Raw genomic sequence first — 56,098 nt, 5'->3', positions numbered from 1 at the left:
GGCAGGTCGTACCAGTGGACGTCGCCCTCCAGCCCGTCCAGCCGTGCCGTGTCAGCCATGCGCGGCCGCCACCTTTCGTTCCCTGGCCGCCGCGACCTCGCCGCGCAGCAGGCTCCATACGTGCCGCCGGCTCCGCGCCGCCGGCCGGCCCGGCGGGAGGACTCCCGGCGGGCCCGCGTCCACGATCTCCTTGACCCGGCCGGGCGCCGCCGTCATCACCGCGACCCGCCGCCCCAGCCGGACGGCCTCGCCGAGGTCATGGGTGATGAACAGCACGGTCTTGCCGGTCTCCCGCCAGACGCGGACGAGCTCGTCGCCCAGCCTGGCCCTGCCCGGCGCGTCCAGCCCGGCGAACGGCTCGTCCAGCAGCAACACGCCCGGGTCGAAGGCGAGGCTGCGGGCGAGCGCGACGAGCTGCCGGTCGGCGGGCGACAGCTCGTACGGATACTTGTCGGCGGCTCCGTCCAGCCCCACGAGCGCGAGCAGCTCGCGTGTCCGCCGGTCGCGCTCCCTCCTGGACGCCACGCCGGCCTCCAGCCCGAACGCCACGTTGGCCCGCGCGCTGCGCCACGGGAACAACGCGTGCTGCTGCACGACCACGCCCCGCTCCAGCGCCGGCCCCGTGACGGACGCGCCGCCGATGAGCACCTGCCCGCGGGCCGGCCGGACGAGCCCGGCGACCAGCGCGAACATGCTGGACTTGCCGCATCCGCTCGGGCCGACGATCGTGAGCAGCTCGCCTCCCGGCACGTCGAGGTCGACGTCCGACAGCACCGTGACCGGGGCGGCGGGATCGCCGACCTCCAGCGTCACGTTCCTGAGGCTGAGGTGTGGAGCCTGACTCATGCGTACGAAGCTACGAGGCACCGCCCACAAAGTCAACATTTCCTACATGAGATGAAGACAATAGTCCCTCGATATCGTCGAGCCGTAACGCCGCCTGACGATTCACATCGAGGGGTTTCGATGATCTTCATCACCGCGAAGTTCCGCGTCCTGCCCGAGCACGCCGACGACTGGCCGGCCATCACCCGCGACTTCACCGCCGCCACTCGCGCCGAGCCCGGCTGCCTGTGGTTCGACTGGTCGCGCAGCCTCGACGACCCGAACGAGTACGTGCTGGTGGAGGCCTTCAGGGACGACGAGGCGGGCGCCGCCCACGTCCAGTCGGATCACTTCAAGCAGGCCCAGCAGACCCTCCCGCCGCACCTGGCGGAGACGCCCCGCATCGTCAACACCACCATCGCCCAGGACGACTGGTCCGAACTAGGCGAAATGGCCGTCAAGCACTCCGCCTGACCCACCTCCCCGGGCCGCCCACCCGGCGGCCCGGGGCCACGGCGATAGGGGGCGCGCGCCGGCGGCCGTTACGCGAACGTTACGAGCGCGCCGGAACCACTTGCAGGCACGTCATCGCAGGTCACAGTAGACATCGCGGCACGGGCGCGTTTTTTTCCGGGTTATTGACGAAAAACCACGGACCTCGGCAGACTCTCCGCATGGCACCACCCCGTGGCCCCCTTTCGCAACTCCGGCGCGGGCACGAAGAGCTCGTGCTCGGCCTGTTGCGCAAGCACGGCCCCCTGAGCCGGGGCGAGCTGGGCAAGCGTTGCGGCCTGTCCAGGACGACCCTCTACGACATCCTCGCCGAGCTGGTGGCGAGCGGCGCCGTGGTCACCGCGTCCGCGCAGGAGACCCCGCGCGGCCGGGGCAGGCCGGCCGAGACGCTGACCCTCAACCCCGACGCCGGCCAGGCCATCGGCATCGACTTCGCCAGGCGCGGCCTGCACGTCGCGGCCGTCAACCTGGCGCACGAGATCGTCGGCTCGGCCAGCGAGCCGCACGACGCCGACCTGCCGTGGGAGCAGCGGGTCGAGCTGGCCGAACGGCTCGTCGGCTCCCTCACCGGCACCGGCTCGGGCGCGCTGCGGCTGGGCGCGCTGGACGCGATCGGCGTCGGCGTCGTCGGCGCCCAAGTCGAAGGCCCCACCACGGACCCCGGCGAGACCCCGCCGCACCCCGTGCAAGTGCTGCTGCGGGAGCGGTTCGGCGTGCCGGTGCTGCTCGACAACAACACCAGGCTGGCCGCGCTCGGCGAGGCGATCTGGGGGGCGGCGGCAGGCGGGCAGGACGTGCTGTATCTGCGGCTGTCGCACGGCGTCGGCGGCGGGCTGGTGGTCGGCGGATCGCTGCACCGGGGCGCGTACGGGCTGTCGGGCGAGTTCGGCCACATCACGGTCGATCCGGGCGGCGCGCGCTGCGACTGCGGCGGCACCGGCTGCCTGGAGACCGTCGCCTCCATCAGGGCCGTGCTGGACGCCTACCGCGCCACCGGCGGGAGGGCCGCCGACGTGCCCGAGCTGGTCAAGGCGGTCAGGGCGGGCGAGCGGAGCGCGCTGGACGTGCTGGATCGGGTGGGCGGCAGGATCGGCGAGGTGCTGGCCGCCGTCTGCAATGCGATCGGCCCCAGCGTCATCGTGGTCGGCGGCGAGCTGGTCGAGACCGGCCAGGCGCTGGTCGAGCCGATCGAGCGCACGCTGCACGACCATGTCATGCCGGTCTCGCGGCACCGGGTGAGCCTGCGCAGGGCGACGCTCGGCGAGGTCGCGGGCGCGCTCGGCGGCATCGCCCTGATGCTGCACGAATCCCCCTTGCTGTCCCGCTATCCGGCAGGCCCGGATCTCTGAGGACCTCACATCACCATGACGCAATCGAGGCACCACCCATGACCCAGCTCACCGCGACGGGCAAGGCGCAGGCGGCTCCGGCCGCGCGGCGCGGGCCCAGGCGCTCGCGGCGCGCCCTCGTACTCAACCTGGTCGCCGTGGTCGTCGGCCTGCTCGTCTGGACGGCGCTGGCCACCATAGGCGTGCAGGGCCTGCCGAACCCGCTGGAGGTGGCCGGCCGCGCGGCCGAGCTGATCGGCGACGGCACGCTGATGACCGACGCCCTGGCCAGCCTGCGCCGCGTCCTGATCGGCTTCCTGCTCGGCACGCTGCTGGCGATCCCCGTCGGCTTCCTCATGGGCTGGTACGCCACCGCGCGCGGCCTGCTGGAGCCGTACGTGCAGTTCTTCAGGACGATCCCGCCGCTGGCGATCATCCCGCTGGCCATCGTGCTCATGGGCATCGACGAGCGGCCGAAGATCTTCGTCATCTTCCTGGCGGCGTTCCTGTCGAGCGTGGTCTCCACGTTCCAGGGCGTCGTGGACGTGGACAAGACGCTGATCAACGCCGCCCGCGTGCTCGGCGCGTCCGACCGGACGATCTTCCTGCGGGTCGTGGTGCCGGCCTCGACGCCGTTCATCCTGGTCGGGATGCGGGTCGGGCTGGGCGCGGCCTGGGGCACGCTGGTCGCGGCCGAGCTGATCGCCGCGCAGGAGGGCCTGGGCTTCCGGATGCAGCAGGCCCAGCTCTACTACGACCTGTCCACGATCTTCGTGGGCCTGATCACCATCGGCGTGCTCGGCCTGCTGATGGACCGCCTGCTGCTGCTGGCCGAACGCCGCCTCACGAACTGGCAGGAGCGCCGATGAACAACAAGATCTCGTTCAGGGACGTCGTCAAGACGTACCCGATGAAGGACGGCACCTTCACCGCGCTCGACCACGTCTCGCTGGACATCGCCGACCGCGAGTTCGTCACCGTCGTCGGCCCTTCGGGGTGCGGCAAGAGCACGCTGATGAGCATGGCGGCCGGGCTGGTCGAGCCGACCGGCGGCGAGGTGCTGGTGGACGGCCGGCCGGTCGACGGTCCCGGGCCCGAGCGCGGGGTGATCTTCCAGCAGTACGCGCTGTTCCCGTGGCTGACCGTGCGCAAGAACGTCGAGTTCGGGCTGAAGCTCAAGGGGCTGCCGGCCGACGAGCGCAGGCGGCGGGCCGAGCAGGCGATCGAGCTGGTGGGCCTGTCCGACTTCGCCGACGCGCTGCCGAAGGCGCTGTCGGGCGGCATGCGGCAGCGCTGCGCGATCGCCCGCGCGTACGCGGTGGACCCGCAGGTCCTGCTCATGGACGAGCCGTTCGGCGCGCTCGACGCGCTGACCAGGGTGCAGCTGCAGGACCAGCTCCTCGCCACGTGGAGCAGGGAGCAGCGCACGGTCATGTTCATCACCCACGACGTGGACGAGGCCGTCTATCTGGCCAGGCGGGTCATCGTCATGGCCGCGCGGCCCGGCCGCATCCAGCAGATCATCGACGTCGGCCTGCCGTACCCGAGGACCGAGGAGATGCGGCTCTCGCCCGAGTTCGGGCGGATCCGCAACGAGGTCTGGCACGCCGTCTACCACCAGGCGTCCGCCGCCCCCGCAGCCTGAACCCGCCTGAACCCGCCTGAAACCGCCTGGACCCCCAGCACAGAAAGAAGGACCGATGGCCATGCGTTCCCTTCGCCGCGCCCTGACGGCCGCCTCGGCGGTGAGCCTGCTGGCACTCTCCGTGACCGCCTGCTCCGACGACGGCTCCACCGTCAGGTTCGGCTACATCAGCGACTACAACGGCGCCAGCCTGCTCGCCATCGCCGAGAAGCAGGGCCTGTGGGACAAGCAGGGGCTCACCCCCGAGATCAAGGTGTTCACCAACGGACCGCTGCAGATCCAGGCGCTGGGCGCGGGCGACCTCGACTTCGGCTACATCGGCCCCGGCGCGATGTGGCTGCCCGCCACGGGCAAGGCCAAGGTGGTCGCGATCAACACGCTGGCGTACGCCGACCGCGTGATCGGCCGGCCCGGTATCAAGACGATCCAGGACCTCAAGGGCAAGAAGGTCGGCGTGCCGGAGGGCACGTCCGGCGACATGGTGCTCAACCTGGCGCTGCAGAAGGCCGGCATGTCGGTCAAGGACATCGAGAAGGTGCCGATGGACCCGGCCACGGTGGTGTCGGCGTTCGCCTCCGGGCAGATCGACGGGGCCGGCATCTGGTATCCGCTGATCGACAACATCAAGCAGCAGGTGCCGGACATGGTGGAGATCGCCAGTACGAAGGAGTGGCCGGACAGCTCGTTCCCGACCGCGTTCGTCGGCGGCACCGAGGTGGACGAGGCGCTCACCAACAAGGTGATCAAGGTGCTGCAGGAGGCCAACGACTGGCGCGCCGCGCATCCCGAGGAGGCCATCACCGAGTCCGCCGCGCTGCTCAAGCTCGACCCGGCCAAGGTCAAGGCGGACGCGGCGAACGTCCAGACGATGACCACCGAGGACCTGGTGAACAAGACCAAGGACGGCACGGTGGCCAAGTGGCTGAACAGCCTCGGCGACTTCTTCGTCGGCACCGGCCAGCTCAAGTCCAGGCCCGACCCCTCCACGTACTACACCGGCGATCTCTACACGAAGGCCTTCACCAAGTGAACCTGCTGTTCCTGATGACCGACCAGCACCGCGTCGACACCCTGGGCTGCTACGGCAACCCGCACGTCGCCACGCCCAACCTCGACAGGCTGGCCGCGAGCGGCACCCGGTTCGACCGGTTCTACACGCCGACGGCCATCTGCACGCCGGCGCGGGCCAGCCTGCTCACCGGGCAGGCCCCGTTCCGTCACCGGCTGCTGGCGAACTACGAGCGCAACGTCGGTTACCTGGAGGACCTGCGGGAGGACGCCTTCACCTTCCCCGAGGCGCTCAAGGAGCGCGGCTACCAGCTCGGGCTCATCGGCAAGTGGCACGGCGGCACCAGCCGCAACGCCGCCTCCTACGGCTTCGACGGGCCCGACCTGCCCGGCTGGCACAACCCGGTCGACCATCCCGACTACCTCGCCTACCTGGCGGAGCGGGGGCTGCCGCCGTACCGGATCTCGGACCTCGTCCGAGGGACGACGCCGAACGGCAACCAGGGCAACCTGCTGGCCGCGCGGCTGCACCAGCCGGTGGAGGCCACGTTCGAGCACTACCTGGCGACCAGGGCGATCGAGCACATGGAGCGCTACGCCGCCGGCGGCCGGCCGTTCTTCCTCGCCACCCACTTCTTCGGGCCGCACCTGCCGTACCTGCTGCCTGACGAGTACTTCGACATGTACGACCCGAGCCTGGTGGAGCTGCCGCCGTCGATCGCCGAGACGTTCGAGGGCAAGCCGCCGGTGCAGCGCAACTACAGCGCGCACTGGACGTTCGACACGATCCCGATCGAGGTCACCCGCAAGCTGATCGCCGTCTACTGGGGTTACGTGACGCTGATCGACCGGCAGATCGGCCGCATCCTCGACCGCATGGACGAGCTGGGGCTGAGCGACAGCACGTCCGTCTTCTTCACCGCCGACCACGGCGAGTTCACCGGCGCCCACCGCCTGCACGACAAGGGCCCGGCCATGTACGAGGACATCTACCGCATCCCCGGCATCATCCGCGTCCCCGGGCAGCAGCCGCAGGTCAGGGATGAGTTCGTCACGCTGACCGACTGCACGGCGACCATCCTCGACCTGGCCGGCTGCGACACCGGGCCGGCCGTGGACAGCCGCAGCCTGCTCCCGCTCGTCCGCGGCGAGCGCCCGGAGTGGCCCGGCGAGCTGCTGGCCGAGTTCCACGGCCATCACTTCCCGTACCCGCAGCGGATGATCCGCGACGACCGCTACAAGCTGATCGTCAACCCCGAGTCGGTCAACGAGCTGTACGACCTGCACGCCGACCCGCACGAGCTGAGCAACCGCTACACCCACCACGAGGTGGCCCCCGTGCGCCGCCGGCTGATGCGCCGGCTGTACGACCTGCTGCGCGAGCGGGGCGACAACTTCTACCACTGGATGACCCCGATGTACGACATCGGCGCCCTCGACTACGACCCCACGCTCAGCTCCTTCGAGAAGGACGGCGAGAAGGACGGCGAGAAGGAGGACTCCCCCGCCTGACCGGCATCGGCCGGACCGATTCCCGTTCCGGCAAACGCGTGTCGCCCTGCCCGGTTCGTGTGCTTGACTCCCGCCTTGGCACTACCGCACCGATGGGGAGAGTTCATGGGGGAGTTCGTGGGGATCGACCCCCGTGGCGCGCACGAACTGATCCGCCGCATGGAGGCGGGCAAGGCGTACGTCAGCGCGACCCGGCCGGGTCTCGAGACGGCGATCGCCGAGGCGGAGCAGGACTGGGCCGGCCGCCAGGGCACCACGGCCCTGCACCGCGCCTGGGTGTTGTTCCACGATTCCCAGCAGGACCTGCGGTGGCGCATCGACACGATCGAGCAGCTCGTACCGGTGCGGGAGCGCGGCATGCTGACCGCGACGTTCCCTTTCACGGCCGAGCACGAGGCCAGGCAGGCCGCCGAGAGCGCCGCCCGCGCGATCCTCGCCGCCGAGCGGGAGGACGAGCGGGAGGACGAGCGGGAAGGTGAGCGGACGGGTGAGCGGGAGGGTGGGGACGTGGCGGCGGCGGTCGCGGCCGTCGAGGGCGAGGTCCGCGACCCCGCGTACGCGACGGCGCTGCTTTCCGCGCTCGGCATCGAGACGTTCACCCGGCTGCTCGAAGGGCACGGCGGGCCGCTGGCGCAGGCGTACGCGAGCGCGGAGCGCACCGGGCGGCTCGGCGACGCCTGGCACGAGCTGGTGGCGACCGCCCCGGCGGGCGCGCTGACGGCCCTGGTCACGGGCGCCGAGCAGTCGGGCACGGTGCTCAACCGGGTCGCGACCACGCTGCTGAACCGCCCGCAGGACACCGGCTGGAGCCCCGGCGACCTGCTCCGGCCGTACGCCGCCAACCCGCTGGCCTTCCAGCAGCTGCTGGCCGAGCATCCCCGCGAGTCGCGTGTCCTGCTGGGCGCCGCCACCGCCGACCCGGCCGCCGCCCAGGCGCTCGCGACCGCGCTGCACGAGGCGCTCAAGCCCGGCGTCGGAGCCGACGGGCTGCGCGAGCGCGCCTGGGCCACCGTCATCGGCACCCCGGGCGGCCGGACCGCCGCCGAGGGCGGCTGACCCGCGATGGCGACGAAGCACCAGCTCCTCCGCGAGGCTGCCGACAAGGAGTCGCTGGCCGCCGCGTTCATGCGGTACGCCAGGGGGCTCGCGGGCGCGTTCGACGGCATCCCGGCGCGTCCTGGCGACTGCGAGTCGTACTGGACGGGGCCGGCCGCGCAGCGGTACCTGAGCCAGGTGGTCAGGCTCAGGCGCGAGGTGGCCGACCTGGAGGACTCCTGCCTGGCCACCGCCGACAACCTGCGCCGCCGGGCGGCGAGCCTGCGCGCCGCCGCCGCGGCCATCGTCGCCGACCCCTGAGCCGGCTGTTCGGCGCAGGCCGCGGCAAGGGCCACGCAGCGGCCCCCCGGCAGCGGTCCCCCCGCAGCGGTCCCCTGGCAGCGGTCCCCCGGCACCGGCCCGGCGAAGCGTCAGCGCATCGCGTCCAGGCCGCGCACCACGCCGGTGGTGAGCGTGCCGATCTCGGAGATGCCGATCGTGACGGTGTCGCCGTCCTGGAGCGTGAACGGCAGGTCGGGCACCAGGCACGTGCCGGTCGCCAGCACGGCGCCGTCGGGGAAGGCGTCGGCGCGGTAGAGGTAGCCGGCGAGGTCGTCGAGCCGCCGGTTGAGCTGGGAGGTGCTGGCCTTGCCGTCCCAGACGGTCTCGCCGCCCCTGACGATGGTGAGCGCGATGTCCAGCGTGTACGGGTCCGCGACCTCCCAGGCGGGCCTGATGCCGGGGCCGACCGCGCAGGCGCCGAGGTAGATCTTGGCCTGCGGCAGGTAGAGCGGGTTGACCCCTTCGATGGTGCGGGAGCTGACGTCGTCGACGACCGTGTAGCCGACGATCTCGCCGCCCGCGTTCAGCACGAGACCCAGCTCAGGCTCCGGCACGTCGATCCCGGAGTCCTCGCGGACGGAGATGCGGCCGCCGTCGCCCGAGACCTTCCACGCCACCGACTTGAAGAACAGCTCGGGCCGCTCGGCGTCGTAGACCAGCTCGTACACGTCGGCGGCGCGCTCGCTCTCCAGCACCCTGGCCTCGCGGGAGCGCCGGTAGGTGACGCCCGCGGCCCACACCTCCATGCGGCCGTCCACGGGCGGGAGCAGGGCGACGGAGCCGGAGGGGTGGCGGGGGCCGTCGGCGGACGCGCACCGCTCCGTGAGTTCATCGGAGGACAGTCGGAGCAGCTCGCCGACGGTGGTGACCCCGGCCAGCTCCACCACCTGCTCGCCGTCGTCGATTCCTACTGCGGCGGCGCTGGTCAGTGGGCTGGTGAACCGTACGATCTGCATGCCTGCTCCTAGCTCCGTCAAACGAGTCATCCGATGAATGGTCGCCTATGAGATCAACTTAATAGTTCGACGGGTCGATCGGGAGGGGGCATCTGCTCATATCACCTCGAAGTCGGCCATCATCGCCATGTCCTCGTGCTCCGAGGTGGGGCATGCAGCATGCACGTGCGCGCGGTGCCCGTCGAAGCGGGCCGGCACGTGCACGGGACGAGGGAAGTCGCCGGTCAGCCGCCAGACGTGAGCAGGTCGATGGTCAAGTGGGCGTCCGCGACCGGCCCAGCTGGTCGTCTTCGCGTACGAGTCGGGCCTGGTGGTCCCCAGAAGATCAGAACGTCACCAGGAACTCGTAGCAGTTGAGCAGCCAGACGAGCAGCCACAGCGCGAGGGTCGGGAGCCGGATCAGCCCCCGGCCGGTTCCGTCTTCAGGCACCCGATACCAGCTCCCGTGAACGGGACGGCGTTCCTGTTGTGCCCTCATGGTAATTCGCCGCTCTGTGCGAAAGCGGTAGAGGCCGACAAAGGATTCCTGATTGTGTCCTTTACTGAAACACGTACTGAAAACCGCGGCCTATCCGTTCACCGGTTTGCCGAGCGCGCTGCCCGCCAGCCAGTCCTCCCACGACTTGGCCCACGGCGTCGGCCCGTTGCCGAACTGGAGTTTCCTGGACGTGCCCGTCACCTCGATGATGTCGCCGCGCTGGGTGAAGTCGTAGAACCAGCGGGCGTTGGCGGGGCTGGCGTTCACGCAGCCGTGGCTGACGTTCGAGCTGCCCTGCGCGCCGGTGGACCAGGGGGCGGCGTGGAAGAAAGTGCCGCTGTACGTCATGCGCACGTTCCACTTGGTCTTGATGCGATATTCGCCGGGCTCGCCGATCGTGGCGGAATCCATGACGATGTCGGCCGCCTTCTCCTGCGCGATCATGACGCCGGAATAACTGTCGTCGCCCGGCCGCCCGAGGCTGACCGGAATGGTCTTGACGACCTTCCCGTTCTCGCGGACGACCGCCTTGTGGGTCTTCCCGCTGACCTTGGTGATGTGCTCCGGCCCGACGGTGAACGTCAGGCTGCGGTCCTTGGTGCCCCACAGCCCGGAGCCGGCGCGCAGCCCGGCTAGGTGCGCGACGACGGTCACCTTCTGCCCGACCGGCCAGTACTCCCGCGGCCTGAACTGCACCTCGCGGTCGCTCACCCAGCTCCACGCGCCCTCGACCGGCTTGGACATGCGCACGACCAGCGACCGCTCGATCGCCGCCCTGGCCTTCTGCGAGGTGATCGGCTGCGAGAGCAGGAGCTGCACGGGCATGCCCACGCCGACCTTCTCGCCGTCGAGCGGCGCCATGCCGCTCTCCAGCACCCGTTTCGGCTTGAGCGTGGTGAACGTCGAGGTGCCGCCGACCTGCTTGCCGTCGGTGCCGGTGGCCTGGGCGCTGACCGTGTACGTGGTCGAGGGCCGCAGCGGCCAGGCCGGCCGCCAGGTGCCGTCGTCACCCATGGCGCCCTTGACGGCGCGGCCCTTGGCGTCGGCCACGGCCACCTTCGTCACCTTGCCGGCGCTCACCTTGACCGCGATGCCGGTGTCGGGGGCGACCTTCTTCGTGCCGTCGGCGGGGGTGATCGCCAGCTTGGCCACGGGGCCCTGCTGCTGGGGTCCGCTCTGCGGGCCGCTGCGCGGGCCGGGGCCGCCGCCGGACGACGTACAGCCTGCGAGGGTGAGCAGCGCCGCCATGGCGGCGGCGGTGAGTGATGGGGCGAGGGTCGCGGTCCGGCCGTTCCGCATCGTCGATGCCTCCCGTGCCTGACATAAGGCAAATATCCACATTAGACCGTTTACGGAGATCAGGCGGACTCCTGCCCGGATTGGGCCCGGACATGCGGCCACGGCGCGCGCGGCGCGAGTGAATGATCTTGATCTGGCGATCCGCCGGGCACAATCATGGGCCGGTGGATTACTACCTGATCTCCTCGACCGCGGGCGATCGCACGCCCGCAGGGCTCCTGGTGGAGGAGTTCGTCCTGTGTGAGGACTACACGGCGGCCGGAATCGACGGCGCCGAGTGGAGACCGGAGAACGGGGCCTGGTCCTCCTCCGCCGAGCTGAGCCGCGCCATCCGCGCCGACCGCGCGCTGCGCGGCCGGGTGATGCCGGTCAGCAGGCAGGAGGCGTACGACGCCTTCGCCCGCATGGGCGGCGGCGCGCTGCCGGAGGAGGCCGGGCTGCGCACGCTCTTCCAGGAGCGCCGCACGCTGCCCACCACCGCCCCGCTCAACCTCGGCGGCTCCAGAGCGCGCCGCTACCGCATCCTGTTCGCCGGCGAGCTGGGCGCCGACGGCCTGGAGAACGCGCGTACGGCGCTGCGGCTTGAGCCGACCGGCGACCCGCGCGTGGTCGGCGCCGCCTCGGCCGACGCGGGCGGCCACGGCTTCACCTGGGAGCTGCGCCGGATCGGCGCGGGCATCGCCTGGTGCGTGGACGTCACCGCGCGCCTCGGCTCGGGCCCGGTGACCGCGCTCGGCGCGCTGCTCCACCACCACCGCCAGGCGGTGCGCGAGCAGGGCCTCATCCCCGTCACCGTCGAACGCTTCGCCTGAGAGAACGACATTCGCCGGCCGGTGAGTGTCACATTCGCGGCCCCTGCTCCGTCTTGTCCATAAGGGTCCGGACAAGACGCATGCGGAGTGGCGATGAAGGGCAGCTCACTGGCCGGGGCGCTGGACGACCGGCTCGGCGGGGCCGGGTTTCTGAAGAAGGCGATGCGGAAGGTCTTCCCCGACCACTGGACGTTCCTGCTGGGCGAGATCGCGTTATACGCCTTCGTGGTCATCCTGCTCACCGGCGTCTTCCTGACGTTCTTCTTCAAGCCGTCCATGCAGGAGGTCGTCTACGACGGCAGCTACGTGCCGCTGCACGGCGTCACGATGAGCGAGGCGTACGCGTCGTCACTGGAGATCACCTTCGAGGTGCGCGGCGGCCTGCTGATGCGGCAGATGCACCACTGGGCCACGCTCATCTTCCTCGGCGCCATCGTCATCCACCTGCTGCGCAACTTCTTCACCGGCGCCTTCCGCAAGCCGCGCGACCTCAACTGGCTGATCGGCGTGACGCTGTTCGCCCTGGTGCTGATCAACGGGCTGTTCGGCTACTCGCTGCCGGACGACCTGCTGTCCGGGGCCGGGCTGCGCATCCTGCACGGGGTGATCATCTCGGTGCCGCTGGTGGGGACGTACCTGGCGATGTTCCTGTTCGGCGGGGAGTTCCCCGGCGAGGACATCATCGCCCGCCTCTTCAGCCTGCACGTGCTGCTGATCCCCGCGCTGCTGCTCGTGCTGCTCCCGCTGCACGCGGTGGTGCTGACGTGGCGGCAGACGCACACCCAGTTCCGCGCCAAGGGGCTGCGCAACGATCAGGTGCGCGGCGCGCCGTTCTTCCCCGCGTTCCTGGCGAAGACGACAGTGTTCTTCCTGTGGGTGACCGGGGTGATCACGCTGCTCGCCACGATGTTCCAGATCAACCCCATCTGGCTGTACGGGCCTTACCTGCCCAGCACGGTCAGCGCCGGCTCCCAGCCCGACTGGTACATGGGCTTCCTGGAGGGCGCGCTGCGGATCATGCCGCCGTGGGAGTTCACCGTCTTCGGCTCCACGGTGACGATGAGCGTGCTGATCCCGGCGCTCGGCGCGCCCGGCCTGCTGTTCACCGCGCTGGCGCTCTATCCGTTCGCCGAGCGGTGGGTCACCCGTGACCGTGCCGTGCACCACCTGCTCGACCGGCCGCGCGACGTGCCCGTGCGGACGGCGCTCGGGGTCGCGGGCATCGTCTACTACGGCGTGCTGTGGCTGGCCGGCGGCAACGACCTGATCGCCTCGACCTTCCACATCTCGCTCAACGCGACCACCTGGATCTTCCGCGTCGCCATCGTCGCCGGGCCCGTGCTGGGGTACGTCGTCACCCACCGGATCTGCCTGGGCCTGCAGCTACGCGACCGGCACACCCTCGCGCACGGGGTGGAGACCGGGGTGATCGTACGCGGGCCCGACGGCGGCTTCACCGAGATCGAGCGCCCGGTGACCGAGGAGGAGCAGGCCGTCCTGGAACCCGGCTCCCCACCCGCGCTACCGCCCGCCGCACCGGACGGCGACGTGCCGCCGCCGGCCGGTGAACGCGTCCGCCGCGCACTCCAGCGCTCCTGGCTCAACTGACCCCCCGCCCCGGCCTCCCCGGGGCGGCCCTCCGCGGGGACCACGGCCGGCGCCGCCGTGGTGATCAGGGCGACGACGGATCGTCGGATCGCGGGCATGCCAGGGCTCCCCTCCCGACCCCGATGGGTCGAGAGAGAAGACCAGCGCCGGCCACCTGTCGAGCCCGCACCTGCTCCGGCCGGGTCGCCGCCCTCATCCGCGGGCGGTCTTCGCGCGAACCATGAGTGGACGGCGGGAGTCCAACCCGTTGGAACGGTCCCGCGCTCATGGGGGGACGCACCGGGGGCGGTGCGCGAAGGGGGATACGGCATGAAGATCGGCGCGCTACGGGCGACGGCGGGGGCACTCACCTTGACCGCTCTGCTGACGACTTCGCTGACGACGGCCTGCACCACGGACAGGAGCGTCGATTCCGGCCCGGCGTCACCCGGATCCGCGGTCCCGGGCCACGCCGGCACGGCGTCGCCCGCATCCGAGGTCCCGGCGTCCGTCACCACGACGTCCGGCCTTTCCGCCGGCACGGCCACGGCGTCCCGCGTGGCCGGTTCACCCGCCTCGGTGGTGAGGGTGGTGAGGGTGTCGGCCAGGGCCAGACCGGTGGACTGCCGGCGGGCGAAGTGCGTGGCGCTGACCTTCGACGACGGGCCGGGGGCGTACACGGACGCGCTGCTGCGGCACCTGGCCGCGTACCGGGCCAAGGCGACGTTCTTCGTCGTCGGGCAGAACGTGGCGGCGAACCCGGGGATCGTGCGCAGGACGTACGCGGCGGGGCACGAGATCGGCAGTCACACCTGGTCGCACCCCGACCTGACGAAGCTGCCGGCCGCCGGGGTGCGGGCGCAGCTCGCGCGTACGGACCGGGTGGTGAAGGCGGCCATCGGGGTGGTGCCCAGGCTCGTCCGGCCGCCGTACGGGGCGGTCAACGCGGCGGTCAGCCGGCTGACCGGGCGGCCGATGGTGTTGTGGAGCGTGGACACCCTGGACTGGCGGCACCGCGACAGCGCCAAGGTGGCCCGCAAGGCCGTCAGGTCCGTACGCCCGGGGAGCGTCATCCTCTTCCACGACATCCACCCGTCGACGGTGCGGGCGATGCCCCGCATCCTGAAGGCCCTGTCCAAGCGCGGCTACCGCTTCGTCACGGTCACCCGCCTCTTCGGCGGGCACCCGCCCAACACCGTCTACAGCGCCGGGCTGACCTGACGACGCGAAAGTTCGTCGCATCCGCCTGAACCGAGGCCGGGCGACCGCCGTATCTCGTCATGTGAGCGGTGATCGCGCATGAACCCCGGCAAGAGAGGATGCGGCATCGGCAGCAGGGACACCGCGCAGGCCGGGGGGACCGGCCTGCGCGGGCTGCGTACGACGGTGTTCGCGGTCGTCTGCGTGCTCACCGCCCTCGCCATGCACGTCCTGGCCGGAGGTCCGGTAGCGGGATTCGGCACGGTGCTGGCCGCAACGGTGATCACCGGCGCCGGGGCCTTCCTCCTCACCCGCCGCCGCCGCTCCCGCCGCACCTTGCTGGCCGCCTCCTTCACCGCCCAGTACGGCATGCACCAGCTCTTCACCACCACCCCCCACGCCGTACAAGATCTCCTCACCACCACCCCACCCGCCCTCCACGCGCACGCCACGGACGCCTCCGCGCTCGTCGCCCACCACGGGGGCGGCCTCAGTGCGAGTGTCGGGATGCTGCTGGCCCACGTGGTGGTGGCGGTGCTGTCGGCGTGGTGGCTGGACCGGGGCGAGACGACCCTGGCCACGATCCTCCACCTCCTGGCCACCTCTCTCCGCGGCCTCTGGGCCCTCCTGACCACCTGGGACCCCGCGCCCCCGGTCCCCGCCCGCCGCCCGGCCCTCCTCGCCACAGCTCCCCTCGGCCCCCTCACACCCCAGGCCCTGGCCTGGACGCTGTGCCGCCGAGGGCCACCCCGCCCTGACGCGTCGTCGTGACGCAAGCGTTCTGAGCACCGCGCGGCGTGCTCACCACACCACCTGGTGACCGCGCCACCTGGTGAGCGCGCTGGTGCGCAAGGTGCCATGTGCGACGCGTGATCGCCACGTGATCGGCACCCCAGTGCGGTTCGCAGCACCTTCAGGCCATGGCGATCGTGAGGCGCCAGGTCACGTCCACGAACACACACGACCGCGGGTGTCCCCTGCCTCCCCGCATCTCGCCGGTGCCGTGCTCGCCTCGCGCACCAGGCCGATCGTCACACGGCCTCCACGCTGTGGCCGCCTCGCGCCCCCGGCGTGCCGTCGCCGTACCCACGAAAGCGCCCCCGGAAGGGAGCCCCCCATGACATCGATCGAGACTCGTCCCACACCGACCGGAGCAGGGCCCGAGCCGGCGCGGCCGGTCGCGTCGCAGCGCTACCGGGCCGTCTGGCGGTGGCACTTCTACGCCGGGATCTTCGTTGCGCCCGTGCTGCTCGTCCTGGCCGTCACCGGGTCGATCTACCTGTTCAAGGAGCCGTTCGAGGAATGGCGTCAGCACGACGTGCGCACGCTCAGCGAGCCCGTCACCCAAGCCCGGCCGCTGTCGGAGCAGATCGCGGCGGCTCAGCGGGCGCATCCCGGCGCGCCGGTCATGTCCGTCATCCCGCCCATGTCACCCGACCGCAGCACCCGCGTCATCCTCCAGGGCACCGAGACGGGGCCCTTCGCCGAGGGCGTCTCCGTCTACGTGCATCCGGCCACGGCGGCGGTGCTGGGCGAGGTGGACGACGGCAGGACGTTCATGCGCGTCGTCCGTACGATCCACGGCGAGCTGATGGCCGGCACCGTCGGCGACCGGGCCGTGGAGACCGCCGCCTGCTGGTCGCTGATCCTCGTCGCGACCGGCACGTACCTGTGGTGGAGCACCCGCCGCAGGAAGCCAGGCCCGCGCAGACCCAGGAGGGGCCGGGGCAGGCTGCGCAAGGTTCACACGTGGGCGGGGGTCGGCGGGGGCGCGGTGGTCGTGTTCCTCGTCCTGTCCGGGCTGCCGTGGTCGGGCGTGTGGGGTGACGGCCTGCAAAGGCTGCAGGACCGTACGGGCTCCACGTACCCCAGCGCCGAGGACTACCCGCACACCTCGGGCGACCTGTCCGCCAACCCGGACGCCAAGGTCCCGTGGGCGGCGGAACGGCTGCCCGTCCCGCCGTCCGAGGACGGGCACGCCGGCCACGGCACCACCCACGGCGTGCTGCGAGACGGCGCCCTGCCCCTCGAGGCCGCCCTGGCGGCGGCACGGCCCGCGATCAGGTCGTGCCCGCCGGACGAGTGCGACCTGAAGATCCTGCTGCCGGACGATCCGAAGGGCGTCTACACGGTGGTGACGGACCCGCGCCGCGACCCGTCCGACGCCCAGACGCTGCACGTGGACCAGTACAGCGGGCGGGTCCTGGTGTCGTACGGCTGGAACGAGTACGGCGTCATCGCCAAGGCCGTCGAGCAGGGGGTCGCCCTGCACGAGGGCCGCCGCTACGGCACCGCCAACCTGCTGCTCATGCTGGGCGCCTGCCTGACGCTCGTCACGCTGATCGTCACCGGCGCCTGGATGTGGTGGAAGCGCCGCCCCCGTGGCCGCCTGGGCGCACCGGCCCGGCCCACCGACCGCAGGACGGCGTACGGGCTGATCGCCGTGATGGCCGTGCTCGGGCTGCTGTTCCCGCTGGCGGGGATCACGATGGCGGCGGTCCTGCTCCTCGACTGGCTGGTCCTGCGCCGGATCAGGCCCCTCGCCCGCCTCTTCGGCTGACGGTAGTGCTCGCACTACTGGTGGGACGGGTCGTGCCGCGATCGAAACCCGCGTCCGCGGCGGTCATCGTGAAGGCATGAACGTACTGGTGATCGGCGCCCTGCTCGGCGCACTGACGACCACTCCGGCGGGCGAGCCGAGCTGGGGACCCTGCGACGGCGAGGAGCGGCCGAGCGATCTGCGGTGTTCGTCCGTCGAGGTGCCGCTGGACTGGGACGCCCCGCGCGGCCGGACGATCACGCTGAAGGTGGCCAGGCTGCCCGCCACCGGGCGGCGGGTGGGCACGGTGTTCAGCGTCCCCGGCGGCCCTGGCGGGTCGGGGATCGACGACCTCACCTATTACCGGGGCAGCTTCGCCGCCTTGCGCGAACGGTTCGACGTGGTGAGCTTCGAGCCGCGCAACGCCACCACGTACGGCCGCCTGCCCCAGCGCTGCTTCGCCACCGGCCCGTGGCTGGCCAAGCCGGACACGCCGGACGCGTACGCGCGGCAGGCCGCACGGGTGCGGGCGAGCGCGCAGGAGTGCAGGCGGGTCGATCCGGTGTTCTTCGACCACCTCGACTCGGCGTCGGTGGCGCGCGACATCGAGGCGGTGAGGGCGGCGCTCGGCGAGGAGCGGCTGAGCTTCCTCGCCACCTCGTACGGCGGCGTCCCCGCCATCGCCTACGCCCGCCTGTTCCCGGCAAGGGTCCGGGCCATGTACCTGGACGGCGCGGTCAACCAGCTCCGCGACGCGGCGTCGGAGGCAAGGGACCGGTCCGGCACGTACGAGTCCCAGTTCCTGCGCTTCCTGGCCTGGTGCGAAAAGGCCAGAGACGTGTGCGGGGACGGCATGGGGGCGCGCTGGCGCAAGCTGGTGGCCGCCGCGGACCGCCGGCCGCTGCCGGTCGAGGGTGAGCGCGTGACGTACAGCGGGTTCGATCTTCAGGTGGCCGCGATGCCGCACCTGGTCGGTCCTGGACCGGCGCCGGAGTACCCGCGCTGGCGGCAGCTCGCCCAGGCGATCAGGCAGGCGGAGGGCGGGGACGCGGGCGGGTTCGCGGCGTACGTGCGGGCGGGCGTCGGCAGCCTGAAGCCGCCATCGTTCGTCGGCATGAACGCCACCCAGTGCCCCGACGGCCTGCGCTTCGCCGGCTACGCCGAGTACCGGAGTGTGCGGGCGATCGGCGCGCGGACGCACCTCGCCGGGGCCGAACTGTGGCACCGCCTCGGGTGCGCGGGCTGGCCCACGCCGGTGACGAACCCGGCGCGGGCCCTGCCCGAAGGGCTGCCGCCGTTCCTCGGCGCGGGCACGTGGACCGACTACGCGGACACGGCCGACCTCGTACGGCGGGTGCCCGGCTCGGGGACCGTCCGCTTCGACGGCCCCGGGCACGGGCTCTACCTGACGGGGGACGCGTGCACGATCGCGTACGCGAACGCCTACCTGACGGACCTGCGCCTGCCCCCGCCCGGCACCACCTGCCGCCCCGCCCCCTGACCGTCAGCCCAGCAGCCCGGCCACCGCCAGCGCGGGCTCCGGGTGCGCGGCGAGCAGCGCCGCCACGCGCGGATCACCGGCGGGCTCGCCGGGCGCGGCCCACGCGCCCGAGCAGCCCAGCACCCCGGCCACGGCGTCGCAGGCCGCGGGATGGGTCCGCAGCAGCTCGGCCACCGGCCCGGCCGCCACCGGAGCGGCGGTCACGGCCGGCTTGGGGCGGGCGGTCCACGGCGGCACCCAGGAGTCGACTGCCGTCAGCGAGCCGGGGAACGTGCGCCCCGCCTCGCGGACCAGCACCGGCACCAGCTCGGCGGCCCCGGCGCGCAGGGCGGTGATGAGCTTCGGCAGCCACGGCAGCAGGACGTTGTCCGGCAGCCGCCCGAACGCCTTGGAGATCACCTCCACCACGAACCCCGACAACGCCGGCACCGGCTCAAGGGCCTGGACGAACCCGATGATGTACTGCGGGAAGGACGGGATCACCAGCGGGTTGGCCAGCAGCTCGTCGCACCGCGACCGCAGCGCGGCCGGCGGCAGCAGGCCGAGCTGGTGCTGGGCGGCCCACAGCAGCGCCACCTTGGCCGGCGACTCGGGGTGCGACTGCCGCACGGCGAGCTCCAGCTGGGCCCGCTCGCAGCCGAGCGAGAGCGCCAGGCTCTCCATGGAGAACAGGAAGCCCAGCATGGCCCCCACCTGCCGCACACCGGTGTCGTCGTCGACGAACGCCGTGGGCAGCAGCGTGCAGTAGTGGGCGTAGCCGGCCGTCACGAACGCCTCGCACCACGCGGGCAGCTCGGGCTCGGTGGCCCGGTAGTGGGCGAGCAGCCGCCGGATGCGGCGCAGCACGTCGGGCGCGTCGTCCACGGTCCGCTCGGACGCGAGCAGCTCCACCGCCCGCGCCCCCAGCTCGTCGGCGAAGCGGCGGCTGCCGAGGAACAGGATGGCGTCCTCGACGGCCGCGAGCGCGACGGCGGCGGTGGCCTTCTGGTCCCAGACCGAGCGCCGCAGCCGCTGCTCCACCACCTGCTCGACGGTGACGCCCTCGTAGCCGAGCTCGATGATCGAGCGCTGGTGTTTGCCGAACGCGAGGTCCCAGCTCTCCTGGATCGAGCGCTCGCCGAGGCGCCGCTCCCCCATGATGGGCCGCACCGCGTCGGACGGCAGCAGGTAGCGCAGCATCCACAGCAGGTCGGAGCAGGGCCGCAGCTCGGGCTCCGCGTTGAGGTCGAGCAGCGCCCGCTGGATCGTCCGCTTCTCCAGGTCGAGCCCGAGCGGCGCGAGCCGGTCGTAGACGTCTCTGGCCAGCGGCGGCAGCGCGTCGTAGCCGACCTCGCCGAGCTTGTCGCCGCCGAGCAGGATCTCGCAGAGCCGCCGAACGTCGCGACGGCCCGGCACGACGTCCTTCTCGATGCAGGTGACGGCGGCGTCCTGGAAGTCGTACGGGGTCGGCCTGGCGCGGTTGCGCATGCCGGCCAGCAGGATCGAGGTCTCGTAGACCGCGATCGCGTCGGCGGTGCTGGCGAGGTAGCCGTTGCGGCGGGCCAGCCGGACGATGTCGACCGACCAGCCGAGCAGCTCGGCCTCGTCGAGCGGGTCGAGCGCCGGCGGCCTGGACAGGAACCCGGTCAGCTTGTCGGCCACCTCGCCCTGCGGCGCGGGCGGCGGCAGCTTGACCTGGCGCTTGCGCGCGCCCTTCTGCCCGGCGAGCTGGAACGGGGTCAGCTTGCTCCGCGTCAGCACCTTGTTCCAGGTCGCCGCCGCGATCGACACCGAGCCCGGCGCCAGCCCGAACTGCGCCTCGATGGCCGAGTGGCTGGACGGGATGAGCCCGTACAGCCATTTCGTGCCGGTGCGGGGGCTGATCTCGAACGTGGCCGTGGACCGCAGCCCGAACTCCTCGACCCGGCTCGCGGCGTGGAAGGCGCCGCAGACGTAGAGGCAGTCGGCCGGGTCGGCGCCGGAGGCGGCCAGGTGCTCGCGCATCCTGGTCCACATGTAGCGCTCGCGGTCCTCGTCCACGGTCAGGCGGGCGTCGCCCTCGGGGCGCAGCCGCCGGAACAGGCTGCCGATCAGCACCATGACCTGGCGGTAGGTGTCGTAGTCTGCGCCGGACAGGGGCTGCTCGACGTATTGGTCCCACCACTCCGACCAGTGGCGCACCTTGCCGTGGTGCAGCAGGTGCTCCTCCAGCTCGGCGAAGCGCGGCCGCAGGTCGCCGATCTCCACGCCGACCGCGTCGCCGTGCAGGCCCGCGCCCTCCTCGGCCTTCGGCGTGGGCTCCTCGCCGGGCGCCCACTGGAAGACGTGGTCGGTGGAGCGGTCGACCAGCACCAGCTCGACGCCGGGGGTGTCGAGCGCGTAGGCGATGGCCTGGTATTCGGCGGACGCCTCGGTGATGGGCGCCACCACGCTGAGCGGCGCCCACGTCTTCGGGAACCCGTCGAGGTCGGTCGCGAACGCCTGCACCGCCACCGGCAGGCGGCAGTTGCGCAGCTCGGTGAGCAGCGGCTGCAGGTCTTCGCACAGCTCCAGATAGATGACCTTCGGCTGCTTCTCGCGCAGCCTGCGCACCATCGCCAGCGCCGAGGCCGGCGAGTGGTGGCAGACCGGGAAGATCTCCAGCTCCTCGCGCAGCGCCCGATCGACGTCGTCGACCAGGCCGGACAGGATGCCGGAGACCTCGACGGGCCCGCCGGCGAACGTCTCGGCGGCGTCGAGGAGCTGCTCGCGGAGCGAACCGAAGGTGCCCTGCCGGCCGGTCATGGGCTGATCGCTCATGAGAGCGTGCTGATGGCCTCGCGGCCGCCCTCGAGGAACTCCGGCCACTCGCCGCCGTCCTTCTTGCTGCGCGGCTCGACCACGCCGTGCCAGTATTTGTTGAGTATCGCCAGGTCCTCGGGGCTGCGCCGGGCCAGCGACCCGACCAGCGAGCTCGCCAGCGTCTGCGCGCGCAGCGTCCGGTCGCCGAAGAAGTGGCTGTGCAGGATCGCGTCCTCCAGCACGCCGATCTGCTCGGCCGTCGACAGGGCCGACTCCAGCTTGTCGTCGTCGCTGGTGGCCGAGGCCGCCGCCGAGCGCAGGTCGGCGAAGCTCTGCAGCAGGATGTCGAGCAGCGTGGGCGGCAGGTCCAGCTCGATCTGGTGCCGGCGCAGCAGCTCTTCGGTACGGAAGCGGACGATCTCCGCCTCGCTCTTCTTGTTCGTCACCACCGGGATGCGCACGAAGTTGAAGCGCCGCTTGAGCGCCGACGACAGGTCGTTGACCCCGCGGTCGCGGCTGTTGGCGGTGGCGATGATGGAGAAGCCGGGCTGGGCGAAGACGATGTTGTCGTCGTCGAGCTCGGGGATGGAGACGTATTTCTCCGACAGGATCGAGATGAGCGCGTCCTGGACGTCGCTCGTCGAGCGGGTCAGCTCCTCGAACCGGCCGATCACGCCGCGCTCCATCGCCGTCATGATCGGCGAGGGGATCATCGACTCGCGGGACTGCCCCTTGGCGATGACCATGGAGACGTTCCACGAGTATTTGATGTGGTCTTCCGTGGTGCCCGCGGTGCCCTGCACGACCAGCGTGGAGTTACGGCAGATCGCCGCCGACAGCAGCTCGGCCAGCCAGCTCTTGCCGGTGCCGGGGTCGCCGATCAGCAGCAGGCCGCGGTCGGAGGCCAGGGTCACGATGCTGCGTTCGACGAAGCTGCGGTCGCCGAACCACTTCTGCGGGATCTCCCTGTCGATGCCGTCGGCCCGCTCGGAGCCCAGGATGAAGATCCGGATCATGCGGGGGCTGAGCCGCCACGAGAACGGCTTCGGCGCGGTGTCGATGGACTCGAGGTAGTCGAGCTCTTCGGCGTACTTGACCTCTGCGGGTGCGCGCAGCATGTCACTCATGGTTGTCGGGGTCTCCTAGGTGAGGAAGTTCTTGAGCTCGGACACGAGCTTGCGGATGTGGCCGGAGAGCACGGGGGTGCCCATGGCCTTGAGCTTCTGGCGGTACCACGGGTCGACGCTCGCGTGTCCGGAGCTGTTGACCGAGCCGACGGGGATGAACTTGACCCCCGACCGGTGGATCGCCTCGAAGTCGTTGATCAGGGAACGGTTGTCGTAGAAGTCGGAGATCCACACCATCACGGTGTTGCGCGGATCGGTGATCTTCGGCCTGGCCAGCGCCATCGCGACCGTGCCGTCGGTGCCGCCGCCGAGCGTGGTGCGCAGCAGCACCTCGAACGGGTCGTGCACCCACGGGGTCAGGTCGAGCGCCCTGGTGTCGTAGGCGACCAGGTGCACGTCGACCTTCGGCAGCCCGGCGAAGATGGAGGCCAGGATGGTGCAGTTGACCATCGCGTCGACCATCGAGCCCGACTGGTCGACCACCACGATCATGCGGGCCGGGGTGGTGCGCCTGGCGGTCTGCTTGTAGTAGAGGCGGTCGACGTAGAGGCGCTGGTCTTCCTCGTTCCAGTTGGTGAGGTTTTTCCAGATCGTGCGCTCGACGTCGAGGTTGCGGAAGACCCGCTTCGGCGGCACCGACCGGTCGATGGCGCCCACGCTGGACTTCTCGACCTGGGTGCGCAGCACCTGCGCCACCTCGTCCACGAACCTGCGGATCAGCGCCTTGGCGTTGGCCAGCGCGACGCCCGACAGGTTGGACTTGTCGTGCAGCAGCTGCTCGATGAGCGACATGCTGGGCGTGAGCTGCTTGGCCAGTGCGGGGTCGGCCAGCACCTCGCGCAGGTGCATGCGCTTGACCAGGTCGCCCTCGATGCCGGCGAGCACCTTGGCCAGCTCTTCGTCGCCGACGCGGTGGCGCAGGCCGCCCGGCTCGCAGCCCATGCCCTTCTCGAACCAGCCGGCGTCGGACTTCCAGCTCTCCAGCTGCGTCGCGGTGACGTTGCCCGAGCCCGTGGCGAAGACGTTGAGCAGCAGCTTCGACACCAGCGCGGCCCGGCGCACCTCGTCGCCGTCGCCGTGCTCCTTCTCGGCCATGAGGTCCTGGAACTCGGCGGCCAGGTCGGGGAAGCGCTGCACCAGGTTGTCGACCGAGACGCCCGGGTCGAGCAGCGCCGGCGGGAGGCCGAGGTCGCCGACGATGCCGACGCTGGCCGTCTCGAGCGCGGCCTCCTCGTCGGGGCTGAACAGCCGCGCCAGCAGCCGCCAGTAGAGCACCTGCCGCCGCGTCTGATCGGCACTCTGTGAGCCGTCGCCGACCGCCGGCGCGTTGGGGGTGAGGTCGGTGGGATCGGTCATTTGCGCAGCAGCCGTCCCGCTCGTTCGCGCAGCACCGCGACCACGTCGCCGGCCTTGGCCTCGGCCTTGACCACCTTGGGGTCGGTGGGGCCCTGCGCCCAGTCGCCGGTGTGCGCCGCGACCGGCTGCTTCTTCACCGTGGCCTGCACGCCCAGCGGCTGCAGCGTCCAGCGGCCGGCGTCCCAGTGCAGCAGCCCGACGCAGGCCGTGGACGCCTTGAGCAGCGCGGGGGTGAGCGGGCCGCAGGAGGGCAGCCGGTCGAGGTCGAACGCGATCGTGTGGCCGCCCAGCGTGAGCGCGCGGCCGTCGGTCTTGTAGCCCTCGACGAAGACGGGCTCGGCGATGCGTACGGGATGCCGGTCGAGCGGCGGCACCGCGGGCGGCGTCGCCACCCCGAGCTGGAGCCTGGCCACCGCGAGCGGATCTGCCTCGTCACCCGCGCTCGCCCGGCCGTCGTGCCAGATCAGGTCGCCGCCCGGCAGCAGCGGCATGCCGGTGACGTCGAGGCTCCGGTGGCCGGCCAGCGCGGCCAGCAGCGTGGGGTGGCCGCCGAACAGCCGCCACACGGTCGGGCCGACGATGGTGTCGACCTTGGCGGCGGCCACGCTCGTACGGACGAGCCTGGCCGGCCCGCCCCCCGAGGGCTCCAGGACGGCGTGCACCTGCACGCGTACGGCGGTGGCGTGCTCGTGGACGTCGGCGCCCAGGATCAGCAGCCGACCCGACACCTCCTCGGCCTCGCCCGGCCACGGGCCGCGCTGCGCCAGCAGCATCGCGCGCGTCCACAGGTCGGCCCACCGGCGCGCGGGCAGCCGCTCCATCGTGGCGACCGGCGACGACGCGCGCAGCTCCGTGGCCAGCCCGTCGAGCAGCACCGCGAGCCCGCGCAGCGCCGGCTCGGCGAGCAGCGCCTCGATCGTCCGGTCGGCGGAGGAGACGAGGTCGTGATCGACCCCGCGCCAGCCCGCGATGGCCAGCTCGCGCAGCCAGCCCCGGCAGCCGGCCAGCAGGTTGTCGGCCACCTCGGCGTGCACTCCCGCCGCGTCACCCGTGTCACGGGTGCGGCCCAGGGCCGCGTCGAGGCGGGTGAGCAGCGCGTCGTGCGCCGCGCCGAGCAGCGCGGCCCGGCCGCCGGCCAGCGCCGCCAGATGCTCGTCGGCCACCGAGCCCGCGGCCACCTTCGCCACGGCCTCGCCCAGCCGATCGCCGACGGGGGTGCCCGCCAGCGCGCCCGCGAAGGCGGTCAGCGCCTCGGCGCGCTCGTCGCCGAGCCGCGCGAAGCCGTACGTGAGGGCCGCGTCGAAGCCGTCGACCAGGCCGAGCGCCGCGTCCACGCCCTCGGGGGCCGCGTCGAGCAGCTCACCGAGCTGTACGTCCAGCATCACCGCACCGCCCTGTCCGTCGCATCGGGGTCCGTCGAATCGAGTGGCATCAGCCCACCGCCCCCGTCGCCGGGAACCAGTGCAGCTCCACCAGCGGGTCGGTGCTGTCGGGCACCTCGAGGTAGGCCAGGTGGCGCAGGAACCGGCTGAACACCACGGCCGCCGGCGTCCGCTCGACCGGCCCGTTGACGTGGGCCATGAGCGAGCCGCCCTCAGGCACCTCGATGCGGAGGTAGCGGGCCACCCGGTCGAGCCCGTATTGGACGACCGCCTCGTCGGCCAGCATCTTGATGTGCTTGCACGCGTAACCGTGCAGCGCGCCGCACGGCCGGTTGTTGTTGGTGCTGCAGCTCAGCGCGAGGGTGCCGGCGGTGATCGACGAGACGTAGACCCGCTCGATGTCGGATCCGCTCGACACGACGCCCTGGAGGCGGCCGTCGGCCAGCTCGACGAAGGGCACCTTGGCCAGCTTGCGCGGCTGCACGGGCGGGACCACCCGTAGCACGCTGCGTTGCTCCCACGCGGTTTCGTCCGCGTCCACGATGTCGTGACCTCCCACCTCGGCCGGCTCACGAGCGCAGGCGGGAATGCCCGGACCCGTGCGGCCGGCTGATCGATTGATCGAGGAACTTACCGGAGGTCACCGACAGAACACGGTCAAACGATCAAGCTCGCAGGTGGGAGCGCCGCCGGGGGTTGGTGGCCCCGGCACTCCGGGGATTGTTCATAATATTGTCGAACAAGTGTCGTACGGACGCCCGGAGGATCGCGTGACCCCAGAGCCCCCGCGCGGGGAGACGCTGACCGACCGGCTCAGGGCCGCCATACTCGACGGCGGCTTCGTGCCCAGCCAGCGGCTGGTCGAGGCCGACGTGTGCGAGCAGTTCGGCGCGCCGCGCGCCGCCGTGCGCGAGAGCTTCAAGGAGCTGGCCGGAGAGGGGCTGGTGGAGATCCTGCGCAACAAGGGCGCCAGGGTGCGGGCCGTCTCGAAGGCCGAGGCCATCGAGATCACCGAGGTACGGATGGTGCTCGAAGGGCTGTCGGCGGCCAAGGCGGCCGAGCGGGTGACGTCGGAGCAGGCCGGGGAGCTGCGGCGGCTGGTGGCCGAGATGCGCGCCGCCGTCGACTCCAACGACCTCGACCGCTACTCCGAGCTCAACGCCGCCCTCCACGCCAAAGTTCGCGAGATCGCCGGCCACCGCACGTCAGCGGCCATCATCGAACGCCTGGGCGCCCAGGTGGTCCGCCACAAATTCCGCCTGGCCCGCCAACCAGGCCGCGCCGCCGTCTCGCTGCCGCAACACGAGCTGATCGTGGCCGCCATCGTCGCCCGCGACCCGGAAGCGGCCCAGACAGCCATGCAGCAACACCTCCGCAGCGTCACCAAGTCCCTGGAAGCCACCCCCGACTGACGCCGGGTTGCTCAGCGGTGGGTCCGTCCGCTCATGGGAGAGGCGGGGGGCCGGTGCGTTCGGTTTCGGCGAGGGCGGCGGTGGTGGCGAGCGTCATCGTGTGGGGGACGCCCAAAGAGGCGAGCATGCGGGTGGCGGCTCCCATCTCGTGGACGCGGCGGGTGCTGTGCTGGGCGGCGCCCCGCAGGAGCCGTACGACGACCTGCTCGTCCGCGTCCGCACCTTGGGTCTTTTCATGGAGCCTCCCAGTGTTGACAATATTGTCGAAGAACTCCCCATCAACGGGCGAAATTGGCGTTCAAGGCCGTTCCCGGTGCGGTAAGTGTTGACAATCGCTGCAAGGGCTCTTAGCGTCGGCGCGTGACCACACCCCGTACCCTTCTGGTGATCAGCGCCCACGCCGGCGACTTCGTGTGGCGGGCGGCCGGTGCCATCGCGCTCGCCACCAGCCGCGGCGAGCGTGCCAAGGTGGTCTGCCTCAGTTTCGGTGAGCGCGGCGAGTCCGCCAAGGCGTGGCGGGCCGGCCACTCGCTGGAGGAGATCAAGGCGATCCGCCGCGAGGAGGCGCAGAACGCCGCCGCCGCCCTCGGCGCCGAGATCGAGTTCCTCGACGCCGGCGACTACCCCCTGCTGGAGAGCCGCGAGCTGGTGGACCGGCTGGTACACGTCTACCGCGACCTCGAGCCCGACGTCGTCCTGACCCACCCGCCGGCCGACCCGTACAACGGCGACCACCCGGCCGCGGCGCGCATGGCGTTGCAGGCGCGCGTGCTCGCCCAGGCCGCCGGCTACGACGCGCCGGGCGAGCCGCTGGGCGCGCCGCCGGTGTTCTTCTTCGAGCCGCACCAGCCCGAGCAGTGCGACTTCAAACCGGACGTGCTGCTCGACATCACGCCGGTGTTCGACAAGAAGCGCAAGGCGATGGAGTGCCTGCCGGCCCAGCAGCACATGTGGGACTACTACACCGACCTCGCCAAGCGCAGGGGCGTGCAGCTCAAGCGCAACGCCGGCCCCAACCTGGGGCTGCCGCACGCGACGATGGGCGAGGCGTACATGCGGCTGTACCCGCAGGTGACGGACGTGCTCGCATGAGGAACGTGGTCGTCACCGGCATCCCGCGCTCGCCGGTCGACAGGGTCGACGCGCTGGCCGCGTACGGCGTCGCGACCGTGCACGAGGCGCTCGGCCGCACCGGCTACCTCGGCCCCGGCCTGCGCCCCGCCTGGCCGGGAGCGCGGACGGGCGGCAACGCCGTCACGGCGGTGTGCTGGCCGGGCGACAACCTGATGATCCACGTGGCGGTCGAGCAGTGCCAGGAGGGCGACCTGCTGGTGGTCACCACGACGTCGCCGTGCACGGACGGCATGTTCGGCGAGCTGTTCGCGACCGCGCTGCGGCATCGGGGGGTGCGCGGCGTGGTGATCGACGCAGGCGTGCGCGACGTGGCCGAACTGCGGGCCATGGGCTTCCCGGCGTGGAGCTCCGCCGTCAGCGCGCAGGGAACGGTGAAAGCGACGCCTGGCGCGGTGAACGTGCCGGTCACGATCGGCGGGCAGCTCGTCAGGCCGGGTGACGCGGTGATCGCCGACGACGACGGCGTGCTGGTGTGCCCGCGCGCCGACCTGGAGCGCGGCATCGAGGCCGCCGCCGCGCGGGCCGCCAAGGAGGCGGCGACGCGGGAGGCGTTCGAGAAGGGCGAGCTGGGCCTCGACCGGTACGGCCTGCGCGCCCGCCTGCCCGAGCTGGGCATCACGTACGTGACGGCCGACGAGTACGAGCGTGACCGGTAGGGACGGCTTGGAGCGGGGCGTGCGGTGCGGGTCACCCCAGCTTGACCGCCCAGCTCGGATGCTCACCCGGCGGCAGCTCGACGAAGCCGGGCAGTTCGCGCAGCGCCTCCTCCTCCCCGCCAGGCGTGTACGTCGCGATGATCCGCAGCGGCCGCCACCCGGTGTTGAACGTCGAGTGCAGCGTCCCCATCGGGATGTAGACGGCGTCGCCCGCCTTCACCGCGAACTCGGGCTCGTCGCCGACCGTCTGCCGCCCCTCCCCCTCGATGATGTAGAGCACCTCGTCGGAGGCGGGGTGCAGGTGGCGGTCGTGCCCCCGGTCGGGGTTGATCACGACCTCGCCGAACGTGGACGACGCGCCCGGCACGGTCGCGGGGGTGACGTGCCACTTGATCGAGCCCCAGTCGAAGAGCATGGTCGGGACGTCTTCTGGCCTGCGGTGCATGGAGGGACTCCCTCGGTCGTCAGAGGGCCTTGAAGGCCCGGAGCTGGTCGGCGATGGCGCGTTCGGCGGGCAGGCGTTCCATCGAGGAGGCGCCGAAGAAGCCGGCCACGCCGGTGGTGCGTTCCTGAATGAAGCGGACGTCGTCCGGCTCGGCGATCGGGCCGCCGTGGCACAGCACGATGACGTCGGGGTTGACCGCCACGGCGGCGTCGTGCATCTCCTGCACGCGTACGGCCGACTCCTCCAGGCTGAGCGCGGTCTTGGCGCCGATGCTGCCCTTGGTGGTCAGGCCCATGTGCGGCACCAGGATGTCGGCGCCCGCCTCGGCCATGGCGGCGGCCTGCTCGGCGGTGAAGACGTAGGGGGCGGTGAGCAGGCCGCGCTCGGCGGCCAGCCGGATCATCTCGATCTCCAGGTCGAACCCCATGCCGGTCTCCTCCAGGTTCGCCCGGAAGACGCCGTCGATGAGGCCGACGGTGGGGAAGTTCTGGACGCCGGTGAAGCCCATCGCGCTCAGCTGGTCGAGGAACTGCGGCATGAGCCGGAACGGGTCGGTGCCGCACACCCCGGCCAGCACGGGGGTGTCCTTGACGACCGGCAGCACCTCGCCGGCCATCTCGACCACGATCGCGTTGGCGTCCCCGTACGGCAGCAGCCCCGCGAGCGAGCCGCGCCCGGCCATCCTGAACCGGCCCGAGTTGTAGATGATGATCAGGTCGACGCCGCCGGCCTCGGCCGCTTTGGCCGACAGGCCGGTGCCCGCGCCGGCTCCGATGATGAGCCGGCCCGCCTTCCGCTCGGCCCGCAACCTGCCGAGCGCCTCGTCACGCTTCATGCCGTCCCCTTTCCACGCGCCCGGCGCGCCTCACGCCGTTCCCTGGGCAAAGCCCCGCGCGCCTCATGCCGTTCCCTTCTGGATGAGCTCGTGCAGCCGGTCGGCGGCGGACACCGCGAACGCCGGCCGGTTGATGTCGTCGGCGCTCTCCACCACCTGCACGCCGGTGCCCGCCACGGCGGCCAGCACGGCGTCGAAGCAGGCGGCGTCGGCGGCCGGGTCGTGGAACGGGCCGCCCGGCACGTCCACGGCCGAGACGCCGCCGCGCGGCACGAACAGCACGACGGGCCCGGTGGCGGCGGCCAGCTTGGCGCCGATGCGCCGGCCCAGCTCGGCGTTCTCCTCGGGGGTGGTGCGCATGAGCGTCACGGTCGGGTTGTGCACGAGCAGGTTCCGCTCGCGGAAGCGGGCGGGCACGGTGTCCATCGGCCCGAAGTTGACCATGTCGAGCGCGCCCAGGCTGACGACCTGCGGCACGCCCGCGGCCCCGGCTGCGGTCAGCCGGTCGGGGCCGGCCGACAGCACGCCGCCGACCAGGTCGTCCGCGAGTTCGGTGGTGGTGAGGTCGAGCACGCCGGCGAAGTAGCCGCTCGCGGTGAGCGCCTCCATGGCCCGGCCGCCCGAGCCGGTGGCGTGGAAGACGATCACCTCGTAGCCCAGCTCCTCGAGGCGGGCGCGGGCGGCGTCCACGGCGGGGGTGGTGACGCCGAACATCGTGGCCGCCACCAGCGGCCGGTCCTCGCCGGACGGGCCCGCTTCGGTGAAGCGGGCGTCGTACGCGGCGGCCATGGCGGCGATCGCGGCGGCGGCGTTGCCGAGGATCTGCCGGGAGATCGAGTTGACCCCGGCCACGTCGACGACGCTGTACATGAGCGTCACGTCGCTCTGCCCCACGTACGCCGACACGTCGCCGGACGCCATGGTCGAGACGAGCAGCTTGGGCAGGCCCACGGGCAGCGCCGCCATGGCGGCCGCCGCGATCGAGGAGCCGCCGCTGCCGCCCAGCGCCAGCACGCCGCTCAGCCCGCCACGCTCGTACAGCTCGCGGGCGACGCGCGCGGCTCCGGCCGCCATCGCGCTCAGGGCCGCGCCACGGTCGCCGGCGCTCCTGAGCTCCTCCAGGCTCGCACCGCCGGCCTCGGCCACCTCGGACGCCGGGATGTCGGGCGCGAGCGTCCCGCCGCCCATGACGCCCACGTCGAGCAGGACGACCTCCTGTCCTGCGGCCGTGACGAGATCGCGGACGTGGGCGTACTCCGCGCCCTTGGTGTCGAGCGTGCCCAGCAGTAGTACGGCCATCCGACCCTCCTCAGGGGGAACGACGGGTTCGCTGCCATCGGACAGCCTCCCCAGCCGCGCCCTGACTCACGCCTGCCGGTCAGCGGCCGTGCACGATCAGCCAGGTCGCGACGGCGGTGACCGGGCTGTGCACGTCGGTGGCACGCGCGGCGAGTACGCCCGCCGCTCCCCAAGCGCTACGCGGGCCTGCTGCGCGACTTCACGATCTAGACCGGACGTCTTGACTGCCTGCTCGGGTTGGGGTTACTGTCGGCGCATAACTAAAAGGAAACTTTCCTAATAGTTTGATCAGGCATCCCACCCCCCCCGTTCACCCTCGACCGGATGTCGGAGCATGATGAAGAACCCCACCCTGAGCAAGGTCCTCGCCGGTCTGGCGGCCCTGGCGCTGCCGCTGACCGCGCTCGTCGCCGCGCCCGGCACGGCCACCGCCGCCGCAGCGCAGTCCTCCTTACAGGCCCTCCAGGCCGACTGGGCGGCGTGGACGGCGTACACGGCCGGCACGCGCGTGACGTACAACGGCGTGCAGTACGAGTGCGTCCAGAGCCACACCTCCCAGCCCGGCTGGGAGCCGCCGAACGTGCCCGCCCTGTGGAAGGTCGTCTCGGGCGGCGGCGGAGACACCAGCGCGCCGAGCGTCCCCGGCAACCTGCGCTCGACCGGCGTGACGAACACGAGCGTCACCCTCGCCTGGAACGCCTCCACCGACAACGTCGCCGTCACCGGCTACGAGATCTACCGCGGCGGCACCCTCCTCGCCACCGTCACCGGCACCAGCCACACCGACACCGGCCTCAGCGCGAACACCTCCTACAGCTACACCGTCCGCGCCCGCGACGCCGCAGGAAACCGCTCCGGCACCAGCAACACCGTCACGGCCACCACCTCGGGCGGCGGGGGCGGTGACACGAGCGCGCCGAGCGTGCCGGGCAACCTGCGCTCGACCGGCGTCACCGGCAGCTCCGTCGCGCTGGCATGGAACGCCTCGACCGACAACGTCGCCGTCACCGGCTACGAGGTCCACCGCGGCGGCACCCTCGTCGCCACCGTCACCGGCACGACCTACACCGACACCGGACTGAACGCGAACACCTCCTACAGCTACACCGTCCGCGCCCGCGACGCCGCAGGAAACCGCTCGGGCACCAGCAACAGCGTCACGGCGACGACCACGGGCGGCGGCGGAGGCGGGGGCAAGAAGGTCCTCGGCTACTTCGTGCAGTGGGGCGTCTACACCCGCAACTACCACGTCAAGAACATCGACACCAGCGGGTCGGCGGCCAAGCTGACGCACATCAACTACGCCTTCGGCAACGTGACGAACGGCCAGTGCGCGATCGGCGACAGCCACGCCGACTACGACCGCTTCTACCAGGCCAACGAGAGCGTGGACGGCGTCGCCGACACCTGGGACCCGGGCGCGCTGCGCGGCAGCTTCAACCAGCTGCGCAAGCTGAAGAAGAAGCACCCGCACATCAAGGTGCTGTTCTCCTTCGGCGGCTGGACCTGGTCCGGCGGCTTCGCGCAGGCCGCGCAGAACCCGGCCGCGTTCGCCGAGTCCTGCTACCGCCTGGTCGAGGACCCGCGCTGGGCCGACGTCTTCGACGGCATCGACATCGACTGGGAGTACCCGAACGCCTGCGGCCTGACCTGCGACAACAGCGGGCCCGCCGCGTTCAGGAACCTCATGCAGGCGCTGCGCAACCGCTTCGGTCAGAACTACCTGGTCACCGCCGCGATCACGGCCGACGGCACCAACGGCGGCAAGATCGACGCGGCCGACTACGCCGGCGCCGCGCAGTACCTCGACTGGTACAACGTCATGACCTACGACTACTTCGGCGCCTTCGCGGCGCAGGGCCCGACGGCCCCGCACTCGCCGCTCACGTCCTACCCGGGCATCCCGACGGCGGGCTTCCACTCCGACGCGGCCATCCAGAAGCTGAAGAGCAAGGGCGTGCCGGCGAGCAAGCTGCTGCTCGGCATCGGCTTCTACGGGCGCGGCTGGGCCGGGGTCACGCAGTCGACGCCGGGCGGCACGGCCACCGGGCCCGCGCCGGGCACGTACGAGCAGGGCATCGAGGACTACAAGGTGCTCAAGACCCGCTGCCCGGCCACCGGGACGGTCGCGGGCACGGCGTACGCGTACTGCGGCAACCAGTGGTGGAGCTACGACACGCCGGCCACCATCGGCGGCAAGATGAACTACTCGAAGGACCAGGGCCTCGGCGGCGCGTTCTTCTGGGAGCTCAGCGGCGACACGACCAACGCCGAGCTGCTCACGGCCATGAAGAACGGCCTGGGCTGACCGGCGGCGAGCCGGCTCTCCACGCGGGTGTGGAGGGCCGGCTCCCTCGCGTCTCAGCTCAGCTCGGCGACCTGCTCGGCCGTCAGCGTCACCGTGGAGGCGCCCAGGTTCTCCTCCAGGTGGGCGATCGACGACGTGCCGGGGATCGGCGCGACCATCGGCGAGCGGGCCAGCAGCCAGGCCAGGCTGACCTGCGCGGGCGTCGCGCCGAGCAGCTTGGCGACGTGCTCGACGGGCCCGCCGGGCGCGGCCAGCGCGCCCTTGGCGATGGGGCTGTAGGGGATGAACACGATGCCCTGCTCGGTGCAGTGGTCGAGCACGGACTCGGAGAAGCGGTTGGTGAGGTTGTAGCGGTTCTGGACGGAGACGATGCCGGCGATGCGCCGCGCCTGCTCCAGCTCCTCGACGCTCACCTCCGACAGCCCGATGGCGGCGATCTTGCCCTCGTCCTGGAGCGCCTTCAGCTCGCCGATCTGGTCCTCCAGCGGCACCTTGGGGTCGATGCGGTGCAGCTGGAGCAGGTCGAGCCGGTCCTGGCCGAGCCGGCGCAGGCTCATCTCGACCTCCTGGCGGAGGTACTCGGGGCGGCCCACGGCGTGCCACTGGCCGGGCCCGGTGCGCACGAAACCGGCCTTGGTGGCGATCAGCAGGTCCTCGGGGTACGGGTGCAGCGCCTCGCGGATGATCTCCTCGCTGACGTACGGGCCGTAGGAGTCGGCCGTGTCGATGAGGTTCACCCCCAGCTCGACGACACGGCGCAAAACCTTGACGGCGGCGTCCCTGTCGGACGGCGGTCCCCAGACTCCTGGGCCGGTCAGGCTCATGGCGCCGAAGCCCAGGCGGTGCACGGTCTTGCCGCCGATGGTGATGGAGCCGGTGGATGGGAGCGATATGGACATGACAGTTCCTCGTCTCGGATGCGACGTTCCAAGTCCGTGATGCAACGGATACGCGGACAAATCTTCCCTATCACCCGCCCGATGAATACGTTTCGGAACACGTGCGCAAAATGACCCGGTTCACCCCTCCACGTACGAGGAGCACCATGTCTTACCGCTTACGTAAAGGCATGCTCGGCGCCATCACCGCCGTGGCCGTGGCCTTGTCACCCCTCGCCTTCACCGGAACCGCCGCCGCCCATGGCGGGCACGGCGGCGGGCACGGGCACGGCGGCGGGCACGGGCCCAAGGACCCGCACAAGAAGGAAGTCGAGAAGCTCGTCAAGGCCGTCTCGGGCAAGAACGTCAAGAAGCACCTCAAGGCGTTCCAGGCCATCGCCGACGCCAACAACGGCACCCGCGTCTCCGGTACGCGCGGCTTCGACGCCTCCCGCGACTACGTGGCGGGCAAGCTGCGCAAGGCCGGCTACCAGGTGACGATCCAGCCCTTCGAGTTCGTCTTCGACGGCTACGTCACCCCGCCGGTGCTGAAAACCGCCGGCGGGACGCCCAAGACGTACCAGTACGGGTTCTTCAGCGACTACGTGGCGATGGGCGACTCGCCCGCCGGGTCGGTCACCGGCACCGTCCAGGCCGTCGACCTGACGCTGCCGCCAGGGCCGGAGAACAGCTCGACCTCGGGGTGCGAGCCGGAGGACTTCGCCGGGTTCACCGCCGGCAACATCGCGCTCATGCAGCGCGGCACCTGCAACTTCCGGGTGAAGGTGGACAACGCGATGGCCGCCGGGGCGATCGGGGCCATCGTCTTCAACGAGGGCCAGGAGGGGCGTACGGAGGTGGACCTCAACCCGGTGCTCGGCGGGCCCGGCGTGACGATCCCCTCGTTCTTCACCCGCTTCTCGGTCGGCGAGGAGCTGGCCGCGGCCGGCACCACGGTCACCATGAACTGGGACCCGATCGTCGAGACCAGGACCACCTACAACGTGATCGCGCAGAGCAGGAAGGGCGACCCGGACAAGGTCGTCATGCTCGGCGCCCACCTCGACGGCGTGCAGGAGGGGCCGGGCATCAACGACAACGGCTCCGGCAGCGCGGGCGTCCTGGAGGTGGCGCTGCAGGCGGCCAAGCTCAAGCCCAAGAACCAGCTGCGCTTCGCCTTCTGGGGCGCCGAGGAGTTCGGGCTGCTCGGCTCCGAGCACTACGTGGCCTCGCTGAGCGAGGAGGAGCGGGCCAAGATCAAGCTGTACCTCAACTTCGACATGATCGCCTCGCCCAACTACACGTTCGGCATCTACGACGGTGACGGCGACGCGTTCGGCACCGCCGGGCCTCCCGGGTCGGACAAGATCGAGGAGGACTTCGAGACGTTCTTCGCCGGGCGGCGGCTGCCGTTCACGGCCACGGCGTTCACCGGGCGCTCCGACTACGGGCCGTTCATCGCGGTCGGCATCCCGTCGGGCGGCCTGTTCACCGGCGCCGAGGAGCTGAAGACCGAGGAGGAGGCAGCCATCTTCGGCGGCACCGCCGGCCTCCCGCTCGACCCGTGCTACCACAGCGTCTGCGACACGATCAAGAACATCAACGACAAGGCCCTGGACGTGAACTCCGACGCCATCGCCACGCTGGCGGGCACGTACGCGTTCGACATCGGCACGATAGGCACCGCACCGCCCGCCCCGGCGAGCGCGGCCCGCACCGCCGAGAAGCACACCCACCAGCCCGCCGACGCGGCGAGCTGACCTCATAGGCGCCTCTCCACCCTCGAAGGAGGGGGTGGGGAGGCGCCCACCTGTCCGGAGGGGAGCACGCCTGCGCGGGCCGAGAAGACCCGCCGACCAGACCCCGCCCCCAGACAACAGGCCCTCGCCCGCGAGGCCCCGCGCACAGCCCGCGGCGACCCCCTCGAAAGGACCTCGACCTGCGCGAGCCCGCGGCGGGGCTCGGGACGCCACACCCTCCGCTAAGGGCGGGGTTGGTGGCCGAAGCGGGCCGGCTTCGGAGCCCTTGAGCGGACCGCCGGGTCGGGCATCGCCTGGGTGCGGCCGGGCACCCGCTCGGCGGGCTCCACGGCCGGCTCGGCCTCCCCGGCCGCGACGATGCGGCGGATCAGGCGTTCGCGCAGTTCGGCCGCGACCGCCTCATGCGAGGGGTGGCCGGCCAGGTTGACCAGCTCGTACGGATCGTTGACGACGTCGTACAGCGCCTGCTCGCGGTAGCGGGGGGCGGCGGGGTCGTCCCAGGGGTCGGCGCCTTCGGCGACGGCGTAGTACTTCCACCGCGACGTCCTGATCCCGCGCCCCACCTCGGACTCGCTCACCTGGAAGAACACCTCGTCGGGCCAGTCGGCCCGGGGGTCGCTCAGCAGCGGCAGGAACGAGCGCCCCTGCATCGCGTCGGGCACCGGCAGCCCGGCCGCCTCCAGCAGGGTGGGAGGCAGGTCGAGCGTGCTGACGGGCCGCGCGATGGCGCCGCCGCCGTCGAAGCCGGGCCCGCGCAGCGCCAGCGGCACCCGCAGCGACGCGTCGTGGCAGGACCGCTTGTACTCGCCGTTGCGGGTCTTGAAGTGGTTGCCGTGGTCGGAGGTGTACGCCACGATCGTGTCGTCCAGCAGGTCCATGCTGCGCAGCGCGTCGAGCAGCCGCCCGAGCCCCTCGTCCAGGCGCTTGACCTGGCCGAGATAGCCGCCCATGTGCTGGTGCGCGGTGCCGCCGAGCGCGGCGAGGTCGGGCGGCATCCAGGTGCCCTGACAGCGCTCCTCATAGCCGTCGGGCGCGGGATAGTTGTCCACCTCGTTCTGGTGGTGCGGCTCCAGGAACGACAGGAACAGGTAGAACGGCTCGCCGGCGTGGTCGGCCACGAACCGCACGGCCGCGTCGACGAGCGCGTCGGAGCGGTAGCCGGGCAGCATGACGGGCTCGTTCGCCTCGTCGTAGACGATCGTGCGGTAGGCGTCGGAGGTGTGCTCGAGCGCGTTGGCGGCCAGCCAGCTCTGGTAGCCGCCGCGCTGGTGCTCGGGCACCGGCTCTGAGCCGGCCAGGTGCCACTTGCCGATGTAGCCGGTGGCGTAGCCGGCCGCGCCGAAGTGGTGCGCGAGTGTGCGTTCCTCCGGCGGCAGGACGCGGCCGTTGCGGTGCACGCCGGTCGTGGTCGCGTAGCGGCCCGTCTGCAGCGCCGCGCGGGCCGGCGCGCACACCGGCTGCGGCGTGAGCGCGACCGTGGCCTGCGTGCCGTGCCTGGACATGCGGTCGAGGTTGGGGGTGAGCGGGCCGACGGTGTCCCACCGCTGCTGGTCGGTGAAGACGACGATCACGTTCGGGCGCAAAAGGGAGACTCCTATCGAAGGCCGGTGAGGGCGATGCCCCGCACGAAATATCTCTGGGTGAGGACGAACAGGACGGCGGTGGGCACGAAGAGGATCACCGAGCCGGCCGCCGTGAGGTGCCACAGCGTGAAGTACTCCTGGTTGAACAGGGTGAGCCCGACCGGGATGGTGCGCATCTCGGGCGTGCTGGTGGCGACCAGCGGCCAGAGGAACTCGTTCCACTGGAAGACGAACGTGAACAGCGCGAGCACGGCCAGCGCGGGCCTGGTCTGCGGCAGGATGATGCTGCGGTAGATGCGCAGCTCGGAGGCCCCGTCGATGCGGGCCGCGCTGATCAGGTCGTCCGGAATGGGCTGGATGAACTGCCGCATCAGGAAGATCCCGAACGCGTCCATGAGGAACGGGGTGATGAGCCCCTGGTACGTGTTCAGCCACCCGAGGTTGGCCATGAGCACGTAGAGCGGGATCATCCGCACGAAAAACGGCACCATGAGCGTGGCCAGCAGCGCCACGAACAGCGTGTTGCGCAGCGGGAAGCGGAACTTCGCGAACACGTAGCCGACGAGCGGGTCGAAGAGCAGGTGCGACAGCGTGATCGCGCCGGCCACGACGAGGCTGTTGACGATGAAGTTCCCGAACGGCGCGCGGGCGAACAGCTCGGCGTAGTTGCCCCACTGCGGCGTCTCCGGCCAGAGCACCGCGCTCGCCGCCAGCGTCTCCCCCTCGGTCTGCAGCGACAGCGAGACCATGTAGAGCAGCGGCAGCACCGTCACCAGGCTCGCCAGCGTGAGCACGGCGTAGAGCAGCACCTTGCGGCTCATCAGTACGTCACCTCCCCCCGCCGCCCGGCCCTGAGCTGGATCACGGTGAAGGCCACGATCACGAGCAGCAGCAGCACCGACTGCGCGGAGGAGTAACCGAAGTCCCTGGTGCGGAAGGCCACGTTGAAGATGTGGAAGACGGACAGGTCGGTGGCGTCGCCGGGCCCGCCGCCGGTGATGATGTACGCCTGCCCGAACGCCTGCAGCCCCGAGATCACCGCCATCACCGAGACGAACAGCGTGGTCGGGGCCAGCAGCGGCAGCGTGATGCGCCAGAACCGGCGCCAGGCGTCCGCGCCGTCGATCTTGGCGGCCTCGTGGTAGGTCTCGGGGATGCCCTGCAGCCCGGCGAGGAACAGCACCATCGTGTAGCCGACGCTCTGCCACAGCGTGACGGCGGCGATGGTGAGCAGCGGCGCGGTGTTGAGCCACTGCTGGCCGGGCAGCCCGACCGCGAGCAGCACGCGGTTGAGCACGCCCAGATCGGGGTCGAGGATGTTGCGCCACAGCAGCCCGACGATCGCGACCGACGTCAGGTACGGCACCAGCAGCAGCACCCGGAACGCCACCCGCCCCTTGAGCGGCTGGTCGATGGCCAGCGCGAGCGCCAGCCCGAGCACGATCGAGCCGGCCACGACCAGCACCGCGAAGACCACCGTGACGAGGAACGAGTGCCGCACGGCGGGGTCGGCCAGGGCCTGGCTGTAGTTGCCGAGCCCGGCCCACTGGTCGGCCATCGGCCCGGTGCGGAAGCCGGTGGCGATCACGTTGCCGATCGGCAGGTAGAACAGGGCCGCGAAGAACAGGATGGCCGGCAGCAGGAAGAGGTAGGCGGTCCTCGCGTACCGGCCGGAGAGCGTGCGCGGCCTCACTTCAGGTAGCCCTCCGCCGTCCTCGCGAACTCCGTCAGCACGTCGGCGGCGGGCCGGTTCTGGATGAGCACCTGCTGGTACATGACCTTCAGCTGCTCCTCCCACTTGCCGAACTGCCCGGTCAGCCGCACCGCCTGGGAGGAGTCCTCGGCCTGCGGCAGCGCGTCGGCGAACACCTTGGTCGCCGGGTCGGCCTGCACCTCGGGCAGCTTCGCCCAGGACACGCGGGGCATGAGCATGCCGGTCTCCTTGGTGGCGGCCTGCTCGACCTCAAGGGCGGTGACGCGCTTGATGAAGTCCCACGACAGCTCGGGCCTGCTCGCCTTGGCCGGCACGAACATGCTCACCCCGGCGGCCTGCGTGGCCCGCACCTTGTGCTCCAGCGGCGGCGCCACGCCGAGGTCGATGTCGGGGCTGGTCTTCCTGATCGGGTCGAGGTCCCAGGGGCCGGTGAGGATCATCGCGGCGCGCCCGGCGGAGAACAGCTTCTGCGGGCCGGAGTAGTCGGTGCTCGCGACGGGCACGGGCGCGACCTTGTGCTTGTGGATGAGGTCGGCCTGGAACTGCAGGGCCTCGATCGCGTCGGCGAGCGGGGTCATGACCTTGCCGGTCTCCGGGTCGTACGGGGTGACGCCGGCCTGCGTCATCCAGGGCCACATGTAGGTGTAGTCCTGGTTGAGCGCGACGCCGTACACGCCGTCCTTGGTCAGCTTCTTCGCGGCGGCGAGGAACTCCTCCCAGGTGGTGGGCGCCTCGACGCCGGCGTCGCTGAGCATGCCCTTGTTGTAGAGCAGGGTGTTGCAGGTCAGGTGCAACTGCACGCCGTACACCTTGCCCTGGTAGGAGTTGCGCTCGACGGTCACCGGCTGCCAGTCGGCGGGGAAGCCCATGGCCGCGCCGTCGCGGTCGACGAAGTCCTGCAGCGAGCGGGCGTTGCCGGACAGCGCGAACTCCTGCACCCACCCGCCCGGCTCCTCCACCAGGTCGGGCACGGTGCCGGAGGCGAAGTCGGCCAGCAGCCTGGTGCGCAGGTCGGGCCACTGGTATTTCTGCAGGTTGACGGTGACCTTGTGGGCCTGCTCGAACTCGGCGATCACCTTGCGGTAGGCCTGGTAGTCGTGGCCGGCGTTCCAATAGAGGGTGAAGGTGCCGGGAGCGGCGCTCTGCGGGGCCGGCGCTCCCGCGCACGACGACAGGGCCGGCACGCCTGCTGCGGCGGTGGCGGCCACGCCGATGAGCCGGATCAGGTCACGGCGTGAGGGGTGGGCGGGCATCGGGATTTCCCTTCTAGGACGAGCCCCGCCGCACGAAGGTCCACGACCGGACGATCTCGCGGGCGGGCGGCGGCTCATCGGCCTGGAGGCGGTCGAAGAGCAGGCGTACGACGTCGGTGTAGTCGTGGCGCAGCGGGCCGACGGTGCTGAGCTGAGGATTGGTGATGAGACCCTCGTCGATGTTGCCGACCCCGACGATCGCGACGTCGCCCGGCACGCTCAGCCCGAGGTCCCTGGCGGCTGCGATGGCGCTGATCGCCGCCCGGTCGGCGGCGGCGAAGATCGCGTCGGGCCGGTCGGGCGAGCCGAGCAGCTCGGTCGCCGTCTGGTAGGCCGCCACGCGGTCGTCGGCGCCCCCTGTCACGACGCGGTCGGTGACCCCGTGCCGGTCGAGGGCCGTGAGGTAGCCGAGCAGCCGCCCGGCCGGCCGGTCGCGGTAGAGCTCGTGCCGCTGCCCCATGAACGCGATGCGCCGCCGGCCGGTGGCCAGCAGGTGCTCGACGGCCTCCGCGCTGGCCTCGGTCTCCGGGGTGCGGACGACGTCGCAGCCTTCGAGCCCGCTCTCGTTGCTCAGCACCACCATCGGCAGCCCGGTGGCGGCCAGCCCGGCGAGCAGGTCGTGGGCGAGGTGGTCGCCGACCACGTTGATCAGGGCGCCGTCGGCGATGCCGCCGCGCAGCATCTCGATCGCGGCCTTCGCCCTCGCCTCGGAGTAGACGGCGAGCGTGACCACGGAGTAGCCGCGCGCGTCGGCCATCTCGTGCAGGTCGGTGGCCAGCCGTTCGTCGGTCGGGACGCCGCCGAACGTGCTCAGCACCAGGCAGACGCGCTGGGTGCGGCGCCTGCGCAGGCTCCTCGCGGCCTGGTTGGGGGTGTAGCCGAGCTGCCTGGCGGCGTCGAGCACCCGCTGCCTGGTCTCGGCGGCCACGGGTCGGTCGCGGCCGCTGAGCACGTAGGAGACGGTCGCCACTGACACGTTCGCCAGCTCGGCCACCTGTCGCGCTGTGGGTCTCATGTTAGTCGAATAACCTAGCATTCCCTATGGGATTATGGGGTAATTGACGGCGATGGATCTGGGCAAGCAGGTCGGAGGTGGGGTGATGGTCGCCGTACGGCACTCGGCCGATGTGAATCGATTAACACGATAGGTCAGAGGTGCCGCTCCGACAAGGGGGCACGCGGCCAGGGGCTCCCGGTCAGCGTGGCGTGCGGGCTTTCGCGATCACTCTCCGTTACCTTGCGAGGTGGATGGGGGGATCTGTAGTGAATGGTTCGGCATGGGGTACGGGCGGGGGTCTTTCCCGCCGGCTGCTGTTCACCGGCACGTTCGCCGTCGCGACGGGCGCGCTGACCGGAGCCGCCACGGCCGACCGGAGGCGGCCGGTGCGGGGCACGGTGCTGCGGGCGCGGCCCGCGACCGTCTCGCTGGGCGGGCGCAAGGTCGCGACCTGGACGTACGGCGGCACGGTGCCGGGGCCGATCATCCGCGCGACGGCGGGCGGCATGGTACGCGCCAGGCTCGTCAACGACCTGCCCGCCGAGACCACCGTGCACTGGCACGGCATCAGGATCGAGCCGAGGATGGACGGCGCCCCCGGATACACCCAGGCGCCCACGAAGCCGGGCCGCACCTTCGACTACGTCTTCCGGGTGCCCGACCCGGGCACGTACTTCTACCACTCGCACGTCGGCATGCAGAACGACCGCGGCCTGTACGGCCCGCTCGTGGTGGCCGACCCGCGCGAGCCGCTCGGCTACGACGAGGAGTTCGTGGTCCTGCTCGACGACTGGCTCGACGGGATCGACGGCACGCCCGACGACGCGCTGAGGCGGCTCAACGCCAGCACCGAGCACGACGACACGCTGCGCAGCGACCTGCTCGGCGGGGTCACCGGCGAGGTGCGCCATCCGTACCACCTGGTCAACGGCAGGATGGCGGAGGCTCCCGAGGTGTTCACCAGCCGCCCGGGGCGGACGGTGCGGTTCCGGGTGATCAACGCGGCGGCCGACACGGCGTACCGGGTGGCGCTCGGCGGGCACCGCATGACGATCACCCACACCGACGGGTTCCCGTGCGCGCCCGCCACCGTGGACACGTTCCTCATCGGCATGGGCGAGCGCTACGACTTCGTCACCCGGCTGGGCGCGGGCGCGTTCCCGCTGGTCGCGCTGGCCGAGGGGAAGCAGGCGCGGGCGTTCGCGATCGTCAGGACGACGCCGGGCGCGCGCCGGCCGCCGCGCGACGTCAAGGTGCCGGAGCTGGAGCGGCGCCTGCTCGCCTACGCCGACCTGCGGCCGCGCAGGGCCGACGCGCTGCCCCGCCCGGGCAGGACCGTCACGGTGACGCTCGGCATGCGGCCGTCGGGCAACGAGTGGACGCTCAACGACCGGCTGGCCGCCGACCCGCTGCGGGTGCGGGTGGAGAAGGGCGAGACGATCAGGATCGTCATGGACAACCAGTCGCCCATGTGGCATCCGATGCACCTGCACGGCCACACCTTCCAGCTGCGGGTGGGCGAGCGGCGCGGGGTGCGCAAGGACACGGTGAACATCAAGCCGCGCGAGCGGCTGAGCGTGGACGTGGAGTGCGACAACCCGGGCGAGTGGATGTTCCACTGCCACAATCTCTACCACCAGGAGCAGGGGATGATGGGCGTCCTCGGGTACGGCCAGGCTCCGCCCCGACATCGCCACATGAGCCATTAAGGCGGCATTTGTCGGGGTTACGCGCAAGTAATGTGCTACAGGCGCGACATTTCACTATTAACGTGATTCACTCCACGCACTCTTGCGACGCGCACCCACGCTGCGAAAGGATCACCAGTCGGACCCCAGCCCCTCGCAGGACGACTGGAGACGCCTGTCGTGCGCGCACAACAGAACATCGAGCAGTTCGGCTACCGCCAGGAGTTACACCGTACGGTCGGCCTCGCCGACCTCATTTTCTACGGTTTGGCATACATGGTACCGATCGCACCTTTCGCGATTTTCGGGAATGTCTATTCGGAATCCGGTGGTATGCCGGTCCTGGCGTACCTCGTCGGGATGATCGCGCTGCTGTTCACCGCCGCCTCGTACGCGCAGATGGTGAAGGCGTTCCCGCTGTCCGGCTCGGTCTACAACTACGCCGGGCGCGGCATCGCTCCCCCCGTCGGGTTCATGACCGGCTGGATGATCCTGCTCGACTACATCCTGCTGCCCTGTCTGCTCTACCTGGTGGCCTCGATCGCCATGAACGACAGCGTGCCGGGCGTCCCCGTCTGGGCCTGGCTGATCGGCTTCGTCGCCGTCAACACGGTGATCAACCTGCGCGGCATCAGGATGACGGTCCGGCTCACCCGCGTGCTCATCGCGATCGAGCTGGCCGTGCTCGCCCTGTTCCTGCTCGTCGGCGTCTGGGCGCTGCTGCGGGGCGCGGGCCGCGGCTTCAGCCTCACGCCGCTGTTCAACGCCGAGACCTTCGCCTGGCCGGTGATGTTCGCCGCGGTGTCGGTGGCCGTGCTGTCCTTCCTCGGCTTCGACGGCATCTCCATGCTGGTGGAGGAGTCGACCGGCGGCTCCGCCCAGGTCGGCCGGGCCATGCGGGTCGCGCTGCTGCTGGCGGGCGTGCTGTTCATCACGCAGGTCTGGGTGGCCGCGCTGCTCGTGCCCGACCCGGCTGGGCTGCTCGACCAGCCCAGCGACACCGCCTTCTACGACGCCGCCGCCGTCGCGGGCGGCGAGTGGCTCAGGCACGTCACCACCGCCGCCACCGCGCTCTCCTGGGGCCTGGTCAACACCATGGTCGCCCAGGTGTCGGTCTCGCGGCTGCTGTACGCGATGGCCCGCGACCGTCAGCTCCCCTCGTTCCTCGCCAAGGTGTCGGTACGGCACTCGGTGCCGTCCAACGCGATCCTGCTGAGCTGCCTGCTGTCGATCGGCGTCGGCATCTGGGCGGCCACCCGCTCCGACGGGGTCGCCCTGCTCAGCAGCCTGATCAACATGGGAGCCATGGTCGCGTTCATCGTCCTGCACGTGTCGGTCATCGTGCACCACGCGCTGCGCTCCGGCTCCGACCGGCTCTGGGCCCACCTGATCTCGCCGCTGATCGGCGCGGGCATCCTGGTCTTCGTCGTGATCAACGCGAACCTCCTGGCCCAGCTCCTCGGCCTGGTCTGGCTCGGGCTCGGCGCGCTGGCGCTCATCACCCTGTACGCGCTCGGCCGCCGCCCCACGCTGCGCGGCGTGCCCGCCGGATCCGACCGCCGCTGAGGAGGCTTGCATGGACCGGTTGCCGCTGCACCAGGACCTGTATCTCATCGCCCACGACAAGACCGGCAAACCGTACGTCCATCCGGCGTCGCTCGCCCTCGGGCTGGCCGGCGCCGCGCTGCTCGACCGGCTGCTCACCGCGCCGGTCAAGCCGCTGCTCAATCCCGGCCCCGTCGCGCTCATCAAGGGCGCCGCGGCCGGCGGGATCTACGACCGCACCAGGGAGGAACTGCTGGGCTCCGGGGTGCTCGTGCGGGTGACCGGGCGGCGGCTCGGCATGCTGCCGTACACCCGGTACGAGCTGGCCGACATCGCCTCCGTCGTCCGCGCGTCCTCCGGGGTGCGCGCGGCGGTCGAGGGCTGGAAGACGCCCGACGCGCGCTGCGCCGGGCTGTGCGGGCTGGTCGCGGTGCTCCGCCTGGAAGGCGAGCTCTACCTCGACCAGCCGGCCGCCCGGCTGGTCGCCAGGCTGCGCGAGATCGCCGCATCCGCCGCGTCTCCCGTGGGCGAGCTGGTGGAGATCGTGGACACGCTGGTCGCGGAGGCCGCCGTCGCCGTCTACCGCTAGCGACGTGCCCCTCATGCGAGTTACGCTCCGCAGGCGACGGTCCGGAGGCCGGTCATCCGCTCGGACCCTCCGCTTCACGCGACAACGGAAATCGCTGTCGAAAATGGCGGGCGGTGCGGCGCCGGCCTTTCTCGAAGACGGCAGATCTTGTGGGCGGCGAATGCTGCGAGAGAGGCTTGTCGTCAAATAGTCTCTCGTCCGTAGTACGAAATGCCGGAACCACCGACAAATCAAGCACGCCCCTTTTTGTCCCGTTTTCTCGTGATACTGCCGGGAGGGTGCTGTGGCGTACGGATCAGGGTCGGGCCGCCTGTGCGGGCGTTGCGGAGCGCACGCAGGCTCCCTCACCTCATGCCCCCGCTGCCGGGCCCCGCAGGTGGCGCCCGATGACCGGCCGGCGCCCTCGCCGTACCTGGACTGGGAGCCCGAGCGGTTACCCGCCGAGACCCCGGCGTGGCGGCGCGCGCCCGTGCTGATCGGCGTGGTGGCGGCCCTGCTCGTCCTCGCCCTGCTCGTCCTCGCCCTGACCGGGTGGCTCGTCGTGGGCCGCACCGACGCGGGCGGCGCGGCGGCGGGCTCCGGCGGCCCCGCCGGCACGAACCAGGCCGACGTCGCCCCGCCCATCTGGGAGAGCACCCCCGCCGACGACACCGACCCCACCTTGGCGACCGGCGACGCCGCCGCGGACGCCGGCGCCCAGACGGATGAGGAGACCGGCGAGCAGGCCGAAGAACCTGTCGCAGAGCAGGCAGAAGAACAGGCAGAGGTGCAGGCCGGGTCGGGCAAGGAGGCCAGGCGGCAGGCCCGGGAGCTGGACGTGCTGCTGTCCAGCAGCAACTCCTCCCGCTCCGACCTCACCGAGGCCATCGACGAAGCCGTCCTGTGCGAGCGCGCCGGCCTGGACACGATCAGGGACATCACGAACGCCCGCCGCAGGCAGCTCACCGCCGCCAGGAGGCTGACGGTGTCGGCGCTGCCGGACGGGGCGCAGCTGCGGGACGCCCTGGTGACCGCGCTGGACGCCTCGTACCAGGCCGACCTGGCGTTCCTGAGCTGGGCCAGGAAGCTGGCGGCGGACGGCTGCCCGGGGGTGGGCAGGGACCACCGCGATTACCGGCGCGGCCTGGACTGGTCGAAGGCGGCTCACGAGGCGAAGACCCGATTCGTGCGGACGTGGCGGCCGGTCGCGAAAAAGTACGGCCTGACCGTGTGGAAAGCGCGCCAGATCTGATCACCGGTCTTTTCGTCTTACCAGAACCGTTCCACGGGCGAATTCCGGTTGGTGGATGAGCGCCACGGCGGCCCCCGGCGAGACCCCGGGGGCCGCCGTGCTTTTGCGCGCGGGTTGACCCATGGTTGACGAGCCCGCCATGAACGCTTACGTTTCTCGGCGATCGACGAAATGTATCGTCACGATTCCGAAATTTTCGGAGGCGCCATGTTACGAGGAATCATCGCGATCAGCCTGCTCGGCCTCCCCGCCGTCCACCCCGGCCACCCGGCCCCGCAACCGGCCATCACCCTGAACGAACGCGTCCGGCACCAGGAGATCGACGGCTTCGGCATCTCCCAGGCGTTCCGCCGCAACGAGCTGCTCAAGGCCCTCTCGCCGGCCCAGCAGCGCGAGGTGCTCGACCTGTGGTTCCATCGCAGCAAGGGTGCGGGCCTCAGCATCCTGCGGCTCGGCATCGGCTCCTCCCCCGCCGGCAGCCCGTACGACCACATGGTCTCGATCCAGCCCGAGGACCCGGGCGGCCCGGACGCCGAGCCGGATTACGTGTGGGACGGCGACGACAACAGCCAGGTCTGGGTGGCCAAGGAGGCCCAGCGATACGGCGTCGAGCGGTTCTTCGCCGACGCCTGGAGCGCCCCCGGCTACATGAAGGACAACGGCGACGACAAGAACGGCGGCACGCTGCTGCCCGAGTGGCGGCGCGCGTACGCGAAGTACCTGGCGGCCTACACGAAGTTCTACGCCAAGGAGGGCATCAGGATCACCGACCTGGGCTTCACGAACGAGCCCGACTACACGGCCTCGTACGCGTCCATGCGCTTCACCCCCGAACAGGCCGCCGAGTTCGTCAAGGTGCTGGGGCCGATCGCCCGCGGCACGAACGTGGTCTGCTGCGACTCGTTCGGCTGGCGGGAGGCGAAGGCGTACACGGCGGCCATCGAGGCCGACCCCGAGGCGCGGCGCTGGGTGAAGACGCACACAGGACACACCTACGCCAGCCCGGTTGACGGCCCGCTGCCGACGTCCAGGAAGACGTGGATGTCGGAGTGGAACCCCAACGGCGACACCTGGAACGAGGCGTGGGACGACGGCAGCGGCTATGACGGCATCACGATCGCCCAGGCCGTGCACGACGCGCTCACGCTGGGCGGCGTCAGCGCGTACGTCTACTGGCTGGGCGGCTCGCGCGGCGCGACCAGGGCGCTGCTGCAGCTCGACGACGCGGCCGGCGAGTACCACGTGTCGAAGCGGCTGTGGGCGCTGGCCGGTTACAGCCGGTTCATCCGGCCTGGCGCGGTCCGGCTGGAGGCCGGGGCGGCCGATCCGGCGCTGAAAGTTTCAGCGTTCCGCAACCGCGACGGCTCGCGGGTGGTCGTCGCGCTCAACACGGGCACCGCGCCGATCGCGTGGAAGGGCGTGCGGGGCCGGGCGGCCGCGTACGTCACGGACGAGGCCCGCTCGATGACCCCGGTGAGCGTGCAGGGGAACGCGGTGACGCTCGCGCCGCGCGCCCTCACCACGATCGTCCTCCGCTGACCGCAGAAGGACGCTCGCCCGCCGGGGGGATCCCGGCGGGCGGCTCAACCCGGCGGTCAGCCCTTGCTGCCCGTGTGGGCGATCCCCTGGATGAACTGGCGTTGCAGGAAGACGAACACCGCGATCACCGGCAGCGAGGCGAGCAGCGAGCCGGCCATGAGGACGGGGTAGTCGGTCTGGTACTGCCCCTGGAGCGAGGCGAGCCCGGCCGAGAGCGTCATCTTCTCGGGGTCGGTGTTGACGACGAGCGGCCAGAACAGGTCGTTCCACGCCCACAGCAGGGTGAGGATGCCCAGGGCCACAAGACCTGGCCGGGCCAGCGGCAGCATGACCGACCAGTAGATGCGGACGGGCCCCGCGCCGTCGAGCCGCGCCGCCTCCTCGATCTCGCGCGGCAGCGCGAGGAAGAACTGCCGCAGCAGGAACACCCCGAACGCGCTGAACAGCCCGGGCACGATGATCGCCTGGAGACTGTTCAGCCAGCCCAGCGAGGACATGATCTGGTACTGCGGGATGACGAAGAGCTGCGGCGGCACCATGAGCACCGACAGGAACACCCCGAACAGCACGTTCCTGCCGGGGAAGCGCAGCCGGGCGAAGGCGTAGGCGGCCATCGAGCAGAACAGCACCTGCCCCGCGACCCGCCCCGCCGCCATGACGGCGGTGTTGAGGAACTGCTCGCCGAACGGCAGCAGGTCGAACACCTTGGCGTAGTTGTCCCAGCGGCCCTCGGGCAGGAACGTCGGCGGCACGGCGGTGGCGCTGCTCAGGGTCTTCAGCGAGGTGATGACCTGCCACACGAACGGCGCGACCATCGCCAGGGAGGAGGCGATGAGCACCGCGTGCAGGCCCAGCGGGCGACGCCGCTCAGACATAGTGCACCCACTTCCGCTGGAACCTGAACTGCAGGATCGTCAGCGCCGCGATGAGCACCAGCAGCGCGATCACGATGGCGGCGGCGTAGCCGCGGTCGTTGGTGACGAAGGCCCGCTCGTAGAAGAGCTGGACGACGGTCTGCAGCCGGGAGTACGCCGGGTTGGCCCGCGCCGCCTGCCCCGACCCGGTCATGACGAAGACCAGGTCGAAGAGCTGGAGCGAGCCGATCACCGACACGATGGAGATGAAGAACGCGGTCGGCGACAGCATCGGCAGGGTGATCGTGAAGAACTGCCGCACGGGGCCGGCGCCGTCGAGCGAGGCGGCCTCGTACAGCTCCTTGGGGATGCCCTGCATGCCGGCCAGGAAGATGATGAGGTTGTAGCCGACGCTGCTCCACACGCCCACGACGACCAGCGCGTAGAGCGCGGTCGCGGGGTCGGCGATCCAGTTGGGCCCGTCGATGCCGGCCAGCGCCAGCACCTGGTTCACCAGTCCGTAGTCGCCGTTGTAGAGCCAGCGCCAGAGCATCGCGACCGCGACCGGCATGGTCACCACGGGCAGGAAGAACGCGGTGCGGTAGAGGGCGACCCCGCGCAGGCCCGGCCGGTTGAGCAGGGCGGCGAACACGATCGCGAGCGGGATCCCGAGCAGCCCGAGCACCGTGTACGTGAGCGTGTTGAGCACCGCCTGCCCCACCTGGGGGTCGGCGAGGAGGCGGGTGTAGTTGTCCAGCCCCGTCCAGGTGTGCCCGCCGAACGCGCCCCACTCCGTGAAGGAGAAGTAGGCGGTCTGCAGCACGGGCCACAGGTAGAAGATCGCCAGGCCGAGCCCGGTGGGGGCGATGAACGCGTACCCCCACAGGGCCTCGGTGCGGGGCCCGCGCCGCTTCGCCGCGTGTGCCGCCCGCGCGGGCCGCCGGGTTTCGGCGGTGGTGGTCACGTCACTCCTTGGCCAGCAGGTCGTTCATCGCCGCCGCGAGCTCTCTCGCGGCCTGGTCGACCGGCACCTCGCCGGTCCACGCCTTGGTCAGGTGGGTCAGCTCGGCCTCCTGCCAGGCGGCGGTGTTCTTGGAGACGGGGTACGGCACCGCGTAGGAGACCGCGTCGAGGAACGACTGCAGCTTCCACTCGGGGTGCGCCGAGACCCAGTCGCCCTGGGTGCCGTTGTAGGCCGGGATCGGGCCCTTCTTGCCGAGGAGGTCGGCGGCCTGCTTGGAGCCGAGGAACTTGACGAACTCCCACGCCTGCTCGGGGTGCTCGGTCTTGGCCGACACCACGTTGGCGACGCCGTGGATGATCGTGGCCTGCCTCTCGCCCCTGGGCAGCGGGGCGACGTCCACCTTGTCCTTGGTGTACTCGTTCTTGCCGAACTCGGCCACGTTCCACGACCCGCCCCAGTACATCGCGAGCTTGCCGGCCTCGAAGAGCTGCAGCGGGCCCGTGTCGGTCATGGTCTTGAGGTCGGGCGACTGCTTGGCGGCGATGAGGTCGGTCCAGAACTTCAGGCCGGCGATCGTCTTGGGGTCGTCGTAGCCGGACTTCTTGCCGTCGGGGGAGATCACGTGGCCGCCGGCCTGGTAGATCGTCGGGTACTGGTACTCCTGGAAGCTGGTGAGCTGGGCGCCGATCGCGTACACGCCCTTGGCGGGGTCGGTCAGCTTGGCGGCGGCCTGCTTGAAGTCGTCCCAGGTCCAGTCGTCGGCCGGATACTTCACCTTGGCGGCGTCGAAGAGCGTCTTGTTGTACCAGACGCCCACGGTGTCCATGTCCTTGGGCAGGCCGTACAGCTTGCCCTCGTAGGTGTAGAGGTCCACCAGGGGCTTGGGGTAGACGGAGGTGTCGACCTGCTCCTCGATGGGCGCGATGACGCCGTTGGAGGCGTAGAGCCGGAAGTTGGGGCCGTTCATCCAGAAGACGTCGGGCGCGGCGCCGCCGCTGACGGCGGCCTTCATCTTCGTCCAGTAGTCGGCCCAGGGGGTGAGCTGGACGTCGACCGCGATGTTCGGGTGCGTCTTGGTGAACTCCGCGGCCAGTTCGTTCATGACCTCCTGCTGGGTGGCGTCCCAGACGCCGTACGAGAGGGTCACCTTGTCCTGCGACTGCGCGCCCGCGCCGGCCTGCTCACCGCCGCCGCACGCGGAGGCGAGCAGTGCCGCGCAGAGGAGGGCCGCACCGCTCCGTGCCGACTTCCACATCTCCCATGTCCTCTCCTAGAACGTGGGAGTAATCATGGAGTCCAGTGAAATTGTTTTCAAGAGCAAGCCGTGTTACAGATGGCTCACGAGCGGGCTCCTGCCGTCGAGCACCCGGTCCTCCACGTCGTCGAGCGCGAGACGTACGGCGCCGAGCACCACCGCCTCGTCGCCCAGCGCCGACATGCGCACCTCGGGCGTGCGGATGCACCAGCGGTCGAGCTCCCGCTTCAGCGGCTCGATCAGCACGTCCGCCGAGCGCGAGAACCCGCCGCCGACCACCACCATCTGCGGGTCAAGGGTCAGGACCAGCGCAGACGCGCCGAGCGCCAGGTCCTTGACGTAGCGGCGGACCGCGGCCAGCGCCGCCTTGTCGCCGTTGCGGGCCGCCGCGAAGACGTCGCCCGCCTCCCCGCCCGCCTCACCATTGGCGGCGCTCAGGTGCTCCTGGGCCCTGATCCAGCCGAGCACCGGCAGCGCGCCGATCTCGCCGGAGGCGTTGGCGAAGCCCCTGTGCAGCTTGCCGTCGATCACCAGGCCCGCGCCGGTACGCAGGCCGGCCAGCAGGAACACCATGTCCTTGGCGTAGCGGGCCACGCCGCGCCAGCACTCGGCCAGGGCGGCGAGCTTGCTGTCGTTCTCCACCAGCACGGGGGCCGGGGCCAGGCGGCGTACGTGGGCGGCCAGGTCGACGCCGGTCCACTCGGGCAGCGCCTCCGACAGCAGCACCCGCCCGGCGCCGTCGACCAGGCCCGTCGTGCCGACGCCCGAGGCCCAGATCTCGCCGCCGGTCAGCCCCGCGCCCTCCAGGCACTCGGTCGCGGCCCTGTCGACCGCCTCCAGGCGTTCGAGCCGGCCCATCTCCGGCGTGACGGGCACCCTGGCGCTCTGCAGCACGGTGCCGTCGAGGTCGGCGACCACGGCGCGGATCTTGTGGCCGCCGATGTCGATGCCGAGCACCCGGCCTGCCTCGGCCCTGAACCGGTAGCGCCTGGCCGGGCGGCCGACCCCGCCGGCGGTGGCGCCCGCCTCGGCCACCCAGCCCTTCTGCAGCAGCTCGCGCACGACGTCCTCGGTCGAGGCCCGCGACAGCCCCGTGCGTTTGGCGACCTCGGTGAGGGTGAGCGAGTCCTGGCCCTGCAACGCCTTGATCACGGCCAGCGCGTTGAGCTGCCGGAGCCGTGACAGGTCACCGCCGCTCATCTCCGCGGCCATCCGCCCCCCTTGCTGTCAGCTTTCCCAGGCCGAATAATGATGGTCTCCATGATATTTAGTCGGGAAGGTTCCATGACTGAGGTGACTCTAGCCGTCGTCGGCGGCGGCCTGCGAGGGCTGACCTACGCGCGCCGCGCGCACGCCACGGGCGCCGGCCGCGTGGTGGCGGTGGCCGAGCCGGATCCCGGGCGCAGGGCGGCGTTCGCGGCGGAGTTCGGGATCGTTCCAGAGCTGGCGCTGCCGGGCTGGAAGGACCTGGCGGCGGCCGGGCGGGTGGCCGACGCGGCGGTGATCGCCACCCAGGACAGGATGCACACCGACCCTGCCGTGACGCTGGCGGACCTCGGTTACCACATTCTCCTGGAGAAGCCGATGGCCACCACGGAACGCGAGGCCACCATGATCGCCGAGGCCGCCGAGCGCAACGGCATCATGCTGGCCGTCTGCCACGTGCTGCGCTACACCCCCTACACAGGACTGGTGAAGCGGCTGCTGGACGAGGGGCGCATCGGGCGGCTCATCAGCGTGCAGCACCTGGAGCCGGTGGGCTGGTGGCACCAGGCGCACTCGTTCGTGCGCGGGCACTGGCGGCGCCAGGACACCTCGGCGCCCATGCTGCTCGCGAAAGCCTGCCACGACGTGGACTGGCTGGTGCACCTGTTCGGCCGGCCGCCGGCCCGGGTGTCGTCGTTCGGCTCGCTGTCGCACTTCCGCGCCGAGGACCGGCCGGAGGGCGCCGCCGACCGGTGCCTGGACTGCCCGATCGAGCCCGCCTGCCCGTACTCGGCCAAGCGCCTCTACCTGGGCTGCCTCGGCGATCCCGACAGCGAGTTCTGGCCGCTCGGCGCCGTCACGCCGGGCCGTACCGAGGAGGACGTGCTGGACGCGCTGCGCACCGGCCCGTACGGACGCTGCGTCTACGCCTGCGACAACGACGTCGTGGACCACCAGGAGGTGCTGATGGAGTTCGACGACGGCGGCACCTGCTCGTTCACCATGAGCGCGTTCACCCCGATGGAGCACCGCCGCACCCGCCTGTTCGGCACCCACGGCTACATGGACGGCGACGGCGCCACCCTGCGAGTGGTCGACTTCCGCACCGGCACGGAGGAGACCCTGAGCCTGGATGAGACCGTCGGGCCTTCGGCGGCCGACGGGCACGGGGGCGGCGACGAGGGGCTCACCGACGCCTTCCTCGCCGCCGTCGCGTCGGGCGACCCGTCGCGGCTGCACACCGACGCGGCCGAGAGCCTGATGACGCACCGCGTGGTCTGGGCCGCCGAGCAGGCCAGGCTCACCGGCACGGTCGTCACGCTCTGACCGGCTCCCCCTCGCGCCCGAGGGGGAGCCCAGAACGTCAGCCCCAGACCTCCTGGGCGGTCTCCACGATGAGCCGCAGCTTGGCGAACTGCTGCTCCTCGGTCAGCTCGTTGCCCTCGACGGTGGAGGAGAAGCCGCACTGCGGCGACAGGCAGAGCTGGTCGAGGTCGACGAACTTGGCGGCCTCGTCGATGCGCCGCTTGAGCGTGTCCTTCGACTCCAGCTCGCCGCGCTTGGTCGTGACCAGCCCGAGCACCACCATCTTGCCCGGCGGCACGAACCGCAGCGGCTCGAAGCCGCCGGAGCGCTCGTCGTCGAACTCCATGAAGAAGCCGTCCACATCGAGCTCGTTGAACAGCGCCTCGGCCACGAAGTCGTAGCCGCCGGACGCCGCCCAGGAGGAGCGGAAGTTGCCCCGGCACATGTGGGTGGTGATGGTCATGCCGGCCGGCTTGGCGGCGAGCGCGGCGTTGATCTGCTTGATGTAGCGCAGGTGCATGTGCTCGGCGTCGTCACCGCGCCCGGCCAGCTCGGCGCGCTGGGCCGGGTCGTTGAGATAGGCCAGGCTGGTGTCGTCGAACTGCAGGTAGGTGCAGCCGAGCGCGCCGATCCTGCGCACCTGCTCGGCGTAGGCGGCGCTGAGGTCGCGCCAGAACTCCTCGACGTCGGGATAGACCTCGGGGTCGATGGCGGCGGGCCCGCCCCGGTAGTGGACCATGCTGGGCGACGGGATGGTCAGCTTGGGCGTGACGCCCTCCCCGACGGTGTCGCGCAGGAACCCGAAGTCGTCGGCGAAGATCGGCGCGTCGAGCTTGATGCGGTCGTGCACGCGCAGCGCGGCGGGGGTGAACTCGATGTCGCCCTGCTCGTTGTGGAAGCGCACGGTGATCTGCTCGTCGGCGGCCTGGCCGATGCCGCCGAGCTGATAAATGAAGTCCATGTGCCAGGAGGCCCGGCGGAACTCGCCGTCGGTGGCGCTCTGCAGGCCGGCGTCACGCTGTTTGCGCACCACCTCCCTGATGGCCGCGTCCTCGGCGGCGCGCAGCTCGTCACCTTTCAGGGTCTCGCGGGCGCGCAGCAGTTCCTGTGGACGCAACAGGCTGCCGACGTGGTCGGCGCGGAAGGGCGGTGAGGTACGCATATGGATCATCCTCCTCCGTAGAGCTTTCTCAGCGGGGCCTTCAGGAGCTTGCCCGCCGCGTTCTTGGGCAGGTCAGCCACGAATTCCAGATATTTCGGGATCTTGTAGCGGGCGAGGCGGCCGTCCAGGTGCTTGAGCAGGTCGTCGGGGCTCGTCGTGACCCCGGCGCGGATCACGACCAGGGCCTTGCCGACCTCGCCCCACCGCTCGTCCGCCACCCCGATCACGGCGCACTCGGCGACGGCGGGATGCTCGTACAGGGCGCTCTCGACCTCGGCCGGGTAGATGTTCTCGCCGCCGGAGATGATCACGTCGTTGATGCGGTCGGAGATGCGCACGTAGCCGTCCTCGTCGGCCACGCCGACGTCGCCGGAGCGGAACCAGCCGTCCTCCGACAGCACCTTCGCGGTCTCCTCCGGCCGCCGCCAGTAGCCGCGCATCACGTTGGGGCCCTGGACGTACAGCTCGCCCGGCTGTCCCGGTGCGGCGGGCGAGCCGTCGGGGGCGACCAGCCGGACGTCGGAGAAGAAGCACGGCACGCCGGCGCTGCCCGCCTTGTCCACGGAGTGCTCGGCGCCGAGGAAGAGCGCCCCTGGCGCGGTCTCCGTCATGCCGTATCCCTGCAGGAACGTCAGCCCCCGCTCCTGGTACGTCCTGATCAGCTGCTCCGGCACCGGCGCGCCCCCGCACAGCAGGTGCCGCAGGCTCGACAGGTCGGCGGTGGGCCAGCGCGGCGAGCGGGTGAGGAAGCCGAACATCGACGGCACCCCGAACATCACCGTGACCCGCTCGCGCTCGATGAGGTCGTACGTGCGCTCCACGTCGAACGACGGCTCCAGCACCGCCCTGCCGCCCTTGAGCACGCACGGGATGAGCGTCTGCGCCAGCGCCGCGATGTGGAACATGGGCGCGCTGATCAGCACCACCTCGTCGTGCGCCAGCGGCACGTCCACGAGCAGGTTGACCGCGTTCCAGGTGAGGTTGGCGTGGGTGAGCATGGCGCCCTTGGGGCGTCCCGTGGTGCCCGAGGTGTACATGATGAGGCAGACGTCGTCCTGGCTCACCGGCTCGTCTATCGGCTCGGGCGAGCCGGACGCGACCAGCTCCTCGTACGCGGCGCCGCCCACGTGCCGGCCCGGCAGCCCGCCGCCCTCGCGCTCCTCGCCCAGCACCAGCACGGCGGCCTCGGCGTCGTCGAGGATGAAGCGCAGCTCGGGCTCGGCCAGCCGGGTGTTGAGCGGCACGAACACCGCTCCGAGCAGGCCGGCGGCGAAGAACGTC

General features: G+C 71.2%; 50 protein-coding genes (2 of these 50 cut by a window edge). 25 read left to right on the top strand and 25 right to left on the bottom strand.

What is annotated here, in order from left to right:
* Positions 1-59 carry the start of a hypothetical protein gene (locus tag AB0K12_RS11610; RefSeq protein ID WP_364558574.1) on the bottom strand. Its footprint begins 88 nt before the window's first position, so 59 of the gene's 147 nt are visible here — the first part of the coding sequence; it begins with the start codon at positions 57-59; its stop codon lies beyond the left edge, outside the window.
* Positions 52-846: an ABC transporter ATP-binding protein gene (locus tag AB0K12_RS11605; RefSeq protein ID WP_364558571.1), complete on the bottom strand. Its 795-nt coding sequence runs from the start codon at positions 844-846 to the stop codon at positions 52-54. Before AB0K12_RS11605 ends, AB0K12_RS11610 begins: the two co-directional genes overlap by 8 nt.
* Positions 847-966: 120 nt before the next feature.
* On the opposite strand from AB0K12_RS11605, the gene AB0K12_RS11600 reads away from it, so the two are divergent.
* The 8 genes from AB0K12_RS11600 to AB0K12_RS11565 all read left to right on the top strand — a co-directional run bounded on the left by AB0K12_RS11600 (position 967) and on the right by AB0K12_RS11565 (position 8,187).
* Positions 967-1,299 (top strand): putative quinol monooxygenase, encoded by a 333-nt coding sequence (locus AB0K12_RS11600; RefSeq protein ID WP_364558568.1) that lies wholly within the window; start codon positions 967-969, stop codon positions 1,297-1,299.
* Positions 1,300-1,499: 200 nt separating this feature from the next.
* Complete coding sequence (locus tag AB0K12_RS11595; protein WP_364558564.1) at positions 1,500-2,687, top strand: ROK family protein; 1,188 nt, start codon at positions 1,500-1,502, stop codon at positions 2,685-2,687.
* 38 nt (positions 2,688-2,725) lie between these two features.
* On the top strand, positions 2,726-3,535 hold the full coding sequence (locus tag AB0K12_RS11590; protein WP_364558561.1) for an ABC transporter permease: 810 nt from the start codon (positions 2,726-2,728) through the stop codon (positions 3,533-3,535).
* Positions 3,532-4,311, top strand: a complete 780-nt coding sequence (locus AB0K12_RS11585; RefSeq protein ID WP_364558559.1) for an ABC transporter ATP-binding protein — start codon at positions 3,532-3,534, stop codon at positions 4,309-4,311. The genes AB0K12_RS11590 and AB0K12_RS11585 overlap by 4 nt, the downstream gene beginning before the upstream one ends.
* 61 nt (positions 4,312-4,372) lie before the next feature.
* The gene (locus AB0K12_RS11580; RefSeq protein WP_364369156.1) at positions 4,373-5,341 is read left to right on the top strand and encodes an aliphatic sulfonate ABC transporter substrate-binding protein; all 969 of its coding nucleotides are present in this window, start codon (positions 4,373-4,375) and stop codon (positions 5,339-5,341) included.
* Positions 5,338-6,831, top strand: a complete 1,494-nt coding sequence (locus AB0K12_RS11575) for a sulfatase-like hydrolase/transferase (protein ID WP_364558555.1) — start codon at positions 5,338-5,340, stop codon at positions 6,829-6,831. The genes AB0K12_RS11580 and AB0K12_RS11575 overlap by 4 nt, the downstream gene beginning before the upstream one ends.
* Before the next feature lie 105 nt (positions 6,832-6,936).
* On the top strand, positions 6,937-7,887 hold the full coding sequence (locus tag AB0K12_RS11570) for a hypothetical protein (protein WP_364558552.1): 951 nt from the start codon (positions 6,937-6,939) through the stop codon (positions 7,885-7,887).
* Positions 7,888-7,893: 6 nt separating this feature from the next.
* Positions 7,894-8,187 carry a hypothetical protein gene (locus tag AB0K12_RS11565; RefSeq protein ID WP_364558549.1) on the top strand — a complete coding sequence of 98 codons (294 nt, stop codon included), beginning with the start codon at positions 7,894-7,896 and terminating at the stop codon, positions 8,185-8,187.
* Positions 8,188-8,297: 110 nt separating this feature from the next.
* Here AB0K12_RS11565 and AB0K12_RS11560 read toward each other — a convergent pair whose 3' ends face one another.
* Positions 8,298-9,164 carry a fumarylacetoacetate hydrolase family protein gene (locus AB0K12_RS11560; RefSeq protein WP_364558546.1) on the bottom strand — a complete coding sequence of 289 codons (867 nt, stop codon included), beginning with the start codon at positions 9,162-9,164 and terminating at the stop codon, positions 8,298-8,300.
* A 568-nt stretch (positions 9,165-9,732) separates the two neighbouring features.
* Positions 9,733-10,941 (bottom strand): Ig-like domain-containing protein, encoded by a 1,209-nt coding sequence (locus tag AB0K12_RS11555; protein WP_364558544.1) that lies wholly within the window; start codon positions 10,939-10,941, stop codon positions 9,733-9,735.
* A gap of 164 nt (positions 10,942-11,105) precedes the next feature.
* Between AB0K12_RS11555 and AB0K12_RS11550 the strand changes: the two genes are divergently transcribed.
* The 6 genes from AB0K12_RS11550 to AB0K12_RS11525 all read left to right on the top strand — a co-directional run bounded on the left by AB0K12_RS11550 (position 11,106) and on the right by AB0K12_RS11525 (position 18,580).
* Entirely contained in the window at positions 11,106-11,753 is a 648-nt protein-coding gene (locus AB0K12_RS11550) for a hypothetical protein (protein WP_364558541.1), read from the top strand.
* A gap of 93 nt (positions 11,754-11,846) precedes the next feature.
* Complete coding sequence (locus AB0K12_RS11545) at positions 11,847-13,361, top strand: cytochrome b N-terminal domain-containing protein (protein WP_364558538.1); 1,515 nt, start codon at positions 11,847-11,849, stop codon at positions 13,359-13,361.
* Positions 13,362-13,670: 309 nt separating this feature from the next.
* Positions 13,671-14,561, top strand: coding sequence for a polysaccharide deacetylase family protein (locus AB0K12_RS11540; protein WP_364558535.1), 891 nt, complete (start codon positions 13,671-13,673; stop codon positions 14,559-14,561).
* Positions 14,562-14,639: 78 nt separating this feature from the next.
* Positions 14,640-15,311, top strand: coding sequence for a hypothetical protein (locus AB0K12_RS11535; protein WP_364558532.1), 672 nt, complete (start codon positions 14,640-14,642; stop codon positions 15,309-15,311).
* Between the two features lie 346 nt (positions 15,312-15,657).
* Positions 15,658-17,100, top strand: coding sequence for a PepSY domain-containing protein (locus tag AB0K12_RS11530; RefSeq protein WP_364558529.1), 1,443 nt, complete (start codon positions 15,658-15,660; stop codon positions 17,098-17,100).
* A 76-nt stretch (positions 17,101-17,176) separates the two neighbouring features.
* Positions 17,177-18,580, top strand: coding sequence for an alpha/beta fold hydrolase (locus AB0K12_RS11525; protein ID WP_364558527.1), 1,404 nt, complete (start codon positions 17,177-17,179; stop codon positions 18,578-18,580).
* 3 nt (positions 18,581-18,583) lie between these two features.
* Here AB0K12_RS11525 and AB0K12_RS11520 read toward each other — a convergent pair whose 3' ends face one another.
* The 5 genes from AB0K12_RS11520 to AB0K12_RS11500 are packed head-to-tail and all read right to left on the bottom strand — an operon-like array spanning position 18,584 to position 25,746.
* Entirely contained in the window at positions 18,584-21,358 is a 2,775-nt protein-coding gene (locus AB0K12_RS11520) for a DUF5682 family protein (protein ID WP_364558525.1), read from the bottom strand.
* Entirely contained in the window at positions 21,355-22,467 is a 1,113-nt protein-coding gene (locus AB0K12_RS11515; protein ID WP_355423248.1) for an AAA family ATPase, read from the bottom strand. Before AB0K12_RS11515 ends, AB0K12_RS11520 begins: the two co-directional genes overlap by 4 nt.
* Positions 22,468-22,482: 15 nt before the next feature.
* Positions 22,483-23,823, bottom strand: a complete 1,341-nt coding sequence (locus AB0K12_RS11510; RefSeq protein WP_364558521.1) for a VWA domain-containing protein — start codon at positions 23,821-23,823, stop codon at positions 22,483-22,485.
* A complete protein-coding gene (locus AB0K12_RS11505) occupies positions 23,820-25,205 on the bottom strand; it encodes a hypothetical protein (RefSeq protein WP_364558518.1) in 1,386 nt (461 codons plus the stop codon). The genes AB0K12_RS11510 and AB0K12_RS11505 overlap by 4 nt, the downstream gene beginning before the upstream one ends.
* Before the next feature lie 49 nt (positions 25,206-25,254).
* Positions 25,255-25,746, bottom strand: a complete 492-nt coding sequence (locus tag AB0K12_RS11500; protein ID WP_364558515.1) for a hypothetical protein — start codon at positions 25,744-25,746, stop codon at positions 25,255-25,257.
* Between the two features lie 229 nt (positions 25,747-25,975).
* Here AB0K12_RS11500 and AB0K12_RS11495 point away from each other — a divergent pair, with 229 nt between their 5' ends.
* Positions 25,976-26,617: a GntR family transcriptional regulator gene (locus AB0K12_RS11495; RefSeq protein WP_364558512.1), complete on the top strand. Its 642-nt coding sequence runs from the start codon at positions 25,976-25,978 to the stop codon at positions 26,615-26,617.
* A 31-nt stretch (positions 26,618-26,648) separates the two neighbouring features.
* Here the strand turns inward: AB0K12_RS11495 and AB0K12_RS11490 are convergent, their stop codons facing one another.
* A complete protein-coding gene (locus AB0K12_RS11490) occupies positions 26,649-26,876 on the bottom strand; it encodes a DUF1932 domain-containing protein (protein WP_364559819.1) in 228 nt (75 codons plus the stop codon).
* Between the two features lie 101 nt (positions 26,877-26,977).
* Between AB0K12_RS11490 and AB0K12_RS11485 the strand changes: the two genes are divergently transcribed.
* The gene (locus tag AB0K12_RS11485) at positions 26,978-27,709 is read left to right on the top strand and encodes a PIG-L deacetylase family protein (protein ID WP_364558509.1); all 732 of its coding nucleotides are present in this window, start codon (positions 26,978-26,980) and stop codon (positions 27,707-27,709) included.
* The gene (locus AB0K12_RS11480) at positions 27,706-28,407 is read left to right on the top strand and encodes a 4-carboxy-4-hydroxy-2-oxoadipate aldolase/oxaloacetate decarboxylase (RefSeq protein WP_364558506.1); all 702 of its coding nucleotides are present in this window, start codon (positions 27,706-27,708) and stop codon (positions 28,405-28,407) included. Before AB0K12_RS11485 ends, AB0K12_RS11480 begins: the two co-directional genes overlap by 4 nt.
* A 31-nt stretch (positions 28,408-28,438) precedes the next feature.
* On the opposite strand, the gene AB0K12_RS11475 is transcribed toward AB0K12_RS11480, so the two are convergent.
* The 3 genes from AB0K12_RS11475 to AB0K12_RS11465 form a co-directional block, all read right to left on the bottom strand.
* On the bottom strand, positions 28,439-28,852 hold the full coding sequence (locus tag AB0K12_RS11475) for a cupin domain-containing protein (RefSeq protein WP_364558504.1): 414 nt from the start codon (positions 28,850-28,852) through the stop codon (positions 28,439-28,441).
* A 19-nt stretch (positions 28,853-28,871) separates the two neighbouring features.
* Entirely contained in the window at positions 28,872-29,687 is an 816-nt protein-coding gene (locus AB0K12_RS11470) for a phosphoenolpyruvate hydrolase family protein (protein WP_364558501.1), read from the bottom strand.
* 63 nt (positions 29,688-29,750) lie between these two features.
* The gene (locus tag AB0K12_RS11465) at positions 29,751-30,986 is read right to left on the bottom strand and encodes a Tm-1-like ATP-binding domain-containing protein (RefSeq protein ID WP_364558498.1); all 1,236 of its coding nucleotides are present in this window, start codon (positions 30,984-30,986) and stop codon (positions 29,751-29,753) included.
* 334 nt (positions 30,987-31,320) lie between these two features.
* Between AB0K12_RS11465 and AB0K12_RS11460 the strand changes: the two genes are divergently transcribed.
* Positions 31,321-33,294, top strand: coding sequence for a glycosyl hydrolase family 18 protein (locus AB0K12_RS11460; protein ID WP_364558496.1), 1,974 nt, complete (start codon positions 31,321-31,323; stop codon positions 33,292-33,294).
* Between the two features lie 53 nt (positions 33,295-33,347).
* Here the strand turns inward: AB0K12_RS11460 and AB0K12_RS11455 are convergent, their stop codons facing one another.
* On the bottom strand, positions 33,348-34,193 hold the full coding sequence (locus tag AB0K12_RS11455; protein WP_364558493.1) for an aldo/keto reductase: 846 nt from the start codon (positions 34,191-34,193) through the stop codon (positions 33,348-33,350).
* Between the two features lie 146 nt (positions 34,194-34,339).
* On the opposite strand from AB0K12_RS11455, the gene AB0K12_RS11450 reads away from it, so the two are divergent.
* Entirely contained in the window at positions 34,340-35,932 is a 1,593-nt protein-coding gene (locus tag AB0K12_RS11450; protein WP_364558490.1) for a M28 family metallopeptidase, read from the top strand.
* 221 nt (positions 35,933-36,153) lie between these two features.
* Here the strand turns inward: AB0K12_RS11450 and AB0K12_RS11445 are convergent, their stop codons facing one another.
* The 5 genes from AB0K12_RS11445 to AB0K12_RS11425 are packed head-to-tail and all read right to left on the bottom strand — an operon-like array spanning position 36,154 to position 41,497.
* Complete coding sequence (locus tag AB0K12_RS11445) at positions 36,154-37,515, bottom strand: sulfatase-like hydrolase/transferase (protein WP_364558487.1); 1,362 nt, start codon at positions 37,513-37,515, stop codon at positions 36,154-36,156.
* A gap of 11 nt (positions 37,516-37,526) precedes the next feature.
* On the bottom strand, positions 37,527-38,336 hold the full coding sequence (locus AB0K12_RS11440) for a carbohydrate ABC transporter permease (RefSeq protein ID WP_364558484.1): 810 nt from the start codon (positions 38,334-38,336) through the stop codon (positions 37,527-37,529).
* Positions 38,336-39,208, bottom strand: a complete 873-nt coding sequence (locus tag AB0K12_RS11435) for a sugar ABC transporter permease (RefSeq protein ID WP_364558481.1) — start codon at positions 39,206-39,208, stop codon at positions 38,336-38,338. Before AB0K12_RS11435 ends, AB0K12_RS11440 begins: the two co-directional genes overlap by 1 nt.
* Positions 39,205-40,482 carry a sugar ABC transporter substrate-binding protein gene (locus AB0K12_RS11430; RefSeq protein WP_364558479.1) on the bottom strand — a complete coding sequence of 426 codons (1,278 nt, stop codon included), beginning with the start codon at positions 40,480-40,482 and terminating at the stop codon, positions 39,205-39,207. Before AB0K12_RS11430 ends, AB0K12_RS11435 begins: the two co-directional genes overlap by 4 nt.
* Before the next feature lie 13 nt (positions 40,483-40,495).
* Positions 40,496-41,497 (bottom strand): LacI family DNA-binding transcriptional regulator, encoded by a 1,002-nt coding sequence (locus AB0K12_RS11425; RefSeq protein WP_345399636.1) that lies wholly within the window; start codon positions 41,495-41,497, stop codon positions 40,496-40,498.
* A gap of 248 nt (positions 41,498-41,745) precedes the next feature.
* Between AB0K12_RS11425 and AB0K12_RS11420 the strand changes: the two genes are divergently transcribed.
* The 5 genes from AB0K12_RS11420 to AB0K12_RS11400 all read left to right on the top strand — a co-directional run bounded on the left by AB0K12_RS11420 (position 41,746) and on the right by AB0K12_RS11400 (position 48,071).
* On the top strand, positions 41,746-43,188 hold the full coding sequence (locus AB0K12_RS11420) for a multicopper oxidase family protein (protein WP_364558476.1): 1,443 nt from the start codon (positions 41,746-41,748) through the stop codon (positions 43,186-43,188).
* A gap of 159 nt (positions 43,189-43,347) precedes the next feature.
* Positions 43,348-44,733: an APC family permease gene (locus AB0K12_RS11415; protein WP_364558474.1), complete on the top strand. Its 1,386-nt coding sequence runs from the start codon at positions 43,348-43,350 to the stop codon at positions 44,731-44,733.
* Positions 44,734-44,743: 10 nt separating this feature from the next.
* Positions 44,744-45,301 (top strand): GPP34 family phosphoprotein, encoded by a 558-nt coding sequence (locus tag AB0K12_RS11410; RefSeq protein WP_364558471.1) that lies wholly within the window; start codon positions 44,744-44,746, stop codon positions 45,299-45,301.
* Between the two features lie 376 nt (positions 45,302-45,677).
* Positions 45,678-46,532, top strand: a complete 855-nt coding sequence (locus AB0K12_RS11405; protein WP_364558468.1) for a hypothetical protein — start codon at positions 45,678-45,680, stop codon at positions 46,530-46,532.
* Between the two features lie 207 nt (positions 46,533-46,739).
* A complete protein-coding gene (locus AB0K12_RS11400; protein ID WP_364558465.1) occupies positions 46,740-48,071 on the top strand; it encodes a glycoside hydrolase in 1,332 nt (443 codons plus the stop codon).
* A 56-nt stretch (positions 48,072-48,127) separates the two neighbouring features.
* Here the strand turns inward: AB0K12_RS11400 and AB0K12_RS11395 are convergent, their stop codons facing one another.
* The 4 genes from AB0K12_RS11395 to AB0K12_RS11380 form a co-directional block, all read right to left on the bottom strand.
* Complete coding sequence (locus AB0K12_RS11395; protein ID WP_345399611.1) at positions 48,128-48,946, bottom strand: carbohydrate ABC transporter permease; 819 nt, start codon at positions 48,944-48,946, stop codon at positions 48,128-48,130.
* A complete protein-coding gene (locus AB0K12_RS11390) occupies positions 48,939-49,889 on the bottom strand; it encodes a sugar ABC transporter permease (RefSeq protein ID WP_364558461.1) in 951 nt (316 codons plus the stop codon). The genes AB0K12_RS11395 and AB0K12_RS11390 overlap by 8 nt, the downstream gene beginning before the upstream one ends.
* Before the next feature lies 1 nt (position 49,890).
* On the bottom strand, positions 49,891-51,144 hold the full coding sequence (locus tag AB0K12_RS11385) for a sugar ABC transporter substrate-binding protein (protein ID WP_364558458.1): 1,254 nt from the start codon (positions 51,142-51,144) through the stop codon (positions 49,891-49,893).
* Between the two features lie 72 nt (positions 51,145-51,216).
* Positions 51,217-52,356 carry an ROK family protein gene (locus AB0K12_RS11380; RefSeq protein ID WP_364558456.1) on the bottom strand — a complete coding sequence of 380 codons (1,140 nt, stop codon included), beginning with the start codon at positions 52,354-52,356 and terminating at the stop codon, positions 51,217-51,219.
* A gap of 72 nt (positions 52,357-52,428) precedes the next feature.
* Here AB0K12_RS11380 and AB0K12_RS11375 point away from each other — a divergent pair, with 72 nt between their 5' ends.
* On the top strand, positions 52,429-53,676 hold the full coding sequence (locus AB0K12_RS11375) for a Gfo/Idh/MocA family oxidoreductase (protein ID WP_364558453.1): 1,248 nt from the start codon (positions 52,429-52,431) through the stop codon (positions 53,674-53,676).
* Between the two features lie 37 nt (positions 53,677-53,713).
* Here AB0K12_RS11375 and AB0K12_RS11370 read toward each other — a convergent pair whose 3' ends face one another.
* Positions 53,714-54,817 carry a 5-methyltetrahydropteroyltriglutamate--homocysteine S-methyltransferase gene (locus tag AB0K12_RS11370; RefSeq protein ID WP_364558451.1) on the bottom strand — a complete coding sequence of 368 codons (1,104 nt, stop codon included), beginning with the start codon at positions 54,815-54,817 and terminating at the stop codon, positions 53,714-53,716.
* A gap of 5 nt (positions 54,818-54,822) precedes the next feature.
* Positions 54,823-56,098 carry the 3' portion of a long-chain fatty acid--CoA ligase gene (locus tag AB0K12_RS11365; protein WP_364558448.1) on the bottom strand. Its footprint extends 197 nt past the window's final position, so the window shows 1,276 of its 1,473 coding nt (coding positions 198-1,473); its start codon lies beyond the right edge, outside the window — the gene reads right to left on this strand; the stop codon is at positions 54,823-54,825.

It is taken from the genome of Nonomuraea sp. NPDC049419, assembly GCF_040676995.1.
Lineage (GTDB): Bacteria > Actinomycetota > Actinomycetes > Streptosporangiales > Streptosporangiaceae > Nonomuraea > Nonomuraea salmonea.
The sequence above is the reverse complement of the archived record's forward strand: the minus strand, read 5'-3'. Positions and strand labels throughout refer to the sequence as shown.

What these genes read in the sequence shown, in the direction of transcription:
- AB0K12_RS11515 (WP_355423248.1), bottom strand. Translation starts at nt 22,467, where the DNA reads ATGAGTGACATGCTGCGCGCACCCGCAGAGGTCAAGTACGCCGAAGAG.
- AB0K12_RS11450 (WP_364558490.1), top strand. Translation starts at nt 34,340, where the DNA reads ATGTCTTACCGCTTACGTAAAGGCATGCTCGGCGCCATCACCGCCGTG.
- AB0K12_RS11375 (WP_364558453.1), top strand. Translation starts at nt 52,429, where the DNA reads ATGACTGAGGTGACTCTAGCCGTCGTCGGCGGCGGCCTGCGAGGGCTG.
- AB0K12_RS11400 (WP_364558465.1), top strand. Translation starts at nt 46,740, where the DNA reads ATGTTACGAGGAATCATCGCGATCAGCCTGCTCGGCCTCCCCGCCGTC.
- AB0K12_RS11475 (WP_364558504.1), bottom strand. Translation starts at nt 28,852, where the DNA reads ATGCACCGCAGGCCAGAAGACGTCCCGACCATGCTCTTCGACTGGGGC.
- AB0K12_RS11430 (WP_364558479.1), bottom strand. Translation starts at nt 40,482, where the DNA reads ATGCCCGCCCACCCCTCACGCCGTGACCTGATCCGGCTCATCGGCGTG.
- AB0K12_RS11565 (WP_364558549.1), top strand. Translation starts at nt 7,894, where the DNA reads ATGGCGACGAAGCACCAGCTCCTCCGCGAGGCTGCCGACAAGGAGTCG.
- AB0K12_RS11520 (WP_364558525.1), bottom strand. Translation starts at nt 21,358, where the DNA reads ATGAGCGATCAGCCCATGACCGGCCGGCAGGGCACCTTCGGTTCGCTC.
- AB0K12_RS11465 (WP_364558498.1), bottom strand. Translation starts at nt 30,986, where the DNA reads ATGGCCGTACTACTGCTGGGCACGCTCGACACCAAGGGCGCGGAGTAC.
- AB0K12_RS11380 (WP_364558456.1), bottom strand. Translation starts at nt 52,356, where the DNA reads ATGGCCGCGGAGATGAGCGGCGGTGACCTGTCACGGCTCCGGCAGCTC.
- AB0K12_RS11460 (WP_364558496.1), top strand. Translation starts at nt 31,321, where the DNA reads ATGATGAAGAACCCCACCCTGAGCAAGGTCCTCGCCGGTCTGGCGGCC.
- AB0K12_RS11370 (WP_364558451.1), bottom strand. Translation starts at nt 54,817, where the DNA reads ATGCGTACCTCACCGCCCTTCCGCGCCGACCACGTCGGCAGCCTGTTG.
- AB0K12_RS11480 (WP_364558506.1), top strand. Translation starts at nt 27,706, where the DNA reads ATGAGGAACGTGGTCGTCACCGGCATCCCGCGCTCGCCGGTCGACAGG.
- AB0K12_RS11530 (WP_364558529.1), top strand. Translation starts at nt 15,658, where the DNA reads ATGACATCGATCGAGACTCGTCCCACACCGACCGGAGCAGGGCCCGAG.
- AB0K12_RS11440 (WP_364558484.1), bottom strand. Translation starts at nt 38,336, where the DNA reads ATGAGCCGCAAGGTGCTGCTCTACGCCGTGCTCACGCTGGCGAGCCTG.
- AB0K12_RS11580 (WP_364369156.1), top strand. Translation starts at nt 4,373, where the DNA reads ATGCGTTCCCTTCGCCGCGCCCTGACGGCCGCCTCGGCGGTGAGCCTG.
- AB0K12_RS11570 (WP_364558552.1), top strand. Translation starts at nt 6,937, where the DNA reads ATGGGGGAGTTCGTGGGGATCGACCCCCGTGGCGCGCACGAACTGATC.
- AB0K12_RS11535 (WP_364558532.1), top strand. Translation starts at nt 14,640, where the DNA reads ATGAACCCCGGCAAGAGAGGATGCGGCATCGGCAGCAGGGACACCGCG.
- AB0K12_RS11560 (WP_364558546.1), bottom strand. Translation starts at nt 9,164, where the DNA reads ATGCAGATCGTACGGTTCACCAGCCCACTGACCAGCGCCGCCGCAGTA.
- AB0K12_RS11385 (WP_364558458.1), bottom strand. Translation starts at nt 51,144, where the DNA reads ATGTGGAAGTCGGCACGGAGCGGTGCGGCCCTCCTCTGCGCGGCACTG.
- AB0K12_RS11525 (WP_364558527.1), top strand. Translation starts at nt 17,177, where the DNA reads ATGAACGTACTGGTGATCGGCGCCCTGCTCGGCGCACTGACGACCACT.
- AB0K12_RS11510 (WP_364558521.1), bottom strand. Translation starts at nt 23,823, where the DNA reads ATGACCGATCCCACCGACCTCACCCCCAACGCGCCGGCGGTCGGCGAC.
- AB0K12_RS11540 (WP_364558535.1), top strand. Translation starts at nt 13,671, where the DNA reads ATGAAGATCGGCGCGCTACGGGCGACGGCGGGGGCACTCACCTTGACC.
- AB0K12_RS11590 (WP_364558561.1), top strand. Translation starts at nt 2,726, where the DNA reads ATGACCCAGCTCACCGCGACGGGCAAGGCGCAGGCGGCTCCGGCCGCG.
- AB0K12_RS11425 (WP_345399636.1), bottom strand. Translation starts at nt 41,497, where the DNA reads ATGAGACCCACAGCGCGACAGGTGGCCGAGCTGGCGAACGTGTCAGTG.
- AB0K12_RS11600 (WP_364558568.1), top strand. Translation starts at nt 967, where the DNA reads ATGATCTTCATCACCGCGAAGTTCCGCGTCCTGCCCGAGCACGCCGAC.
- AB0K12_RS11605 (WP_364558571.1), bottom strand. Translation starts at nt 846, where the DNA reads ATGAGTCAGGCTCCACACCTCAGCCTCAGGAACGTGACGCTGGAGGTC.
- AB0K12_RS11545 (WP_364558538.1), top strand. Translation starts at nt 11,847, where the DNA reads ATGAAGGGCAGCTCACTGGCCGGGGCGCTGGACGACCGGCTCGGCGGG.
- AB0K12_RS11455 (WP_364558493.1), bottom strand. Translation starts at nt 34,193, where the DNA reads ATGTCCATATCGCTCCCATCCACCGGCTCCATCACCATCGGCGGCAAG.
- AB0K12_RS11395 (WP_345399611.1), bottom strand. Translation starts at nt 48,946, where the DNA reads ATGTCTGAGCGGCGTCGCCCGCTGGGCCTGCACGCGGTGCTCATCGCC.
- AB0K12_RS11410 (WP_364558471.1), top strand. Translation starts at nt 44,744, where the DNA reads ATGGACCGGTTGCCGCTGCACCAGGACCTGTATCTCATCGCCCACGAC.
- AB0K12_RS11555 (WP_364558544.1), bottom strand. Translation starts at nt 10,941, where the DNA reads ATGCGGAACGGCCGGACCGCGACCCTCGCCCCATCACTCACCGCCGCC.
- AB0K12_RS11585 (WP_364558559.1), top strand. Translation starts at nt 3,532, where the DNA reads ATGAACAACAAGATCTCGTTCAGGGACGTCGTCAAGACGTACCCGATG.
- AB0K12_RS11505 (WP_364558518.1), bottom strand. Translation starts at nt 25,205, where the DNA reads ATGCTGGACGTACAGCTCGGTGAGCTGCTCGACGCGGCCCCCGAGGGC.
- AB0K12_RS11470 (WP_364558501.1), bottom strand. Translation starts at nt 29,687, where the DNA reads ATGAAGCGTGACGAGGCGCTCGGCAGGTTGCGGGCCGAGCGGAAGGCG.
- AB0K12_RS11595 (WP_364558564.1), top strand. Translation starts at nt 1,500, where the DNA reads ATGGCACCACCCCGTGGCCCCCTTTCGCAACTCCGGCGCGGGCACGAA.